This is a genomic window from Bhargavaea cecembensis DSE10 (assembly GCF_000348905.1).
GTDB lineage: Bacteria > Bacillota > Bacilli > Bacillales_A > Planococcaceae > Bhargavaea > Bhargavaea cecembensis.
In genome coordinates, this window is the sequence record NZ_AOFT01000018.1 from 1 (window position 1) to 53498 (window position 53498).

Below are 53498 nucleotides of genomic sequence, written 5' to 3' on the forward strand. Positions count from 1 at the left end.
TGTCTTATTTCACTTCACTTTTGCCTGCGTTGTTCGGAACCAGGAACAGGATCGACAACAAGGCGAGCACTCCGAAAATGACGTTGGTAATAATCCCGGCGGTTGCCGCCACATCCAGCCCAATGTTGGCTGCGATCGACGCATAGACAGTTCCGGAAATCGCAACCCCGAAAGCAGCCCCGAGGGAACTCGCCATTTTATAAATCCCCGATGCAGCCCCGATTTTTTCATCCGGGGCATTTGAAACTGCGGTGTCCGTAGATGGCGTCGCATAAATCCCCAATCCCAAACCGAATAAGGCGAATCCGATAATCACGGCGATGGTGTATCCGAGATCCGGCAGGAAGGTCAGCCCCATCAGCCCAACCCCGATCACCGTCAGAATGTTGCCCCAGAGCATCGGTTTCTTTGCACCAATTCTTTGAAGAATCTTTTCCCCGACACGGATCATAGAAAGGACGGCAATCAGATATCCGATGGAAAGCAGCCCCGATTGAAACGAAGTATACCCTCTGCCTTCCTGCACATAAGTGTTCGCCACAACAAGTGTTCCGGCAATGGCATTGAGCAGGAAGTTGGAAATGGTGGCCCCCGTGTATGGTCCGTTCTTGAATAGCTTGAAATCAATGAGCGCATTGGGCTTGCCGTTCTCAATTTTAATAAAGACAATCGTGCCGATTAAAGCGACGATGATCAGCGCAATCGTCAGCCAGTTGCTCCATCCCATTTCAGCACCCTGTGTGATGAAAATATTCAATGCAAGCATGGCGATGATAAAAACGACAAGGCCGCCAACATCGAATTTCAGATGACCGGTCTGCTTTGCCTTGCTCTCAGGCGTATCTTTGATCAGCCACAAAGCCAGAACGGCAAAAATGATGGATAAGATGAAAATCCACTTCCATCCCATATAGGTTGCAACCGCTCCGCCAAACAGCGAACAAAGTCCGGAACCGCCCCAAGAACCGATGGACCAGTAGCTGAGTGCCCGCTGCCGGTCTGCCCCTTCAAAGTAGTCTTTGATCAGGGCAATCGTTGACGGCATGATGCAGGCCGCCGATACGCCCTGGATCACCCGGCCGATAATGAGTAAGATAGATCCGTTTGCCAACACTAAGCAGAGAGAACCGACGATGCTCAAAATCAGGCCGACATTCGTTATTTTCTTGCGGCCGATTTTATCGGCAAGACCGCCCGCAGCCACAATGAAGATGCCCGAGAAAAGGGCAGTCAGGCTGATTGCGATGTTTACCGTTCCTGCTGATACGCCCAGGTCCTCCTGGATTGCCGGAACGATGTTGACCATGGCCTGGGCAAAAAGCCAGAATGTCAGGACTCCGAATACAATCCCGATGATTAACCTGTTCGTCCCTCGATATGCGGTTTCCATCATTCCCACTTCCTTTGTTTGTCCTCCATTCAGTCTTTGCCGAACAGGCTGACCTATACGCGTACACCCTGTCAGGCATGCTGCCGAAAAAAGTTCTTATTGAGTAAAGGGCTGCCGGCTGTTTTGTCGAACAGTAAATAAAGGACTGAGCATAGATGGGGGAATACTGATGAAAACCGCACCAAGAAAAGAAGAGACGATGGAATACCGGCTCGATCAAGCTGCGGAAGAAGGGGGTTTTTCCGGAGCTGCCGGAGCGGATACGGGAGACGGTAAAGTCCAAACATTTGCATGGGGTCTGGCCGACAGGTCCGGGGAGCGGAAGAACCGGCCGGATACAAAGTTCGGCATTGCATCCGGCTGCAAGGTGTTCACGGCGGTGGCCATCCTCCGGCTCGTGGAGGAAGGAAAGCTTTCTCTGGAATCGGTACTTGCGGAATGCCTGGACGAAACGTTCCCGAATTTTGACCGGAACATCACTGTCCATCAGCTCCTGACGCATACGTCCGGCGTGCCGGATTACTTTGATGAAGCGATCATGGACGATTTCGAGGAACTGTGGAAGGAACTTCCGATGTACACGATCCGAAGCCCGGCAGATTTTCTGCCGCTTTTCCGGGATTCCGGGATGATGTTCGGACCGGGCGAGCGGTTCCACTACAACAATGCGGGCTACATCCTGCTCGGTCTGATTGTCGAGCAGGCGTCCGGCATGCGCTTCACCGACTATGTGGAGAAGCACGTCTTCCGTCCTGCCGGCATGAAGGATTCCGGCTACTGGCCGCTCGACCGCCTGCCGAGCAACACGGCCACCGGCTATATTGATGAAGAAGACGGAACATGGAGGACGAATGTCTACTCGCTTCCGGTGCAGGGCGGTTCCGACGGAGGGGCATTCACGACTGTCCCGGATATGCACAAGTTCTGGGATGCGCTTCTCGGAAGACGCCTGCTCAGGGAAGAACTTACCGCGAAACTGCTTACCCGGCACGCGGCGGACGAGGGCGGTGACGGATATGGATACGGGGTCTGGGTCGACATGGAAGACGGACGCGCCGAACGGATCCATGTCATGGGCTACGACCCGGGTGTCAGCTTCCATTCCGCCATTTATCCGGCGTCAGGAGCGGTGTTCACCGCTGCCTCGAACAAGTCGGAAGGCGCGTACCCGATGATGGAAGCATTTGAGGGATATCTTCAATCAACGGAGGGGAACCAATGAACCGCATCAATCTGCTGACGCTCGGCGTCGATGATATGGCTGCCTCACTCCGCTTCTACAGGGATGGGCTGGGTTTTGAAACCTCGGCCGCGGAAGACAATCCCGGCATTGTCTTTTTCAAAAACGGCGGCACCCGCCTGGCGCTTTATCCGCTGGACGAACTGGCCAAGGACATCGATGCAACGGACCCTCCGCAGAAAAGCGGATTCTCCGGCATCACGATCGCCTTTAATGCCAAATCGGAAGAGGAAGTGGACGCCGTCATGGATCAGGCCCGTAAGGCCGGAGGAACCGTGCTGAAAGAGCCGGAAAAGGTCTTCTGGGGCGGCTATTCCGGCTATTTCGCGGATCCGGACGGCTATGTATGGGAAGTCGCTTACGGACCCAACTGGCAGTTTGACGGGCAGGACATGCTCGTCATCGATTGAGGGGGAACGCAATGAGCATCGGTAAAGCATACCTGACGGCTGTCCGCGGCAGGTTCAATCAGCTAAAAGATCTCGGGGACAGGGCAGTTGCCCAGCTTGACGGGCAGGACATCCACTATGTACCGGGGCCGGAGTCCAACAGTATTGCGGTGATTGTCCGCCATCTTTCCGGAAATATGATTTCCAGATGGACGGACTTCCTCACGACAGACGGTGAAAAGCCCGACCGAAACCGGGACGGGGAATTCGAAACCGTATCTGTTACAAAGGCGGAGCTGCAGGAAATCTCCGAAGCGGGATGGAAGCTCCTTTTTGGAGCGCTGGATAGTCTTGAAGAAGAGGATCTGCTGAAAAAGATCCTGATCCGCGGAGAGCCTCATACTGTGATTGAAGCAATGGAGCGCCATTTGAGCCATGTCGCCTTCCATATCGGCCAGATCGTCTACATTGCCAAGATGCTGAAGGGCGAGAACTGGGAAATGCTCAGCATTCCAAAAGGCCAATCAGAGGCATACCGGACAAAGACGCCGGGGCAATAACGTGAGATATAATAAACTCACCCGAATCCGCGGGTGAGTTCTTTTATGGAGGCATTCAGATGAACGAACATGAAACAGACCGGCTGCTCGGCATCCGGACGGCGGGCGTCCAGGACTGGGGCATCCGCTCCATCCATGACAACCGGTACGAAGCGACCCCTTACGAAGGGCTGGGTGCTCTGCTGGATGAATACCGGCCCGGCAAGACAAGTTCTGTCGTGGACTTCGGATGTGGCAAGGGGCGGACGGCCTTTTACATCAACCACAGGACCGGGGCAGCGGTAACCGGAGTGGAAATGGACGGCCAGCTTTATCTGGATTCACTGGAAAACCGGGATTTGTATATGATAAAGAAAAAGAACCGGCTAAAGGGGTCGGTCACATTCATCCGCTGCAGGGCTGAAGAATACCGCGTGAAGCCTCTCGATGATGTCTTCTATTTCTTTAATCCGTTTTCGGTCAGCCTGTTTGCCAAGGTGGTCTCAAATATCCTGAAGTCGGTGGAGGAACGGCCGCGGATGGTTGATCTCATCTTGTATTATCCGACGCTCGATTACCTCAGCCACCTCGAAAACCATTCTCCGTTTCTCCATATGAAGGACGTCCCTGTGCCGGGGCTCGTGGAGAAAAATCCCAATGAACGATTTTCCCTCTGGCGGTTCGAACGTTTCACGTGAAACAGAAAAGCGTCCATGTCGAAAAATGTTGGACGGTTCTGATATAGTTGGGCTGTATGGAAGTCCTGAAAACCCTCCCAAGGAAAGAGGTGAATACATAAATGAACAACGAGAAAATTAATGATTTCAAGCAAGTGATGGGGAATTACCCGACCGGCGTGACGGTTATTACAACAACAGCACCGGATGGAACACCCGTCGGCATGACGGTCAACTCGTTCGCGTCCGTGTCGCTCGACCCGATGCTGATCCTCTGGTCGATCGACAAACGGGTCTCCACTTACAATATATTCACGAACGCCAAGCAGTTTGCGGTCCATATCCTGGCCGCGGACCAGGCGGAATTGTGCGCCCTGTTCGCGAGCCATGGCCTGGACCGGTTCAAAAACAGTGATTGGGAGATGTCGGCGGAAGGCCTGCCGATCATCAAAGGTGCAGCAGGCGTTCTTCATTGCGGCATGCATACAACGGTCGGGGGCGGCGACCACCGCATCCTCATCGGCCAAGTCAAGCACATCGATAACCATGGGAAAGAACCGCTGCTCTACCACCGGCGCAAATTCGATGCCATCCCTGAGTCGTTCTACGAATAAGATCATTGGACAGAAGCAGCTCTTTGATCGGCTCCCCGGAACGCCCAACGATGTTCGGGCCTTCCCGGGAGCCTTTTATATGTACAAAGAACCAAAATAATAATTGTTATCCATAACCACGCCGGCTGTATAGGCGCGGGTGACTGTTTTCGTTATAATGGGAACAATGAAAAACGGAGGAAGGTGACGGAGTGGAAAAATTTACAGAAAAAGAACTGCTTGATGTGCTGGGAGAACTGTTCTCCGATGAAATTTCAATCGGTGTCACCGATACCGAACAATATATCTATTACCGTCCAAGCAAACGGGTCGATCTGAAAATCCGGCCGGGCGATCCGGTAAAGGAAGGAACGATTGCCCACAAGGCACTTTCCTCCGGACAGAAGGAATCCGAATTCATCGACCGCCAAGTGTTCGGCGTCCCGTACCATGGCATGGCCGTGCCATTCCATCAGGGCGGAGAACTGCAGGGAACGGTACTCGCTGTTTATCCGACCTACACCGAAGGCAAGTCGGTCGTGACCATCAAAACGGAAGACGGCTGGAAGCCGGTGCCGTTCGGAGACGTCAAATACTTTGAAGTAAAGGACCGCAAGACGCAGGTCGTCACAAAAAGCCTGACGGGCACCCATAAAAATACGCTCCAGGAATTCGAGTATGTTCTTCCGAGGGATATGTTCGTCCGCTGCCACCGTTCATTTATCGTGAACGTCCATCACATCAGGGAAATCTATCCGGACTCGCACTCGACGTTCCTGCTGGAGATGGACAACGGAGACCGCGTTCCGGTGAGTCAATCCTATTCCAGTTATTTCAGGAAAATTCTAGGATACTGAAATTGTGCGGTTTTAGTCACATTTTTCTGTGGGTAAAACATGAAACCGGCTTTTCTGACCAAAAACCTCTTCCATGAAAGCGTTTTAGGGAATAATGAGAATAAGATAATTTATACTTGCTCCTAATTCCAACTAAAACTTTCAGAAGAGGTTGATTATACGATGACTAACATTCAACTTGATCGCATTGAAAACGAAGCATTGCGCAATCGTGTTGTGACCCCTGAGGAGGCAGCTTCCTGGATCGGGGACGGCATGACGCTCGGCCTCAGCGGCTTTACCCGTGCAGGTGACGTGAAAGCGGTTCCGTTCGCACTGGTTGACCGTGCCAAAGAGAATGGCTTCAAAGTGAACGTCTTTACCGGGGCTTCCCTCGGTTCGGACGTCGACACGCTGTTCGCCGAGGCGGGCATCGTCAACAAGCGCCTTCCGTTCCAGGCGGATCCGACGATGCGCAAAAGCATCAATGCCGGCGATATGTTCTTCGTTGACCAGCATCTTTCCCATACGGCTGAGCTTGTGCGCTCGGGCGTCATGGGGCCGATCGACTTTGCAATTGTCGAAGCGGTAGCGGTCAAGGAAGACGGCACGATCATTCCGACGACATCCGTCGGCAACTCGTCCCTCTTTGCCACTCATGCGAAAAACATCATTGTAGAAATCAATATGGCCCAGACCCCGCTTCTGGAAGGCATCCATGATATTTATGAGCCGGGCAAGCAGGGTGCACGCGGACCGATTCCGCTCGAAAAAGCGGATGACCGCATCGGCGTGCCGGGCATCAAAGTGGATCCTGAGCTGATCCGCGGAATTGTCTTTACTGAGCAGGCGGATTCCCCGTCCACAATCGTCCAGCCGGATGAGGAAACAAAGATCATGGCAGACCACCTGCTGGACTTCCTCCGCAAGGAAATCGAGCTCGGCCGCCTCGACGAAACGCTCGCCCCGCTCCAGTCGGGAATCGGCAGCGTGGCCAATGCCGTCCTTCACGGCATGATCGACTCCGAGTTCAAGAATCTTGAAGTTTATTCGGAAGTGCTTCAGGATGCGGTATTCGACCTGATCGATGCCGGCAAGGTCGACTTTGCTTCGTGCTGCTCAATCACGCTTTCCGACGAGAAGATGAAGCAGGTCTTCGGCAACTTTGAACAGTATCGCGACAAGCTGATCATGCGCCCTCAGGAAATGTCAAACCACCCTGAAGTGATCCGCCGACTCGGCCTGATCTCGATCAACACGGCACTTGAGTTCGACATCTACGGAAACGTCAACTCCACGCACGTGTCCGGCACGAAAATGATGAACGGCATCGGCGGCTCGGGCGACTTTGCACGGAACGCGCGCCTCGCGATCTTCGTCACGAAGTCGGTTGCCAAAGGCGGCAACATCTCCAGCATCGTGCCATTCGTCTCACATACGGATCACACCGAGCATGACGTGGACGTCGTCGTCACTGAACAGGGCTACGCGGACCTCCGCGGCCTTGCACCGCGTGAGCGCGTTCCGCTCATCATCGAAAACTGCGTGCATCCGGACTACAAAAAGCAGCTCTGGGCGTACTACCAGGAAGCGCTCGAGCGCGGCGGCCAGACGCCTCATGTTCTCGAGAAAGCCTTCTCCTGGCATCAGCACCTTGCCGAGCACGGCACGATGAAGATGGAAAAGGAAGCCGCCGGAGTAAAATAAGAGCCATCCGCCCCTGCCCGTTTTGCGGCAGGGGTTTCTTGTTTGGCTGTGTCATGACAGGTCATCTGCTTCCCTGATATGATGATAGGAAATGCGGTCCATGGAAGGGGTATGGATATGAAAGCTTTGCTGAATGTAGATTACACGATCGACTTCGTCGCCGATGACGGTAAGCTGACCTGCGGCAAGCCCGGACAGGCGATCGAGGGGGAAGTCGTGCGGCTGACCCGCGAATTCCTGGAGCGGGGGGACTATGTCGTCTTCGCAATCGACCGGCATGAAGAAGGCGACACCTGCCATCCGGAAAGCAAGCTGTTCCCGCCGCACAACATCGCCGGCACCGAAGGCCGGGACCTTTACGGGGAACTCCAGGCGGTGTTCGAAGCCCATCGGCATGATGAAAATGTCCATTACATGGACAAGACCCGCTACAGCGCATTCGCGGGAACCGACCTGGAGATCAAACTGCGCGAGCGGGGCATTACGGAACTTCACATCGTCGGCGTCTGCACGGATATTTGCGTGCTCCACACCGCGGTGGATGCCTACAACAAAGGCTTTTCCATCACCATCCACAAAGATGCGGTGGCCAGCTTTAACCCGGCCGGACATGAATGGGCGCTGGAACATTTTACGAATACGCTTGGCGCAAAAGTCGTCTGAGCATCTCCATCCCCGGGACCATGAGGCGGTCCGGGGATTTTTGTTTCCCGCGATGGGCAGGCTGGAAAGGGACAGCTGAATGCAGAATTTGATATGATTCTATAATTGGTGCCCGGACGATTGGGAAGGATGGCATATTGTCCGGGCCGCCGGGTATCTTTACTATGGAATGCGGCCGGTTTCCCGACGGCGCAACCACATTTAAAGCGGCTCCGCTTATCTTCCTTAAATGGGCTGCAATACATAATTTTGGAGGAAACCATGCAACACAACTTCTTGCCGGTCATCGTGGGCACCGATATAAATGCCTACAATATGTCAATTTCGTTTCATGAAGAGTACGGCATCCACCCCGTCCTGGTCGGGAAGGAGCCGATGGGATTCACCAGCATGAGCACCATCCCGCAGGCGATCGAATACGATTCCGCGCTGTGGGACAAGGGCGCCTTCGTCTCGATCCTCGGACGTGTGGCCAAAAAGTATAAAAAAGAAGGCCGGCAGCTTCTGCTGATCGGCACGAACGACTTCTATGTCCGGCTCATCATCGAAAACCAGGAAAAGCTGAGCGAGTGGTATGTGTTCAACTACATCTCCGAAGACCTGATGAACAACCTGCTCGTGAAGAAAAACTTTTACCGGCTTTGCGACGAGCACGGCCTGGATACGCCGGACACGTACTTCTACAGCTGCCGCGAACAGGGCCGGTTCAACACGGACATCCGGTATCCGGCCATCGTCAAGCCGAGCAACGGCGTCGAGTACTATAAGAACAAGTTCGACGGCCAGCAGAAGGTGTACCGCGTCGAAACGCCCGATGAGCTCCTGGCCGTGATCGACAAAGTGAACGCATCGGGCTACAAGGATGACCTGATCATCCAGGACTTCATCCCCGGCGATGACACCTACATGTGGGATTCCGTCTTCTATGTGAACTCAAAAGGGAAGGCCGAACTGGGCACGCTCGCGCAGGTGGTGCTGCAGGAGCATACTGTCACCGCAATCGGCAACTACACGGCGCTCGTCACTCGCTATGATGAGGCGCTCATGCAGAAGCTGCAGCGCTTCCTGGAGGCGGTCGGCTACCGGGGATTCGCCAACTTCGACCTGAAATATGACGTCCGGGACGGCAAATTCAAGGTATTCGAAGTGAACATCCGCCAGGGCCGCTCCAGCTACTACACGACGGCCAACGGCCACAACATGGCCCGCTACCTGGTCGATGACGTGATCCGCGGGAAGGAAAAGGAACTGACCTATCTGAACACCGAGTTCCTGTTCACGGTCGTGCCGAAAATCGTCCTGAAGACATTCGTCGACAATCAGGAGATCAACCGGGAAGTGCGCCGTCTGCTCAGGGAAGGAAAGTGGGGCAACCCGCTGTTCTACAAAGGCGACAAACACCGGAAGCGCCCGTTCTTTATGCTGGCGCGCCAGATCAACTACTACAGGAAATACAAAAACAATCAGTGGTGACCAATTTCTTGAGCCGGATTTTCCGGCTCTTTTTTGATGCAATGAAAAACACCGGCAGGAAACGCCTGTCCGGTGTGCTGGTCACTGTGCCGCCCCGTCCGCAGGCACTTCACTCATGAGCGCCAGGTGGTTGCCTTCCGTGTCCGCGAAAAACGCCATCCACGTTTCCGTACCGCCCATTTTCGCGACGATGTGCGGCTCCCCCATGAATGGGACGCCGGCTTCCTGCAGCTCTCTGGCCCGCGCATGGATGTCGTCCGTATCCAGATAGATGACCGAGCCGTTTGACGCGAAGGCGTCGTGCTCCGGCACCGTCAGCATGAGCCGGACACCGCCGCAGTCAAAGAACGCCATGCGTTCCGTCCTGAACCAGAGCGGCAGCCCCAGCTTTTTCTCATAAAATGCAGCAGCCCTTCCGATATCCTGCGCCGGCAGGCCAATCTGGCCGATTGTCGTTTTCCCCATTTCCCCAACCCCTTCCCGTTGTTATCCCAAAGATACTTTTCAGGGTATCCTTTGTAAAGTACGATTGGGGAAGGAAGGCAGGGATCGTGATGAAGAACATCGTTTTTGAGGGAGAACTGAAAAACGGGCAGCCCATCCGGATGCGCAAGCTGTCTGCGGAACAGCTGCCGGAAATCCTCGATCTCCAGGAACAGGTCATCGGGGCCCTTGAGGTTAAGGAGCGCCTGCAGCCGCTGACAGAGGAGGAGTTCCGCTTTATCCTGGACGGCAACGGAGAGATGATTGGTGTGTACGCGGACGGGGAGATGATCGCCTGGCGCGCAATGCTCGTCCCGGACAATGACCATGAAGGGCTCGGCCGCGACGTCGGCGTGCCGGAGGAGGAAATCGGCAAGGTCATCTATCAGGAAATCTCTGCCGTCTCGCCGAAGTGGCGGGGCTTTTCGCTCCAGACACTCATGGGCCTGGTGCTCATGGACCGCGTGGACGCGGAGCGTTACCGCTACGTCTGCTCGACAGTGATGCCGGGAAACATTCCGAGCCTGAAGGACAAGTTCAGGCAGGGGCTCGAAGTCCGCGCGCTCAAGGAGAAATATGGCGGCAAGCTCCGGTACGTTTTCTTTAAAGACCTCAAGGCGCCGGAGCGGCAGCGGATGGAAACCCGGGAAATTCCGATGGATGACATCACCGGCCAGCAGGCGCTGCTAGCCGATGGCTGGGCTGGCACGGCGATGGAGGAAAACGGCAATGGGTGGTTTGTCCGTTACGAGCGATGAGGATGCGCGAGTGTTTCTGAACGGGAACTGGGTGCTATGCCCACACAACTTAAGAAGGAGTCGGATTCCTTCCATCAAAAAGCCGCTGAAGTCCCCGTAATGGGACGTCAGCGGCTTTTGCCATACTCACGTCAGGTAGTTCAAAAACATCGTCGCGATCCCGAAGTAGATCAGGAGCGAGAGAATGTCGTTCACAGTCGTGATGAGGGGGCCGCTTGCCACGGCCGGATCGAATTTGAACCGGCTGAGGACGAGCGGGATAATCGTGCCCGCGAGCGTCCCGATAATAAGCGTAATGACGAGCGATGCGCCGACCACGATGCCGAGGATGAAGCTGCCCTGCCAGACAAAGGCGATAATCGAGATCAGCACGCCGCAGATGACACCGATGAGGATACCGACCATCAGTTCACGGAGCACGACCCGGATTGCCGTTTTCATGTCCAAATCTTCCGTCGCGAGGCCGCGGACGATGAGCGAGAGCGACTGTGTGCCGGTGTTCCCGGTCATGCCGGCGATGAGCGGCATGAAAAACGCGAGGGCGACCACCTGGTTGAGCGTATCCTCGAATCCGCTGATGATGCTCCCGGACACAAGCCCGATAAAAAGCAGCAAAATCAGCCACGGCAGACGGCGCATGGCGGCGGTCACCGGTTTTGTCCGGAAGTCGATCTGTTTCCCGCTCGCCATCAGCATCTCGATGTCCTCATCCGCTTCCTGGACGATGACATCGATCACGTCATCAACGGTGATGATGCCGACGAGGACATTGTCGTCATCCGTGACAGGAACCGCGACAAAGTCATAGCGTGCAAACTGCTTGGCTACGTCCTCCTGGTCGGTCCGCGCGTTCGCCGAGATGACGCGGCGGGACATGATGTCCCGGACGGGCGTGTCCGCGTCGGTCAGGAGCAGCTGGCGATACGACAAAACGCCGATCAGCTGCTTGTCGCTGTTGATGACGTATGTATAGTTCAGGTATTCCGCGTAGTCGCTGTAGTTTTTCAGCTTTTCGACCGTCTGCCCGACCGTGTAGTCCTCGTGCACCCAGACAAAGCGGTTGGTCATGATGCGGCCGGCCGTCTCCGCAGGGTAGTCGAGGATCTTGCGGACGCTTTCCGCCTCTTCCTTGAGCATCTGCCCGGTCAGCTGGTCGATCTCTTCCGGCGAGAGATCCGTCAGCATCGCGGCAAGGTCGTCGTTCTGCATCATATCGAGGACCGGGATGGCTTTGTCGGGGCCGAGGGAGCGGATGAACTCCATCTGGTCCTCCGGCTCCAGGTACGGCAGCATCTCCGTAATAGCCGGAAGGTCGAGCCATTCCAGAATCAGCGGGTGGTGCTTTTTCGGTATTTCCATGTACTGTACGGCCTGGTCATACGGACGCAGATCCAGAAACAGCTTTAAAAAACCCTTCCGGTCGCCTTCCTTCAGCTGCCGGACGAGGGCAATCGTCAGCTGCTCGGATTGGATGTCTGCTGCCATCAAGCATCGCCTCCTCCACTGTTTTCACTATACCCATCCGGCCGGCGCTTAGTCTGCGGCCGGGACTTTTCTCCCGCTCATGCAAGAGCAAAATAAGCCAATCATAAGATAGAGAATTCAGAATTTTATTGATAAACTGGTCCAAACTCATTCCAAAGGGGGATGTCCCATGCCGGCCACGAAGAAAAAATGGCTAACCGCAATGACGCTTTCCGCACTTCTTCTCGTACCCGCAGGTGCCGCACCCGGCCTGCAGCCCGCCGTCGCGACTGATGAAAATGCCGAACTCGGCAATGCTCTGAGTGAAATTTTGGATGATCCGAGGCTGGACGGCGCCACAGTTGGGGTCAATGTAACGAATGCTTCGACAGGGAAGACCGTTTTCAATCGGACGGACCATCTGCTGCTTCATCCCGCATCGAACATGAAGATCCTGACAGGCGTTGCGGCACTTGAAGTGCTCGGGCCGGACCACCGGTTCACGACAGATGTCCTGCACACAGGCAGGCTGAATCCCGGCGGCGTCTTGAAGGGTGACCTGTATCTCCGCGGAAAGGGCGATCCGACGCTTCTCAAGGAGGACTTTGCCCAATTTGCCAAGGACCTGAAGGCGAAGGGCGTCAAGAAAGTACACGGCAACCTGGTCGCGGATGACAGCTGGTATGATGACGTGCTGCTGTCGGAGGACCTGAACTGGTCGGATGAGCACAACTACACAGGAGCCGGCGTGTCGGCGCTGACCGCTTCGCCGAACACCGACTATGATGCGGGCACCGTCATCGTGAACGTCAATCCGGCCAAGGAAGCGGGTGCCGCGGCGGAAGTCACGCTCGATCCGTTTACGGAATCCGTGACAATTGAAAACCGGGCCGAGACCGTCGGCAAAGACGGAAAGAAATCGATTTCCATCACCCGCGAGCACGGCACGAATAACATCGTGATCACGGGAACGATCCCGGTCGGCGCGACCGCTTCGCGCTCCTGGACGGCCGTCGAGGATCCGACGATGTATGCGCTTGACCTGTTCAAACAGGCACTGAAAGGGGAGGGCATCAAGGTATCCGGGAAGCTTTCCGAAGGTGAAACCCCTGAAGGCGCGGCCGCCCTCACATCGAAGCAGTCGATGCCGCTCAGCGAGCTGTATATCCCGTTCATGAAGCTCAGCAACAACGGCCACGCGGAAGTGCTCGTGAAGGAGATCGGACGCGCGGCTGCGGGTGAAGGCTCGTGGGATGCCGGAATCGGCGTGATGGAGGATGTTCTTGTCGGATACGGACTCGACACAGAAGGCATGCGCCTGCGTGACGGTTCCGGCATGTCGCACAAAAACCTTGTGACTGCGGAGCAGCTGTCCGCCCTTCTCTATGAAGTTCAGGCTGAACCATGGTTCCCGGTCTTCCTTAACTCTCTTCCTGTCGCGGGCCATCCGGACCGGATGACGGGCGGCACGCTCCGCACCCGCATGAAGGACACCGAGGCGGCGGAGAATGTGAAGGCCAAGACCGGCTCGCTCACCGGCGTCTCGACGCTTTCGGGCTACGTGACCGCGGAAAACGGTGAAAAGTACATCTTCTCGATCCTGTTCAACAACTATCTGGCGAGCTCCGTCACGCCGATCCAGGATGAGATTGCAGAGGCCATTGCGGAACTGGATTAACGGGACCGGAAGAAATTTTGAAAACAGACTTGACGGTATTTTCAAAACAATGTAAGATGAGTGTTAACTTTTTAGTCCGTGAGGGGCAGAAGGTGCCGGGAGCGGCATCGCCCTTGGATCAAAGAGCTGAGTTGAGCTGAGCATAGCAGAGAAATTGCAGAGTAAGAGGAGTAGCATGCGTCAGGCGGCCCAGAGAGCCGGCGGCAGGTGGAAGCCGGAGCGCCCCGCATGCGAATGGACTTACGAGAGCCGCCGCGGCCCCGGCCCGGCGGACGTTCTTCCCGCGTTAAGGGAACGTGCCGCAATCTGCGGCATGGCCGAGAGGGGGCGATCTGCCCCAACCGGAGGTGGCAACGCGGATTTTTTCCGTCCTCCGCAACAGGACTGCTGTGCCTGTTGCGGGGGACTTTTTTGATTTTCAAAGATAAGGGAGCTGAGCAGAGATGAGCACAGTCAGGGAACAGACAGAGTCGGGACGGGTGGCCGTCAGGAGGATTTCAGCAGATGCGCTGACGCCGGTGGCCGTCTTCGGCAGGCTGAAGGGCCGGAGGAAGTTTATGCTGGAAAGCTCGGGTGCACATGACGGGCCGGGTCGCTATTCCTACATCGGGCAGGATCCGGTGAAGACATACCGCGCAGAGGGAGATGTCCTAGAAGAGCAGGACTGCAGGACGGGCCGGGTGTTCCGGCACGAGGGCGAGCCGCTCGGGCTTCTCCAGCGGCTGCTGCCGAGGGTCGCTTCTCCGGAAGCCTTCCCGTTTGCGGGAGGCGCAGTCGGGGCAATCGGTTACGGGGCGGGAGAGCACAAGGCAGCCGGCGGTGCGGGGCCGGATGTTCTCCTGAACGTCTACAGCACGGTCATCGTCTTCGACCATCTGGAAGGCACGGTCTCGATCGTCCGCACCGATCTCGGGGACGGCCCCGCGGATGATGAGCTGGACCGGGTCGAGTCCCAGATCGTGTCCGGCGGCAATCCGGAAACGGAAGCCTTCACACTAGGCGAGTTCACATCTGACACCGAAAAAGAAGCCTTCGAGGAAGCGGTCCGGCAGGGGATCGATGCCATCACGGCAGGCGAGCTGTACCAGGTGGTTTTGTCCCGCGACCTGAGCGCGCCGTTTTCCGGCAGCCCGTTCGGCCTGTACCGACGGCTCCGCCGGCGCAATCCCTCGCCGTACATGTATATCATCGACCTGGAAGAGACGGTCATCGTCGGGACCTCCCCGGAAAGTGTCGTGAAAGCGAAGGGCGGAATCCTTTCGATGAACCCGATTGCCGGAACCCGGCGGCGCGGCAAAAACCGTGAAGAAGACCGTGCGCTGGAGACGGAGCTGCTCGCCGATCCGAAAGAGCTGGCCGAACACGACATGCTTGTCGACCTCGGACGCAACGACATCGCGAAAGCGGCGGTTCCGGGGACGGTCAAGGTGACTGCCTACCAGGAAGTTGTCCGTTATGAGCACGTCATGCATCTTGTTTCTGAAGTAGAGGGACAGCTGAAAGAGGGAGCGGATGCGTTTGATGCCATCCGGGCATGCCTGCCTGCAGGCACCGTGACCGGCGCGCCGAAGGGCAGGGCGATGGCGCTCATCGACCGCCTGGAGCCGTCACCACGCGGCCTGTACGGAGGCTCGGTCGGCTACATCGGCTTTAACGGCAACATGGATATGGCGCTCGCCATCCGGACCTTCTTCATCAAGGACGGCATCGCTTCGGTGCGCGCAGGAGCCGGGGTCGTCCATGATTCCCGCCCGGAACTGGAGTACAAGGAGACGGCGAACAAAGCCCGTTCGCTCACGGAGGTGGTCAAATGATTTTGCTGATCGATCATGAAGACTCGTTCACCCAGAACCTGTCCGGCGCCCTCGCCGTGCTCGGCGAGGACATCGGCATCCTGGACGCCAAGGCTGCGACACTGTCGAAGGTCGAGCGCTTCGACCCGTCTGCGATCATCCTGTCTTCCGGGCCGGGGAGCCCTGAGGACTGGCCGGAATCGATCGAGATCGTCCGGGAGTTCGGGGCGGAAATTCCGATTCTCGGCGTCTCGCTCGGCCAGCTGATCATCGCGGCCGCCTATGGCGAAGGAAAAAGCAGGCATACCCAGATCCGGCACGGCAAGCCGGCCATGGTGCGGCACAAGCGGGGCGGACTGTTCGCCTATCTGCCGCAGCCGCTCCGGGTGATGTGCTGCCACTCGGCTGCACTTGACGAAGGGGCGCTGCCGGAAGTCCTGCATGCGGATGCCTACTCGATGGACGACAACACAGTCATGGCCGTGCGCCACGACCGCCATCCGGTCTACGGGCTCATGTTCCATCCGGAATCGGTCGGAACGGAAAAGGGAGAGCGGCTGCTCGCCGCCTTCCTGGAAGAGGCCAAGGCCTTCAACGAACAGAAAACAGCCGGACCCCAGCGGATTCCCGGACTTTGACACGATAGAGAGCAGAGGAGAGTGGAGCAGAGATGAGAGAGTTCACACAGAAAGTACGGAACGGTAACGATCTGAGCTACGAGGAAATGACTGAAGCCGCGCTCTTCATGTTTGATGAGCGCACGCCGGAAGAAGAGGTCGGCGAATTTCTCGCGGCGCTTGCAGACAAGGGAGAGACGGCCTATGAGGTGGCGGCGCTTGCCGAGGTGACCCGCGGCATGGCGATTACACCGGAAGTCCCGGCAGCCCCTTACACCGACAACTGCGGAACGGGAGGCGACGGGTCGGACAGCTTCAACATCAGCACGACGTCGGCATTCGTCCTGGCCGCAGCAGGCGTTCCGGTCGCAAAGCACGGCAACCGGAAAATCTCCAGCCGTTCGGGCAGCTCCGATGTGCTGGAGGCACTCGGCCTCGGGCTTGAACAGGACATGGAAGAGGCGGCCAGGCAGCTGCGCGAAGAAGGCATCGCTTTTCTCTTTGCGCCTCGTCTCCATCCGAAAATGAAGCGCATCGGACAGATCCGGGCACGCCTCGGGCGGCGCACGATCTTCAACCTGACGGGTCCGCTGACGAACCCGGTCCCGCTGGCATCGCAGTTCACCGGCATCAGCCGGAAAGACTTCACGATGAACTATGCGTCGGTTCTCCGGATGCAAGGACGAAAGCGCGCGATCGTCGTCTGCGGAGCCGGCGGCATGGATGAGGCCTCTCTTGCGGGACCGAATGACTTCGTGTTGCTGGACAACGGCGACCTGATCCCGTTCACGCTCGAAGCTGAAGACGTGGGACTCGAGTCCGCACCATTGTCCGCCCTCAAGGGAGGGGACGGCCGGGAAAACGCGGAAATCCTCCGCTCGGTCCTCGGCGGCGCCCGCGGCCCGAAATTCGATGCCGTCGCATTCAATGCGGGTATCGGCCTGTTTGCCGCAGGACGCGCGGAAACAGCAAAAGAAGGCGTTGAACTTGCAAAAGACATCATTCTGTCCGGAAAAGCGATGGAAAAGCTGGAATCCGTCATCCGGTTCCACCAGCAGGCAAAGGAGGCGGTCACGCCATGACGATTTTGGACGATATTCTTGAAGAAAAACGGAAACGGCTCCCCTCCCTGAGGGAAGAAATCCCGGCAACACCGGCAATCCGGCACAGCAGGCCGCGACTGTCGGACGCATTTGATGCAAGGGACGGCCTGGGCGTCATCGCAGAGGTGAAGCGGGCCTCCCCGTCAAAGGGCGTCATCAACGCCGACGCGGACCCCGCCGAGCAGGCGCTCCGCTATGAACAGGCCGGGGCATCCTGCATCTCCGTCCTGACGGAAGAAGCATTCTTCAAGGGCTCCTACGAGGACCTGGCCGCGGTGGCTGAAGCCGTACGGATCCCGATCCTCTGCAAGGACTTCGTCATCGATGAGCTGCAGATCGACCGCGCGCTCCAGGCGGGCGCCTCCGTCGTCCTCCTGATCGTCGCGGCACTGCCCCAGGAACGGCTCCGGGAACTGCATGCCCATGCAGTGTCAGCAGGGCTCGACGTCCTCGTCGAAGTGCATGACGAGGAAGAAATGGACCGCGCGCTTGAACTGGACCCGGCATTTATCGGCATCAACAACCGCGACCTGAAGACATTCAGCGTCGACCTCGGCAACACGGCACGGCTTGCGGCACGCGCCGGCAAAAAACCCGGGCGATATCTGATATCGGAAAGCGGGATCATGTCGCCGGAGGACGCCGCACAAGTCCGGGAAAACGGCGCGGACGCCATCCTCGTCGGCGAATCGCTCATGCGGAGCGGCGACCCGGGTGCGGCGATCCGCTCCTACCGCGAAGCGGAAGGGGTGCTCCGGCCATGACGAAGGTGAAAATCTGCGGGCTCATGGAAGCCGAGCATGTCAAAGCCGCCGTTGATGCGGGGGCAGACGCCATCGGCTTCGTCTTTGCCCCAAGCCGGAGGCGCATCGACATGAAATGGGCGGCGGAGCTGGCGGCACGTGTGCCGGAGAACGTCATGAAAGTGGGCGTGTTTGTGAATCCGGACGCGGCAGAACTGAAAACCGTCTACCGGAATGTCCCGCTTGATTATGTCCAGTACCACGGCGATGAGACACCGGAGCAGATCCGGGAAATCGGCCTGCCGTCGATCAAGGCATTTTCAGTCCGGACGGCGGAGGACGTCCGCCGGGCGGCCCAATATGACGTGGACTACTATCTGTTTGACGCACCGGGCACCGACTTCCGCGGCGGAAGCGGGAACGTGTTCGACTGGTCGCTTCTTGCCGAAGCCGGCATCCCGAGCGAACGGACGATCATCGCAGGAGGACTCAACGCCGGCAACGCGGCGGAGGCGGTCAGACAGACGACCCCGTTTGCACTCGACGTATCGAGCGGCGTGGAACGGGAAAAACGGAAAGATCCGGAGCTGATCCGCGGGTTTATCCGTGCTGTGAAGGAAAGGGGAGAAGCCTGATGGCAAACACAACAGAGAAGGTCGCATACAGCGCACCCGATGAAACCGGCCGATTCGGCGAGTACGGGGGCCGCTTCGTCCCCGAGACACTCATGCCGGCACTTCTCGAACTTGAGACGGCATACCGGGAAGCAAAAAAAGACCCGGCGTTTGTGGCACAGCTGGATCACTATCTTAAAGACTATGTCGGGCGCGAAAACCCGCTGTACTTCGCGGAACGCCTGACGGAAGCCGCGGGCGGCGCGAAAATCTACCTGAAGCGAGAAGACCTGAACCATACCGGCGCGCACAAGATCAACAACGCGATCGGCCAGGCGCTTCTCGCCAAGCGGATGGGCAAGACGAAGATCATCGCGGAGACCGGAGCGGGGCAGCATGGCGTGGCCACCGCGACCGCCTGCGCGCTGCTCGACATGGAATGTCTCGTGTTCATGGGCAAGGAGGACATCCGGCGGCAGGAACTGAACGTTTTCCGGATGGAACTGCTGGGCGCGTCCGTCGTCTCGGTCGACCAGGGTTCCGGAACGCTGAAGGACGCAGTCAATGAGGCGCTCCGTTACTGGGTGGCGAACGTTTCCGATACACATTATGTCATCGGTTCTGCACTCGGACCGCATCCGTTCCCGGAAATCGTCCGGGATTTCCAGCGGGTGATCGGCGTCGAGACCCGTCGCCAGATCCTTGAGAAGGAAGGGCGCCTGCCGGATGCGGTCGTCGCCTGTGTCGGCGGCGGCAGCAACTCGATCGGCATGTTCCACCCGTTTGTGGATGACGCGGGTGTTGCCCTCCACGGCGTCGAGGCCGCGGGCAGCGGCATTGAAACCGGCAAGCATGCCGCGGCGCTCACCGGCGGCCGCCCGGGCGCGCTGCACGGCGCCTACATGTACCTTCTGCAGGATGAAGCGGGCCAGATCAATGAGGCCCATTCCATCTCCGCCGGGCTTGACTACCCGGGCGCCGGTCCCGAGCATTCGCACTTCCGCGACACGGGGCGCGTGACCTACTCATCGGTCACGGATGAACAGGCCCTCGAAGCGCTCAAGATGCTCAGCCGGAAGGAAGGCATCCTGCCTGCGCTCGAAAGCTCGCACGCCGTGCACTATGCCGTCGAGCTGGCCTCCGGCATGTCCACGGACCAGATCGTCGTCATCTGCCTGTCCGGCCGCGGCGACAAGGATGTCATCACCGTGCGCGATGCGCTGAAGGGAGGAAACGGAAATGTCTGAGATCACAAAAGCGATCCTTAAGGCACGTGAATCCGGCGGCTGCGCATTTGTCCCGTACATCATGGCGGGAGACGGCGGGCTCGGCCGCCTCAAGGAGGACCTCCTGTTCTTGCAGGAAGCGGGCGCGACGGCAGTCGAGCTTGGCATCCCGTTTTCCGACCCGGCTGCGGACGGTCCCGTCATCCAGGAAGCAGGTCTCCGCGCACTCGCGGCAGGCACGACACTGAAGGCGGTCATCGAAGAAGTGAAGGCGATCCGTGAAGACGTGCACATCCCGATCATCTTCATGACTTACCTGAACCCGGTACTCAGTTACGGCATGGCCGGATTCGCAAACGACTGCCAGGAGGCGGGCATTGCGGGCGTCATCGTGCCGGATGTGCCGTTTGAGGAAAGCGGGCCGCTCGAGGACTGCCTCCGGATGAACGGCATCGACCTGATCCGCCTCATCCCGCTGTCCGCTCCGGAAGACCGCATCCGGAAAATCGCGGAGGCGGCGGAAGGCTTTATCTACGCCGTCACCGTCGACGGTATTACCGGTGTCCGCGACAGCTTCGGCGGGACGACCGACGGCCGGCTGGAGCAGCTGAAGGAAATCGCGGACATCCCGGTCCTTGCCGGCTTCGGCATCTCGACACCCGACCATGTCCGGGACTTTGGCCGGGCTGCGGACGGCGTCATCGTCGGCAGTGCCATCGTCGACGCCCTGCACCGCGGGGACAAGGAACCGATTAAAGAACTGATCAGCTCCGCGAAAAACATCGCGGTGCCGGCGGAATAAGGTGTGAAGGGCATCCGGGGTGACCGGGGTGCCCTTTTTGCTCGGCGTGGGGCAGCGAGATGGTGTACTTTCAGGATCGATTCGTGTACTTTCGGGTCTCGGCCAATAAAAAACGAAACTCTCGCAGCACCGGTCCGTATATCAGTCATGAGGGGTGATCCGAATGGAAACAGCCATGATCAAAAACCGCTATGAGACGATTTATCCGAAGCTCGTGAACCTGTTCAGCTGGACGGTCGATAAGAGGGTGCTGCTGTCAATCGCAGGGATTTACGCGCTGGGAGAAAAGGAGTTTGATGCAAGGAGGCTCCGGGAAGTCGCCGATGCGCTGAAAAAGCGGTCGGGCCTATTTTCTCCGGTCCGTGGCCAGTTCCACCCACTGATTTCGGCATTGCTGGACGTATCGGGAGAGGGCGCGCAGGAGATGGCGGACGATCTGTTTGAGAAACAGGAGATTCTCCACGCACTTGGCTTCAGGAACACGATCCATTCCTATCTGGCGGCGACTCTGCTTTCGGATGAGGAAGGGGAGGCGCGCCGTGAGGCGATTGCGGGGAAGATGCTCTATGACGAGATGAAGCAGAGGCACCGCTTCCTGACATCTGACGATGACTACACATTTGCCGTGCTGCTCGGCAGCCAGGCAGCCAGTCCGTCAGAGCTGGCGGACGTGATGCACCGTTATTATCAGGACCTGAAGATGCGCGGTTTCCGGTTCGGTAACGAGCTGCAGTGGATGTCCCAGACAATCACCTACGGCAATGCCTCTTATGAAGAGAGCAGGTCGGCAAAGGCTTCCGAGATCCGCGACCGGCTGAAGGCGGAAGGGCTGAAGGTCAAGCCGCTTCACTACCCCGCAATCGGGCTTCTCACAGTGTTCCACGTGGAACAATCCCAGGTAGAGCGCATTGTGGAGACGGCAAAGGTCCTCTCGGAGATGAAGCTGTTCCGCTGGTACAAAGAAATGGCGCTGTCCGCGGCCATCCAGTCTGTACTTATGGAAATGACGACAGGAGAGCAGGCGGCCCACATCGGAATCGCCGCATCCGTGGAGCAGGTGCTCCGCGCCCAGCAGGCAATCATGGCATCGAGCGGTGCCGCGGCGGCCGCTGCTGCGGCTTCGGCCGGAGGCGGGGGAGACGGCGGCTCCTGATTACCTCAAGGACAAATAAGAAAACGACTCACACAGCGCCTTGGCAGGCATTGCGTGAGTCGTTTTTTCAAAGAGTTTTTTCAAGCAGCGTCCAAATAAGGCGGGCCTCTTCCGGGGAACGGGGCGTGATCGCCGCGTTTTTCGGATACGGGTCGCCGTTTGGCCGGTTACGCACATACTTCACCGTGTAAGGATTCTGCTCTTCGGCGATCCGGAATGCGCCTTCCGCAGCCGGGGAGAGCAGGTTCTTTTTCCGTTCGATTGCCCAACGGAACCAGGCAAAGAAGGCATTGTCTGCGTCGGGATCCTCATAATGGGCGATCAGGCTTTCCGCTTCGTCCATCCGACCGAGGGAAATCAGAGCCGACAGCGCTACATAGCGCGCCCCCTGGTGGTCACCGGGATTCAGCTGAAGGAGAGCATAGAGTACATCAAATGCTTCCTCCGTCCGCCCGGTTTCCCACAAGAGGATGGCGATCCGGAATCGCACGCGCAGGTACTGCCGGTTCGGCACATATCCCCACGCGATATCAATGTCAGGCTCAAACTGCTGTTCAGCAGAAGCGGAAGCGCGGTGCAGAAGGGCAAGCTGCTCTTCCGGATCTTCCGTTTCCTCTGCCCGGAACATGAGAGCATCGGCATTTTCCGGGTCAAGCCGCAGGGCTTCCCGTGCCTTTTTCCGACGCAGCTCCGGATCTTTTGCGAGATAGGCCTCATAGGCCCGGATCTGCGCTTCCTCACTGGCGGAACGCGGCAAGTATGGCTGGTCTTCATAGGCTTCCATGAGTCGCCGAAGCGCTTTTTCATCTGCAACTTCCGCGTATTTCAGGTGCATGAACATCTGCCAGTTCCTGAACTCTGCCGGCATCGGGTCGGTACCGGCTCCAAGTGCGTATTCGGGGCTCTGACCGTCATCATGGGCCGCCGCCTCGTCCATGAAATGGCCAAATTCCTGCGCGAATTGCCGGGCGGTGTCCGGATCCGCCCCGAAATGGCCGGCTGTCTCGGCCAGCGACCAGTTGAGTACGAATGCACCGGAGCGGATCGCGTGCCATACCGCCCCTGCGATGGCGCCTTCCGGGACGTCTCCCTTGCTGCCGAGGAAATGGAAAAACCCTTCAATGATACGGTCATTTTTAAGGTCTTTCTCAATCATAAAGCGCTCAAGCGCCTCCGCGGCCCCCGAGATGCTTTCCGGGAGCGCGGATTCTTCAATGACATGGCCGAACAGTCTGTAGGCGGCAAGGGGGTGCGCCCGGAAAAATGTCTGTGCATTCTGCCCCGAAGCGGCCTGCCGCAGCTTTCCGACCGTCTCCTCTTCCGCACCTTCTGCGGTGACGAGACTGTTGAGCGGAAAAAGACGCCCCTCGGCTCTCGAGTCCCTTACGAAAAATCCGATCAGCACATCGCCTGCGCGGGCACGGACGGACGGACCGGCGGCGAGATGGAAGCTGTCACCGGACAGTACATCCTCAGTACGGACAGTGCGCATGTCCGATTCCGTTACGCGGAGGGTGAGGAGCAAGGGATCCAGGAAGTTTTCCAGGACCGACCGGACTTTCCGGCGGCTTTCTTTTTCGGCAGCCGCCCGGACATAGTCGTTCCAGATATCGGCCCGTTTCTGGAAAAAATACAGATCGCCGATGATCATGCCGGCCTCTTCTTCTCCGTGGAGGGAAGCGAGCACTTCGCCTTCCTCACGCCTCATGGAGGTCAGGTCTTGCAGTTCGGATGGGGTCGGATGGGAGGAGAAGAAGCCTTCGAGGACGCGTCCGATGGCTTGGTCGATTTCCCGCTCCAGCCGTTCGCGGTCCTTTTCGGCACCGCAGCACTTTTTGTATTTCTTTCCGCTGCCGCAGGGGCACGGGTCATTGCGCCCGATGACAGCCGTCCGCTCCTGTGCTTTCATCGGTTCGGCTCATCCAGCAGCATGCGTTCTTCATCACGGCTATGGATGTCATTGACCACGATCAGCGCCTCGAACTGCTGAATGACATCCCGGGTCAGACCCTGTTCCGAGAGCATCTTCCTGATGTCCTTTGCGATGGTTCTCAGCAGGTCGTGATCGCGTGTCAGCTGGACGACGGCGCGCTCCAGTTCCGGATGCAAACCGACCATTTCCTGGTAGAAACCGTCTTCCTCGGCATCGGCATGGGCGATAATTCGGGTTTCCCAATAATCGAGAAGGTGGTCAGCCGCCATCTTCGCTACCTCATCCTCCCCGGCTTTCAGGAGACGCTTGACTTCATCGGTTTTCTGGATGGCGCCTGTTAGCGCACCCTGGTGGATTGCGTGGTGAGCGTGGAGTTGCTTTAATGCGGGTCCCGGCATGATAGTCCATCCTTTCAGATTTTTCTATCAGTATAGCACAGGGTGCAGGGAAATCCCGGAAGACGGGGAAGGTCCTGCAAGGATACAGGGAATTCCCTGAGTGGGTTTGACAAGCAGGGCGGGCTCGACTACTTTTTAAGAAAAGGGGGGACGGGCATGAAAATGATCATCGCGCTTGCCGCGGCCGCAATGCTCCTCGCCGGCTGCAGCGCATCGGGTGCGAAAGAGGAAGAGACGCTCCGCATTTCGGCTGCCGCCAGCCTGATGGATGCCATCGGGGAATTGGAGCCGGCGTTCAGGGAGTCGCATCCTGACACCGAGCTCGTCATCAACTACGGCTCCTCTACGAAACTTCGCGCGCAAATCGAACAGGGTGCACCGTTTGACCTGTTTTTGTCGGCCAGCCATGCGGACATGGAAAAGGCGGCTGAAGGGGGATACATAGATACTGATACCGTCGTCCCGTTCGCGGAGAACCGGCTCGTCCTCGTTTCGGCACACACTGTTGATGGTGAGGTCACGGACCTTCTGGGGAGTCCTGAAGGCAATATTGCCGTCGGCCAGCCGGACAGCGTGCCGCTTGGAATTTATACGAAGGAATCCCTTGCTGCAGCAGGACTGTGGGACGGCCTGGACGGGCATCTCGTCTACGGCAAGGATGCCCGGCAGGTGCTGACGTATGCGGAAAGCGGCAATGCGGATCTCGGCATTATCTATCAGTCAGATGCTGCTATTTCGGAAGACGTCGAGGTTGTGGGTGAGCTTCCGGCCAGCGGCACCCCGATCATTTATCCGGCGGGGATTGCAGAACAGGCGGAAAACCCGGCTGCCGCGGAAGCTTTCCTTGAACTGCTTACAGGGGATGAAGGGCGTCAGGTCATCCGGGACTACGGTTTTGCGTTGCCGGAGGACGGCAAGTGACGGTCCCTGACCTTTCGCCGCTCGCGCTTTCGCTCCGCGTCGCCCTGCTGTCAACAGTGCTCGCGGCGGTCACGGGAATTGCCCTCGCACGGTTCATGGGACGCAGGGAATTCCCGGGCAAGAGCGCAGCCGAAGCGCTGATTTTGCTGCCGCTCGTATTGCCTCCGACCGTCGTGGGATTCGGACTGATCATGCTGTTCGGTGTAAACGGGCCCATCGGCCGACTGCTTGAGGACTGGTTCGGCATCCGGGTCGTCTTCACCTGGGCCGGTGCGGTGATCGCTTCGTTCGTCGTGTCGCTTCCCCTCATGTACCAGAGTGTGCAGGCGGCGTTCGAGAAGGTCGACCCGAGATGGGAAAACGTCGCGCGCACGATGGGTGTCAGCGAATGGCGGATTTTCCGGAAAGTCACCTTCCCGCTTGCCTGGCCGGGTATTTTGGCAGGCCTCGTCCTGGCATTTGCCCGCGGCCTGGGGGAATTCGGCGCGACGCTTATGATCGCCGGGTTCATCCCGGGCGAGACCGTCACCGTTCCGCTTGCCATCTACTTTTCCTATGAGGCGGGACGAACCGGCGAGGCGATGTTCTGGGTCGTCCTTATCACGCTGCTCGGACTTGCCGCCATCACCTGGCTGAACGGCTGGCGCAGAAAGACATCCAGAAGACGGGGAAGGGAGTGATCGCTGTGCTGAAAGCGGAATTCACCAAACAGTTGCCCGAGTTTGATCTGCAGGCCGAGTTCAAGATGGACCGGGAAATTGTCGCAATCGTCGGCCCGTCCGGATCGGGCAAGACAACCTTCCTGAACTGCCTGGCGGGAACGGTCTCGCCGGATATGGGCCGGATCGAGCTTGGCGGCCGTGTGTTTGCGGAAGAAGGGGGGAAACCGCTCCGCATCCAGGACCGCCGCGTCGGCTATCTGTTCCAGGACTATGCGCTGTTTCCCCATATGACTGTCCGCGAGAACATCCTGTTTGGGCTGCCGGGGCAGCCTGAGCCGTCTCACGTCAGGGAACTTACGGAGCTGCTCGGCATCCGGCCGCTTATGGACAAGTACCCGCATGAAATCTCCGGCGGCGAAAAGCAGCGAACGGCACTGGCGCGTGCGCTCGCGATGAAACCGGAACTGCTGCTGCTGGATGAGCCGTTCTCCGCTCTCGACGACGAAACCCGGCTGCGCTGCCGGAACGAACTGATGCGCATCCATCGGGACTGGCAGATTCCGGTTCTCATGGTCACCCACAGCATGGACGAAGCCCGCCGCACCGCTGACCGCATCGTCCGGATCGAGAAAGGCCGGATGGCCGAACTCCCGATACGTGAAGCTTCCCTTTGATAAGGGAGGCTTTTTTGTTTCTGGAACCCGTAAATTGAGGCGGCATCCGACTTTCCCGTTTGCCGCAAGGGGTTCGGATTTGCTGCATGGGCTTGTAACTTGCTACATGGGTTGCGAACTTGCCACATGGGTTACGAAGTTGCCGCATGGACTCCGAACTTGCTACATGGGTTACGAAGTTGCCACATGGACTCCGAACTTGCTACATGGGTTACGAAGTTGCCACATGGACTCCGAACTTGCTACATGGGTTACGAAGTTGCCACATGGACTCCGAACTTGCCACATGGGTTGCGAAGTTGCCGCATGGACTGCCAACTTGCCACAAGGGCAGCCAACTTGCCACAAGACCGTCCGGTCCCCCGGTATCTTCCTGGCGAATCTGCCCCAATCCCGTTTTTCACCGTCCGATAAAGGGATTTCCCGCCGCCCGATAGGTCTTTCCCTAATGGGAAGAGTTGGCATAAACCTCCATAATGAAACTATCAGAATAGTACCACTAGCATTCTGTCCAATTGCCCTGTCCACAAAGGAGTGTCGGTTGAATGAAAAAGAGAAGATATGGCCTGAACTTCTTCAAGCCGGTAGAGAGCTACTCGGGGAACTGGTCGGTCCTTGAGGAGAAAAGCCGGGACTGGGAGAACATGTACCGTCAGCGCTGGTCCCATGACAAGGTTGTCAGGACTACGCATGGCGTCAACTGCACGGGCTCCTGCAGCTGGAAGGTGTTCGTCAAAAACGGCGTCATCACCTGGGAAAACCAGCAGATCGACTATCCGTCCTGCGGGCCGGACATGCCGGAGTTCGAGCCGCGCGGCTGTCCGCGCGGGGCCACATTTTCGTGGTATGAGTACAGCCCGCACCGGGTGAAGTACCCGTACATGCGCGGACGGCTGTGGAGGCTGTGGCGCGAAGCGCTCGCTGAAAACAACGGTCACCCGATTGATGCGTGGGCGAGCATCGTCGAGAATCCGGAAAAGGCGATGAGTTATAAGCGGGTCCGGGGCAAGGGCGGTCTCATCCGTGTCGCCTGGGATGATGCGCTGCAGCTGATTTCCGCGCAGCTCATCTACACGATCCGCAAATACGGACCGGACCGGATCGCCGGCTTTACCCCGATTCCGGCCATGTCGATGATCTCCTACGCTTCCGGCGCGCGGTTCATCTCGCTTCTCGGCGGAGAGATGCTGTCGTTCTACGACTGGTATGCTGACCTTCCGCCTTCCTCGCCGCAGATCTGGGGCGAGCAGACGGATGTGCCGGAGTCATCCGACTGGTACAACGCGGGCTACCTCATGATGTGGGGCTCGAACGTGCCGCTCACGCGTACACCGGATGCGCACTTCATGACGGAGGTGCGCTACAAGGGGACGAAGGTCGTCTCGGTCGCTCCTGACCTTGCCGCCAACGTGAAGTTCGCGGACAACTGGCTCGCGCCGCACCCGGGCACCGATGCCGCGCTCGCGCAGGCGATGACACATGTGATCCTGAGTGAGTTCTACCAGGAGCGGAAAGAAAAGATGTTCATCGACTATGCGAAGCAGTACACGGACATGCCGTTCATGATTTTGCTCGACCCGCACGAAGATGCCCTGAAAGCCGGGCGCTTCCTTCGCGCAAGCGATTTCGGGAGCGAAACGAAAAACGCGGAGTGGAAGCCGGTGATCTTCGACGAAGCGGCTGGGGAATTCGTCGTGCCGAACGGGACGATGGGCCAGCGCTGGGAAAAGGACGGAAAGTGGAATCTCATCCTCGACAAGGAGGACGGAACGCGCATCGAGCCGGCACTTACCGTAGAGGGCCACGGCGAAGAATGGAAGGAGATCGAGTTCCCGTTCTTTGATGACTCCGGTGACGGCACGTTCCGCCGTGTTATCCCGGCCCGGAAAGTCCGCCTTGCGGATGGTACGGAGCAGTACTCAGCAACCGTCTACGACCTCATGATGAGCCAATATGGCGTGAGCCGGACGGACAATCCGTATGACGCGAAAGGCTATGATGACGCGGAGTCGCACTATACGCCGGCCTGGCAGGAGCGCATCACCGGCGTCAAGGCCTCGGTCGTGACGCAGATCGCCCGCGAGTTCGCGCAAAACGCTCTGGACACGGGCGGCCGCTCGATGATCATCATGGGAGCCGGCATCAACCACTGGTTCAACTCCGACACAATCTACCGCTCGATCCTGAACCTCGTGATCCTCACCGCTTCCCAAGGCGTGAACGGCGGAGGCTGGGCGCACTACGTCGGACAGGAAAAATGCCGGCCGATCGAGGGCTGGTCGACGCTCGCCTTCGCAAAGGACTGGCAGGGGCCGGCCCGGCTCCAGAACGGGACGTCATTCTTCTACTTCGGCACCGAGCAGTGGCGCTACGAGGAAGGCGACACCGAATCGCTGAAATCGCCGCTTGCCGACAAGCTGGACTACCGCCACCCGGCCGACTACAACGTCATGGCGGCGCGGCTCGGATGGCTGCCGAGCTATCCTCAGTTCAATAAGAACAGCCTGCTGTTCGCCGAAGAGGCGGCCCACGAAGGCAAGACGACAAATGAGGAAATCATCGAACGGGCGGCGGATCAGATCAAGAGCCGCGAAGTCAAGTTCGCGATCGAGGATCCGGCGGCGCCGGAAAACTTCCCGCGCACGATGTTCGTCTGGCGCTCGAACCTGATCTCAAGCTCCGCCAAGGGCCAGGAATACTTCATGAAGCACCTGCTCGGCACGGCTGATGCGCTAATGGCGCGGCCGAACGAGGACGTGAAGCCGGAAGAAATCATCTGGCGCGACGAAGTGGAAGGCAAGCTCGACCTGCTTGTCTCGCTCGACTTCCGGATGACGACGACACCGCTTCACTCGGACATCGTGCTGCCGGCGGCGACCTGGTACGAAAAGACCGACCTGTCTTCGACCGACATGCATCCGTTCGTCCACCCGTTCAACCCGGCGGTTAATCCGCTCTGGGAATCCCGTACCGACTGGGACATTTTCCGCGGGCTGGCAAAGGTGTTCTCAGGGATGGCGGAGACCCATCTGCCGGGCGTCTACAAGGACCTTGTCAGCACGCCGCTGAACCATGACTCGGAAAGCGAGATTTCCCAGCCGCTTGGCCTTGTCCGCGACTGGGCAAAGGGAGAAGTGGAGGCGGTCGTCGGCAAGACGATGCCGAACCTGAGCATCATCGAGCGTGACTACACGAAGATTTACGACAAGTACATCACGCTGGGTCCGAACCTGCAGGTCGGCAAGACCGGCGCGCACGGCGTCAGCTTCTCTGCAGCCGAAGAATACGAAGAGCTGAAGCGCATCAGCGGTGTCTACCACGACGAGCCGATCAAGAGCGGCCTGCCGAAGCTCGAGACAGCGCGCCAGGCTGCCGACGCGGTGCTTCATCTGTCGTCCGCGACAAACGGGCGCCTGTCGCAGAAAGCCTACAAGGAAGCGGAAAAGCTTTCCGGCGTGGAGCTGGCCGACATCTCGGCGGAACGCGCGGCGGAGCGGATCACATTCCAGAGCATTACCGCACAGCCGCGGGAAGTCATCCCGACTCCGGTATTCAGCGGATCCAACAAGTCCGGGCGCAGATACTCGCCGTTCACGACGAATATCGAGCGGCTCGTGCCATTCCGGACGCTTACCGGCCGCCAGCACTTCTATATCGACCATGAGATCTTCCTCCAGTACGGTGAGGCGCTCCCGGTCTACAAGCCGACGCTTCCGCCGATGGTGTTCGGACCGAGGGACAAGGAAGTGCGGGGCGGCAAGGATTCTCTCGTCCTCAGGTATCTAACCCCACACGGCAAGTGGAACTTCCACTCCATGTACCAGGATAACCTGCACATGCTGACGCTGTTCCGCGGGGGGCCGGTCGCCTGGATGAACAACGAGGAAGCGGCGGAGCACGGCATCTCGGACAATGACTGGATAGAAGTGTATAACCGGAACGGCGCGCTCACTTGCCGGGCGGTCACGAGCCACCGGATCCCGCGCGGCACATTGCTCGCCTACCACGCACAGGACCGGCATATCCAGACGCCGGGGTCGGAAATTACGGACACGCGGGGCGGCAGCCATAATGCGCCGACGCGCATTCACATGAAGCCGACGCAGATGGTCGGCGGCTATGCCCAGCTCAGCTACGGATTCAACTACTACGGGCCGATCGGAAACCAGCGTGACGAATACGCCATGATCAGGAAGAAAAGGGAGGTCAACTGGCTTGAAGATTAAAGCTCAGATTGCAATGGTGATGAACCTGGACAAGTGCATCGGCTGCCACACGTGCAGCGTTACTTGCAAGACGACCTGGACGAACCGGAAAGGCGCGGAGTACATGTGGTTCAATAACGTGGAGACGAAGCCGGGCATCGGCTACCCGAAGCGCTGGGAGGACCAGGAAGTGTACAAGGGCGGCTGGCAGCTCCGGAACGGCAACCTGGAGCTGAAGTCGGGGAACCGCCTGTCCAAGGTGGCGCTCGGGAAGATTTTCTACAACCCGGACATGCCGGAGATGCGCGACTTCTACGAGCCATGGACGTACAACTATGACCACCTTGTCACCGCGGGGGAAGGCGAGCACCCGCCGGTCGCACGCGCCTACTCCGCCGTGACGGGCGAGAAGATGGACTTGGAATGGGGGTCCAACTGGGAGGACGACCTCGCAGGCGCCGACGTGACCGGCCCGCAGGACCCGAACATTCAGAAGATCGAGGAAGAGATCAAGTTCAACTTCGAGAAGTCATTCATGATCTACCTGCCGCGGCTCTGCGAACACTGCCTGAATCCGAGCTGCGTGGCGTCCTGCCCTGCGGGCGCGATCTACAAGCGCGACGAGGACGGCATCGTGCTCGTCGACCAGGAAGCCTGCCGAAGCTGGCGCTACTGCACGACCGGCTGCCCGTACAAGAAGGTCTACTTTAACTGGCAGACGAACAAGGCCGAAAAGTGTACGTTCTGTTTCCCGAGGATCGAAGAAGGTCTGCCGACGGTCTGCTCGGAGACATGCACCGGCCGGATCCGTTATCTGGGTGTCCTGCTGTACGATGCGGACCGGGTGCTGGAAGCCGCATCGACGCCGGACGAGAAGGACCTGTATCGCGCGCAGTGCGCCCTGTTCATGGATCCGCACGACCCGGAAGTGATCGAGCAGGCGCGCCGCGACGGCATCACAGAGGACTGGATCGAAGCCGCGCAGAACTCGCCGGTCTACAAGCTCGCGATCGAGCACCAGCTCGCGTTCCCGCTCCATCCGGAATACCGCACGCTCCCGATGGTCTGGTACGTGCCGCCGCTTTCGCCGATCATGAACTACTTCGAGGGCAAGGACTCGATCAAGAACCCGGACATGATCTTCCCGGCGATCGAGGAAATGCGCACGCCGATCCAGTACCTCGCAAACATGCTGACGGCGGGAGACACGGAGACGGTCAAGGGATCGCTGCAGCGTATGGCGATGATGCGCCAGTACATGCGGGCGCTGTCGTCGGGCAAGGAATTCGACGAGTCGCGGCTTGAGCGGGTCGGGCTCACCGCGCTCCAAACGGAAGAAATGTACCGCCTGCTCGCAATCGCGAAGTACGACGACCGGTTTGTCATCCCGACTTCCCACAAGGAGAACCGGATGAACACGTACGACATGCAGGGCTCTGCGGGCTTCGGCGGTGACACGATGGGCCTCGGCGCGATGGGCACCGGCGGCGCGGGATGCGACGGCTGCGGTCCGGCAAGCCCGGGTGCCGGCACGGCGACAAAGACCGGCAAGGAGATTTACGAAGAGAACTTCTACGGGGGAATCTGGCGTGATTGATAACCGGAAGCTGTATACGTTCAAAGATTCTTTCGGATTCTTCGCCAACCAGCTGACGTGGCCGGACAGGGGGGATTACCATCCGGACCACGTTACGGAGGCATTCGGCCCGGATCATCCGGCACGGGCCCACGTGCTCCGCTATTGGGAAGAGATCCGGCAGTTCAGCCTGGATGAGCTCAGGGAACTGTATACCTCGACATTCGACTTCGAGGAGGACTGCGCGCTGTACATGACCTGGTTCAAGTTCGAGGATGCCCGCGAGCGCGGACAGATGCTCGCGAAGCTGAAAGTGCTCTACGAGATGTATGGCCTCGAGATGCCGGACGAGGAGCTGTCCGACTACTTGCCGCTCATGTGCGAGTTCCTCTATGCAGCCGAATGGCTGGATGACCCGCGCACGCCAGACAGTTTCCGGATCCTGATGGGGGTCCTTGAAGACGGCACCTACCACCTGATGAAAGCACTTGAAAAGGAGGAAAGTCCGTACTACCACCTCATCAAGGGGCTGCGGGAAACATTCAAAGCTTGTTTAGAGGAGGCGCCGGCTCATGGTTGACCAATTTCTGTGGGTAATTTTCCCTTATATCTGCATCGCGGTCTTTGTGGTGGGACACATCCTTCGCTACAGGACGGACAAATTCCACTGGACCGCGAAATCCAGTGAATTCATCGAGAAAAAGCAGCTGATGGTCGGGAGCCTCCTATTTCACCTTGGGATCATCCCGGTCATCCTGGGCCATATCTCGGGGCTCGGTATCCCGAAGGAGTGGATGCGGGCTCTCGGCGTCAACGACCATATGTATCACCTCGGCGCCATCTGGATCGGCGGTTTCTTCGGATTCGTCACGCTTCTCGGGATGTTCATTCTGACGTTCCGCCGGTTTTCGATCAAGGCCGTCCGGAAGCTTAGCTCGGCAAGCGACATGGTCGTCAACACGCTCTTGCTGATCATCGTGTTCATGGGGATGTACGCGACGATTGTGACGAACGCCGTGAATCCCGCATTCGACTACCGGGATACAATTTCCGTCTGGTTCCGTGACCTGTTCCTTCTGCGGCCAGACCCGTCGTACATGATGGGTGTTCCGGTGTCGTTCCAGATTCATATCCTGGCCGCATTCCTCATTTTCGCGCTTTGGCCGTTCACGCGCCTCGTGCATGTCTGGAGCGTCCCGCTGTCGTATGTCGGCAGAAGTTACATCCTGTACAGGAGGCACAAGGTGAATTAAGCTGAAAGGAAGAATGAACGCCGATCCGGCGGGAAACGGGAGAGGTCCGCGATGAATGAACCGACAATCTACCAGAATGTGATCGACACGCTCCGGGAAAGGCTCGGTTTCGATTTTATGGCACTGGCAATGGAAGACGCCCCGAGCGGCTTTTCGGTCCGCTGGCGGGTGGCTTCAGGGAACCTGAACAACCGATACCGCCGGATCGTCCTCCGGTCCGGCAGGGGCATTGCCGGCACCGTTTTCAAGACGGGAAAGCCGCTGCTCGTGCCGCATGTCGATCCCGGCAGGCATGTGCCCATCGTGCTTGACTATCCGATCGTGAATACCGAAGGGCTGACGAGCATCGCCGCGGTGCCGCTTTACGACAGCGGCCGCGTAAAAGGCGTCCTGCTGGGCGGCTACCGGGGCGGCCGCGCGGAAATGACGGAAACGCATTGCCTGGAGATGGCAGCGGCATCCGCCTCCGTCCCCGGATTTGATGGGAAGGAGCTGGTGAGCCGGTGAGCGTAAAGCAGGATCTGCTGAATGAGCTGATGCTGAAGATGTTCGACAAGAGCAGCGAAGCCATCCTGTTTTTTGACGGCGAAGGCAGGGCGCTTGCCGCCAACCCGGCGGCGGAAAAGATCCTCGACCGGGACGTGCTGGAGGCGCTTCTCGACGGCACCGAGGGCGCTCTCTGCCGGGCCTGCGCCGGGTATGTGGATGAAACCGGGCAGAAGACGTGCGACAACTGCTACTTCCATCATCCGGAGCGCAGCGACTTCTCGTCCTTCCAGCTGTACCTGAACACAAAGGGACAGGGACTTGTGCCCTATGCCTCCTCGTTCCATACCGTCGACCCTGAAAACGACATTAGGGTGTTCCTGCTGCGCGACATGACGCGCCAGCACCGGATGCAGGAAAAGGCCTATCAGAATAAGATGATGAAGCATATCATCGACGCACAGGAAAATGAGCGCCGGAGGATTTCCCGGGAGCTTCATGACGGTGTTGCGCAGGAGCTCATGAGTGCGGTCGTGGATCTCCGGGTCCTGAAGTACATGACGGGGGACGCGGAGGTGCTGGCCAAGGTGAAGGAGACCGAGGCCTCGCTGTCCCGGCTGCTTGAGGACATCCGGAACCTGTCGGTCGAACTGCGCCCGGCTGCCCTCGACGACCTCGGCCTTGACGCAGCCTTCCGCTCGCATTTCAAGCGGCTTGAGGAAACGTACGGTCTCACCGTCAACTACTCGTCCGACCTGCCGGTGAAGCGGTATGAAAACGAAATCGAAACGGTCATCTACCGGGTGTGCCAGGAGGCGATCCTCAACGCGCTCAAGTATGCGGATGTCGACGCGGTGTCGGTCACGCTCAAAGGCGAGCGAAGCCGGCTTCTTCTCACAGTCCGTGATGCCGGCTCGGGATTCCGTCCGGGCGACAAGCCGGAGGGGACGGGCCTCGGCCTGTACGGCATGAAGGAGCGTGCGGAGCTGGTCGGAGGCACGCTAGACGTGGACTCTGCGCCGGGTGCCGGCACGACGATCCGTCTGAGCGTCCCCGCGTTACGCGGAAAGGGGGATCGCTGATGAGCAAAATTTCGATTGTCATCGCGGATGACCATGCCGTCGTCCGCAGCGGCTTCTCGATGATCCTCAATTTCCAGGAGGACATGGAAGTCGTCGCGACGGCGGCCGATGGTCTGGAGGCTTACAAGATGATCGCAACGCACCAGCCGGATCTCCTGATCATGGATCTCAGCATGCCGCCAGGCGAAAACGGACTGATTGCGACAGGCAAGATCAAAGAAGATTTTCCGGATACGAAGATCCTGATCCTGACGATGCACGACGATGAGGAGTATCTGTTCAATGTCCTGAAAAGCGGCGCTTCCGGATACATGCTGAAAAACGCGCCCGATGAGGAGCTGCTGCACGCCATCCGTACGATCCGGCGGGGCGGCACATACATCCATCCGAAGATGGCGACTTCGCTGGTGCGTGAATTCGTCAAAGCTGATCATACGGTGGCCCCTGACGATCCGTATGAGCTTCTTTCCAAACGTGAGCTCGAGATTCTCCCGCTCGTCGCCAAAGGCTACGGCAACAAGGAAATTGCCGAGATGCTTTACATTTCCGTCAAAACCGTCGAAGCCCACAAAGCCAAGATCATGGAGAAGCTGGGCCTGAAGAGCCGCCCGGAACTCGTCGAATTCGCCCTCAAGAAAAAACTGCTGAACTTCTGACGGTCCGCAAGCGTGCGCCGGAACGGAAAGCCACCACAATTCGACTCAACAGACAGGAGGCATCGCAGATGGCAAACGGACAGCTGCAGTTTACGGAGCCGGCGGTGAGGCTCCTGGAAAACGAGCACCGCTACCTCATGCATCTCGCGGAGGAATGGCACGCCATCGTCCTCCGGTTCGAGCGTGAAGAAGACATGGACCGGGACACGGCCCTCGCCCTTCTTAATGAACTGAAGACGAACCTCATCGGCTTCCTCGACCCGCTCAAGAACCATACCGACAAGGAAGAGGAGCATTTCTTCCCTGTTCTCGGCAGCTACATTGGCTTCGAGCAGGGGCCCATTGTCGGCATCCAGGAAGAACACGGGGAAATCGATGCCTATATCGGACACTTTTTCCACCACACCCGCGGCGATCTCTCAGGGCTTACCCTGGATGAGATCCGGAAAATCGTCGGCGATGCCGGTGAGGCGTTTGAGGTGATCACGGTCCATTTCGTGAAGGAAGAGACGGTCCTTTTCCCGATGGCGGAGCGGCTGCTCCGGGCGGACGACCTGGACACGCTTGCCGAAAAACTGAACACGCTCATCGTCTGATGGGCACAGGCCGCTGTCACACCTCCGTGGGCGGCTTTTTTCTCATACAGGGTTTCCCCCGACGGGGACAGGGAACCCCCTAATTAACCGCGTCGGAGCAGGCAATTACAATAGAATCATAGAGAAGGTTTCACGATTTCATTTGCAGCACCTGTAGTCAAAACTCTAACCGAGTAGGTGAAACAGATGGTCAAGAAGATTCAGTTGCCGCTCCAGACGGCAAACCTCGTGGTCGGTTTCATGGTATGGGTCATTTTGTCCTCGCTGATTTCGTTTATCACGCAGGACATCAATGTCCCGCCGGAGCGCCTGGCAATCGTCACTGCGGTGCCGGTCGTGCTCGGCTCAATCCTCCGCATGCCGTTCGGCTATTATGCCAATTTTGTCGGTGCGCGCACCCTGTTCATGTGGAGCTTTATCCTCCTCCTGTTCCCGGTCTGGTACATCAGCGAGGCGGACACGTTTGCGGATCTCATCATCGGCGGCCTGATCCTCGGTGTCGGCGGTGCGGTATTCTCGGTCGGGGTCACCTCGCTTCCGAAATACTATCCGAAAGAAAAGCATGGCCTCGTCAACGGGATTTACGGGGCTGGGAACATCGGGACGGCGATCACGACATTTGCCGCGCCGATCATCGCCGGCCAGATCGGCTGGCAGCCGACGGTCAAGCTGTTCCTCATCTTGCTTGCCGCCTTCGCTCTCCTGAACTTCTTTTTTGGTGACCGAAAGGAGCCGAAGCCGGACGTCAGGCTGTCGATGTTCGAGCAGGTCAAGGGGGTTTCGGACAATCCGAAACTCTGGCTGTTCTCGCTGTTTTACTTCATCACATTCGGCTCGTTTGTCGCCTTCACGGTGTACCTGCCGAACTTTCTCGTCGCGAACTTCGGCCTCGACAGCGTCGATGCCGGCATCCGGACGGCGATCTTCATCGCGGTCGCGACGTTCCTGCGGCCGGTTGGCGGCTGGCTTGCCGACAAGTTCCAGCCGATGTTCCTGCTGATTGCGACATTCGCGGTATACACAGTCGCGGCGATTATCCTGGCATTCTCGCCGTCGATCGGGCTATACACGGTCGGCAGCATCGCCATCGCAATCAGCGCCGGCATCGGCAACGGGGTCATCTTCAAGCTCGTGCCGTTCTATTTCGCCAAACAGGCGGGGATCGCCAACGGCTTCGTCTCAATGATGGGCGGCCTCGGCGGATTCTTCCCGCCGATCCTCCTCTCAATCATCTATTCGATGACAGGCGACTACTCAATCGGCTTCATGCTGCTGTCGCAGGTGGCGCTCGCGAGCCTCATTCTCGTCGTTTGGCTGTATTACTCTGACCGGCTTTCGCTGCAGGCGGACGTATTCCGCTCGACCGGCCAGGGCGTGCTTGTGACGGATGCAGCCGGAAAGATCAAAGCGGTCAACCCGATGTTCACCAAACTGACGGGCTATACGGAAGAAGAGGCAGTCGGCAACAACCCGAACATGCTGTCTTCCGGCCGCCAGCCGAAGGAATTCTATCGGAACATGTGGAAGCAGATTAAGGAAGAAGGCATGTGGCAGGGCGAAATCTGGAACCAGAAAAAGAATGGGGAAGAGTACCTGCAGTGGCTGAACATCGCAGCCGTCAGCGACGAGACGGGCGAGCATGTCCGCTATGTGGGAACCTTCAGCGACATCACGAAAGAACACGGACAGAACGCCCGGCGCTGACCGGGCCCTATCCGCAACCGGGGGGCAACTGACGTGGACGGACGGTATTCGAGACAGACATTATTCGGGCCTATAGGAGAAGGCGGGCAAGCCCGGCTCGCGGCGGCAAAGGTGGCGGTCATCGGCTGCGGCGCGCTCGGCACCGCCATCGCCGAGACGCTCGTGCGGGCCGGCATCGGGGAAATCATTGTGGTCGACCGCGACTATGTCGAGCTCTCGAACCTCCAGCGGCAGACGCTGTTCACCGAGGCGGACGCTGCGGACATGCTGCCAAAAGTGGTCGCCGCGGAAAAGCATCTGAGAGAGATTCGGAGTGACGCCGCCATCCGGACGCATCTCGGCAACGCCGACGGACCGCTCATGGAGTCGCTCGCGTCGGAAAGCGATCTAATCATGGATGCGACGGACAATTTTGAGACGCGCCTCCTGATCAACGACGCTGCAAACAAACATGGCATCCCGTGGATACACGGGGCATGTGTCCGGGGCTCGGGAACGGTCTATCCGTTTATCCCGGGCCGCGGCGCGTGCTACCGTTGCCTTTTGCCGATGCTGCCCGCCACGGGCGCGACATGCGACACCGCCGGCATCATCCCGCCGGCGGTGTCCGTGACCGCCGCGATCCAGTGCGCGGAAGCGATGAAGTGGCTGACCGGAAACGTGGCCGCCATGAGGACGAAAGTACATCATTTCGACCTGTGGGAAGGCACCCATCTGGACATCGGCGTATCGCGCATCCGCGACCCGGAGTGCGCCACTTGCGGCGATTCTCCGTCATACCCGGAGCTCAGGCCCCGGCGGGCGGGCGATGCGGCTGTTCTGTGCGGGCGCGATGCCGTCCAGATTCTGCCCGACCCGGCCCGTGCCGTGACGCTGGATGCCGGGGAGCAAATCGGCCGCCGGATTGACCCGAACGCCCGCCGGACACCGTATTTCATTGAATTCCGGGCGTTCGGCCACCGCTTTGTCCTGTTTGGAGACGGGCGGCTGCTCATCCACGGCGCCCGGACTGCAGAAGAGGGAAAAACCTTGTATCATCGCCTGTTCGGCTAATGGAAAGGGGGGGAGTCTGTTGGCACACGGAAAAGAACCGAATGAAATCAGAATTGCAATCCTTACGGTGAGCGACACGAGAACAGAAGACAACGATACCGCAGGCGCCCTCATCGAACACTTTGCGGAGCTTGCCGGACTGGCCGTTGCCGGGCGCGGATGGGTAGCGGATGACACCGGAAAGATCCGGAACGTAGTCACCGCGCTGCTCGCCGATCCGGAAATCGATGCCGTCATCACGACAGGCGGCACCGGCATCGCCGCGCGGGACGTCACGATCGAGGCGATCCGCCCGCTTTTATCAAAGGAACTCGACGGCTTCGGCGAATTGTTCCGCTATCTGAGCTTTGCCGAAGACGTCGGCACGAAAGCGATGCTCAGCCGGGCAGCGGCCGGCACCGCCCAGGGCAAGGTTGTCTTTATTCTCCCGGGCTCGCGCGGCGCCGTCCGCCTCGCCATGGAAAGCCTCATCATCCCGGAAATCCGACATATCGTGGCGGAGCTGAGGAAGTAGGGGCGGACTAAAGCGGCCCCATTCGGATTTAGAGCCGGCAGTTGGATTTGGGGCTCCGTAATCGGACTGTCGCTAACCTTTTCGAGCTCAGGAAACATAAATCATGCTCATCAAAAAAACCGCCCAATCAGGCGGTTTCCATCAAATTCGACTTAATCTCTTTTGTAATCCCCCGACTTGCCGCCGGTTTTCTCGAGCAGCATCGTCGGGCCGATGATCATTTCTTTGCCGGCGGCCTTGCACATGTCGTAGATGGTGAGGGCGGAGGCGGATACGGCGGTGAGGGCTTCCATTTCAACGCCGGTCTGGCCTTTCGTCTTGACGCTTGCCTCCAGCAGCACTTCGTAGTGGCCGGCTGCCTCATCGACGTTCCATTTAAACGAAATATCGATGCCCTTCAGCGGGAGCGGGTGGCACATCGGGATGATCTGTGGCGTGTTCTTGGCCGCCATGATGCCGGCGACCTGTGCGACGGCAAATACGTCCCCTTTCTTGTTCGTCCCTTCACTGATCTGGCGGTGGATGGTTTCATTTACCAGTACGGATGAGCGGGCAACGGCGGTGCGGACAGTCTCGTCCTTATCAGAGACATCGACCATGCGGGCGCGGCCCTGGTCGTTAAAGTGAGTGAGTTCGGACATGCGAATTCTCCTTCCGGCGGATAGGTTAGAATCAATGTAAACCGAGTATAGCAGATGCAAACAGGAGGCGGTCATGATGGTGGAAATTCGGAAACCGATACCGGTCGGGGAGGCGGTGGAGCGGGTGCTCGCACACGCGGTGCCGGCAGGGACGGAGACCGTCCCGCTCGAGGAAAGCGCGGGCAGGATCCTCGCCGAGCCGGTGACCGCCTCCCATCCGGTGCCGCCGTTTAACCGGTCGCCATATGACGGGTTCGCTGTTCGCTCCAAGGACACCGAGGGCGCTTCCGGCAGCAACCGGATCCCATTCTCCGTCATCGATGAAATTCAAGCTGGCAGTGTCTCGAATCAAACACTTGGCGAAAGGCAGGCCGCCCGCATCATGACCGGCGCGCCGCTTCCGGACGGGGCGGATGCCATCGTCATGTTCGAGCAGACGGTGGAGGACGGGGACACCTTCACGATTCGCAAGCCATTTGAACCGCTTGAGAACGTCTCGCTGAAGGGGGAGGACCTGGCGGAAGGCGAGGAAGTTGTCCCCGCCGGAAGCTACATCCATGCAGGGACGGTCGCGGTGCTCGCGACATTCGGCTACGCGCACGTCAAGATCGCCCGGCGCCCGGTTGTAGGGATTCTTGCCACCGGGACTGAACTGGTCGGTGTCGGCGAGCCGCTTGCGCCGGGCAAGATCCGCAACAGCAACGGCCCGATGATCGCGGCACAGCTCCGCCGGATGGGCATCGAATGCCGGACGTACGGTGCACAGGCGGACGATCTGGACGCCGTCATCGGGACGGTCGAACGGGCGCTTACCGAGACGGATGCCCTCATTACGACCGGCGGGGTATCGGTCGGCGACTTCGACTATCTGCCGGCCGTCTACGAGAAGATCGGCGCAGAAGTGCTGTTCAACAAAGTCGCGATGCGGCCCGGCAGCGTGACAACGGTCGCTGCGGGCGGCGGCAAGCTGCTGTTTGGCCTGTCAGGCAACCCGTCATCCTGCTTTACCGGCTTCGAGCTGTTCACGCGCCCGGCCCTCCTCAAGATGATGGGTGCGGACAAGCTATTTTTGCCTCATACAAAAGCGGTGCTCGGCGAGGACTTCACGAAGCCGAACCCGTTCACCCGTTTCGTCCGGGCAGTTTATGATGGCAACACGGCATCGCCCGCCGGCTTTAATAAGTCCAACGCGGTATCCTCGATCGCCCGCGGCAATGCGATGATCGTCTTGCCGGGCGGGACGCGGGGATTCAAAAAGGGAGATGAGGTCGACGTCCTTCTGCTCGGCGTTGAGGAAGGCAGCACACAATGGAAACTGTGAGGGTGCTCCAGGTCGCCGGGTTCAAGAACAGCGGAAAGACGACACTGATCCGGACCCTGATCGCGGAAGCCTCGTCCCGAGGACTCCGGACGGCGACGGTCAAGCACCATGGCCACGGCGGCCCGCCGGCACTGCCCGATTCGGAAACCGACAGCATGAAATTCTTCCGGGAAGGGGCGGCGGTTTCCGCCGTATCGGGAGACGGGGTGATCCAGCTTCATATAAGAGAAGCGGAAACCGGTCCTCTTCAGATGATCCGCCTGGCGGCCGCGGTGCGGCCGGACCTTGTCCTTGTCGAGGGATTTAAACAGGCGCCGTTCGAAAAAATCGTCCTCGTGCGGAGCGCGGAGGACTGGGAACAGCTGAAAAGCCTTCCGGACATCCGGCTCGCCATCACGGCAGGCACTGAGGCACCCGGCGCGCCGGAAATCATTGCAAGAGAAGACACAGAAGCCATCCGCGGCTGGTTCGGCCGCTGGCTAAAAGGGGGTACAGGCCATGTCCATCTATGAAATCACCGACAAGCCGATCGACCCGCAGCGCTATGCGGACCACGTTCTCCGTCCCGAGGCAGGGGCCGTCGTCACGTTCACCGGCCATGTCCGCGAGTGGACAAAGGGCATCCGGACGCTTTATCTGAGCTATGAGGCGTACGTGCCGATGGCGGAAAAGAAGATGGCCCAGATCGGCGGGGAGATTGAGGAAAAGTGGGAAGGGACCCGCGTCGCGATCGCCCACCGGATCGGCGAACTGGACGTGGGCGAAGTCGCCGTTGTCATCGCCGTTTCCTCACCCCACCGGAAAGCCGCTTATGAAGCCAATGAATATGCGATCGAGCGGATCAAGCAGGACGTGCCGATCTGGAAAAAGGAAATATGGGAAACGGGCGAGCAATGGATCGGCGATCAGAACAAAAAACCGGAGGTGCGGAACACATGATCAACCTTCTATATTTCGCGGGCATCCGGGACCTGACGGGTGTCCCGGAAGAAAAGGCCCCGCTTGCCGGCAGGACTGTAGGGGAGCTGCTGGAATGGGCCGAAGAAAAATATCCGGGCATCCGCGGGGGCGGCGCGCGCGTTGCGGTCAATGAGGAGTATGCCCTGGACGGGGACGTCCTCGCTGAAGGCGACACCGCGGCATTTATCCCGCCGGTAAGCGGCGGCTAATGACGACGGGAATCGTTCTGGCAGGTGGCCAGTCCAGGCGGTTCGGATCTCCGAAGGCCTTTGCCGATTACGAAGGCTGGCTGTTCTGGGAGCGGGCGCATGAAGCGCTCCTTGAAGGCGGCTGCAGTGAAGTCATCGTTTCCGCCCGGCCGGAACACGTGGAGCGTTTCGGCGGGGCGGATGTCATCACGGATCTTTCGGAGATTGCCGGAACTGGTCCGCTTGCCGGTATCTTTTCTGCAATGAAACTGCGGCCCGCAGACGGGTTCGCCGTGATACCGTGCGACATGCCCGGCATCGGCCCGATGGAAGTGAGGAAGCTCATCACGCTGGCTGACCCGGATGCGGATGTGACCGCCGTCCGCACGAAAGACCATCCGATCCCGCTGTTCAGTGTCTGGAGCGGGGTACTTTCCGGCCGAATCGGAGAAGCACTCGCACGTGGCGAACGCGGCGTCATGCCGTTTCTCGATTCTTTGGAGACAGAATGGATCGACGCGCGGGAACTGAATCCGGACCTGTCCGTATTCCGGAACGTGAATACGCCGAACGAGCAATGAGAAGGAGGAAGCGAACATGACCCGACAGCCTTTGACTGACCGGTTCGGGCGGCCGATCCGTGATCTTCGGATCTCCGTCACCGACCGGTGCAACTTCAGATGTTCCTACTGCATGCCGAAAGAGGTATTCGGGGATGATTACGCCTTCCTCCCGAAGTCGGAACTGCTCACATTCGAGGAAATCCACCGGCTCACCCGCCTGTTTGCGGACGCCGGCGTGAAGAAGATCCGCCTGACCGGCGGTGAGCCGCTGATGCGCCGGGGGCTTCCGGAACTGGTGGAGCGGATCCTCTCCGTCGGCGGTATCGAAGACATCGGCCTCACGACGAATGGGCTGCTCCTCGGCGCGCATGCCCAGCCGCTTTATGATGCGGGCCTGCGCCGGCTGAACATCAGCCTCGATGCCCTGGACCCAGTCATCTCCGGTGAACTGAACGGCCGGGGCGTCGACCCATCGCGTATCCTGAAGCAGATCGACTACGCCAAGGACGTCGGTTTCGAGATCAAGGTGAACATGGTCGTGAAAAAAGGAGTCAACGATTCCGAGATTTTGCCGATGACCGCCTATTTCAAAAAACGGGGCATCACGCTCCGGTTTATTGAATTCATGGACGTCGGCAATGACAACGGCTGGAGCTTCAAGGACGTTGTCACGAAAAAAGAAATCTTCGACAGGCTCAGCGATGTGTACGACCTCGAGCCGGTCGGGCAGGACTATTACGGGGAAGTCGCCAAGCGTTACCGACACAAGGACCACGGCGCGGAAATAGGCTTTATTACCTCGGTGTCGGAATCGTTCTGCTCGACATGCACCCGTGCCCGCCTTTCATCCGACGGCAAGCTGATCACCTGCCTGTTCGCGGAAGGCGGATTCGACCTGCGCGGCTTGATCAGGGACGGAGCTACCGATAAAGAACTCATGGCGGCCATCGCGGGCGTCTGGGAAAATCGGGCTGACCGCTATTCCGACGAACGCACCGAACAGACCGCGCGCAACCGGAAGAAAATCGGCATGTCGTATATCGGCGGCTGAAACAGGAGAACAGGGCTGACACACGGAGCGGAATGATCCGCCTCTTGTGTCAGCCCTGTTTTGATGAGCGCTTATGTTAACGTCTCAGTCGAGTATGTCAACGTTTCAATTGACTATGTTAACGTCTCACTCCAGTATGTCAACGTTCCCTGACAGCAGCATCCGCCCAATACAAAAAAGCCGCAACGATGCGTCCATTCGTCAGCTGTTGATGGAGCCTGTCTGCTTGTCATCCTTTGCGGCCTCGTAGTTGCCAGATCCCACACGGCGCTTAATTTCTTCTTCGGACAGGGGCTCAAGCACGGTCTCATCAGTCGGAAGATCAATCGCCCCAGCTTCCATCTCCATATTTTCCAGCCGCGCAAAGCCCGCATTCGTCCGCCGCCCCAGCTCTTCGCGGAGCTTCCGGTCCTCGTACGTCTCTTCCATGAACGGTTCCTTTTTCGCCATATCCATCCCCCACTTCATTCGATTTCCCACAATATACCCGGAGTATAGTGGGATTAAAACGCCATTTCTTTCGAATAGTTCTCTTTGTATTCAGCGTATTGATGTTTCCGATTTTTGTTTGAGTTCGAGTGCTTTTATACGACGCTCTCTTAATTGTCTAATAGTAGTATTGTTTTGGTCACTTGCACGTTCTATAGCTTCGTCAATAATTGCGACTTCATTGTCATAATCCTTCAGTTTTCTATATGCCATTGCGTACGATCTGTATAACGCTGGGGCATCATATCCGTTGTACCTTGCTTTATCAAATAAAGCAATTGCACGTTGAAGGTTACCCTCTTTACGTTCTTTTTCTCCTTCTTCCCAAAAGGGTTGTCCTTCATCGTATCCCTTTTCCCAGTTTTGGAGGTTCTTTATATCAGTAAGGGGAACACGATTGTGGGATGGGTTTACTAGCACTTCAGTTGATATTTCTCCAGTATCACCATAGACACTTCTTAAATATTTCCAAACATCAATTAAATGGTATGTTGGTATATTGCGGCCAAGTTTCTCCAATGCCTGCTCTTGGTCTCTCTCAAAATTACTTAAGTAATCATCACCAATATATACCCAAGCAGAGACTGACTTTGCAAATTTACTTTTAAGTATGATACTGCCGTTTTTCGATAGTAATGCTCTTGTTTGAGCTAAATAATCGTCTAGCTTGCCGTTATAAACAATATTGACCTCGTCTCTTATACTTTTAGAGATTAAAACAATTCTTTTTAAGTTTTCCGGATCTACTCTGTCGAAGGATCGTGGTGTTATTCCAAAGTAATGTTCTTCTATCTCGCTTGCATATAAAAAAGGAGCTGTTTCAAATTTTAGTTCAGGCGTTTTAGGGCTAGGATTGTAACCGTTATCTCTTTTTGTAAGGTAAGGCACAATGCGGTTAGTCAATCTATCATTTGTTTCGTTTAGTATTCGAGAAATTTCTTTGCTCTCTAACTCTACTGCTTGTTCTTCACTTAAGTTAGTGCCAACAAAACGATATGATGTATCAAAATTTCTTCGAATTTTTTCAGCTTCATATGCTCGATTGTGGAAAGCTTTGTATCGATCGCCACGGCCTTTTCCAACATAGAATACTTCGCCGGTATCTTTAATAAACCATTCATATACATAAAAATCATCTGCTGTACTACCGGTAATTTCTCCAATAGGTGTTGATGAGATTGAGGTTCCATTGTCATTAGAAGATAAGGCTATCTTTATACCTACATTTGAGCTACTGATAGATTGTTTTTTCTCGATGTTCTCTTGCGGATCTTCTCTTTGCTTCTTATTTCTTTTTCCAAAGAAACTGTTCAAAAACTTCATTACACCACCCCTTCCTTGGTTTAAGGCAATGGATGTGCTCCTTAACTAATACTTCGGGAGTTATATTTATTTCCCTCTTTTTTCTACCATTGATACTTTTTTCTTTTCCCGCCACAGCGCAATCCACTCCACCCCGAAGTCGACCAGCAGGTCCATGTCAATCACGCGGGCATCCGCTTGGCCGATCTTGCAGCGGGTAACGGCTTCCGGATGCTCGCGCTCGAACGCCAAGCCGAGCGGCGGGAAGTCGTCGGATTCCAGATCGGCCATGTCGTATTCGACCCATTTCCGCTCGCCGCCTACCAGCATGGCCGCGCCGTCCCGGTATGTCTGGAGGCCCGGTGCCCGGTATTCCGACAGGTGCAGCGCCGTACAGGAATCATACCCGGTCCCGACGAGCAGGATCTTTACGCCGGAGCCGTACATCTTCCCGAGCGGGGAACCCTCCCCGAAGGAGTCCTCAAGCGGATGGTCCCGCATCCATTCCGCCGAGTCGCGCCCCCAAGCAATGAATGAGTGGGCAGGATGTGGACTTCGGACCGTTTCGGGATGGCGGTGGAGACACTCGGGGACCTTGCCCATCCCGCGCAGATGCGTCAGATGGGGATCATAGGCCGGTAGCGTGCGGCGGATCGGCTCGTGCCATTCTTCCGGAACGGGGGGCATCATCCAGTGCCTCGGGTCCGAGTTGTCCGAGGACTGGGACGGCATGACGACCGTTCCGTCTGCCGTTACGGTTTCGAGCAGCGCCTCGACAAAGGCCTGTTCACCGCCGGATACCCAGCCGACCTTTTTCAGCGAAGTGTGAACAATGATCCGGTCACCTTTCCCGATACCCGCATGAACCAGATGCGCTTTAACCGTTTCTTTTGAAATGAATTCCCCTGTCCGGAGCACAACATCCAGTTCGTTCATCGTTCTTTCCTCCTGAAATCGTTTTAATAAGAGTACCTGATTTGGTCGGCGGGCGGAACGGGTATAGAATAATTTTAGGGAGGTGCTGGGAAATGGAAACTTGGAAACTGTGGATCAATGGGCAATGGAAGGACGCGGCGCGCACGTATGAGCTGAAGTCGCCGTATTCCCAGGAAGTGATTGCAACCGTTGCAAAAGCGGATGAAGAAGATGTAAAACAGGCAATTGAAGGCGCCCATGAGGCGTATCTTGAATTCAGGAAATGGCCGGCCTATGAGCGGGCTGAACTGCTTTACCGGGCCGTCGATCTGATCGAGGCACGGAAGGAAGAATTGGCGCAGCTTCTCGTGAAGGAAGCCGGAAAGCCGATCAAGACGGCGCGAGGAGAGATCGACCGGACCATTGCGACGTACCAGTTCTCGGCGGAAGCGGCCAAATCGCTTTCGGGCGAGACCGTGCCGATGGACGCGGCGCCTGGCGTGACGGACCGCATCGGCTGGACAAAGCGGGAGGCGCTCGGCGTCGTCGCGGCAATCACGCCGTTCAACTTCCCGTCGAACCTGGTTGCACACAAGCTCGGCCCGGCATTCGCAGTGGGCAACACGGTTGTCCTGAAGCCGGCCACACAGACGCCGCTATCTTCTCTGGCGCTTGCCGAGATTTTCAAGGAGGCGGGACTGCCGGACGGCGCCCTCCAGATCGTGACGGGGAGCGGAAGCGAGCTGAGCGATCCGCTCATTACGAATGACCTCGTGAAGAAAGTGACGTTCACCGGAAGCGTGCCGGTCGGACTCGACATCAAGTCGAAGGTCGGCCTGAAAAAGCTGACGCTCGAGCTCGGCTCGAACTCCGCGCTCATCGTCGAACCGGACGTACCGCTCGAGAAAATCATGCCGCGTGCCGTCACCGGCGCATTCGGCTTTGCCGGCCAGGTGTGCATCTCTCTCCAGCGCGTGTACGTACACGACAGCATCTACGATGAATTCGTGGACCAATTCGTCGCGGAGACCGGGAAACTTCAGATCGGCGACCCGGCGGACGAAGCGACTGACGTGGGCTCCATGATCCACCCGGGAGAGGCGGGCCGCGCCATGGAATGGATCGAGGAGGCCAAAAAAGCCGGCGCAACCGTCCGCACAGGAGGCGGGCGCGTCCAGAACGGCATCGCACCGACCGTCATGACTGACGTCACACCGGACATGAACGTCGTCTGCAAGGAAGTGTTCGCACCGATCGTCACGATCATGAAGTACTCGGACCTGGACGAGGCAATCGACCTCGTCAACGACTCGGAGTACGGCCTGAACGCCGGCATCTACACGCGCGACATCGAATCCGCGATGAAAGCTGCCGACGAAATCGAAGCCGGCGCCGTCATCATCAACGACATCCCGACATTCCGCGTCGACAACATGCCGTACGGCGGCGTCAAGATGAGCGGCTACGGCCGCGAAGGCGTCAAATACGCCATCGACGGCATGACCGAGCTGAAGTTCATTACGGTCAAGACGAAGTTTTGAGTGATCTCGTTAAAGGTTGTGTGAAATGATGAGATTGGATAAGCTTGACTGGTTTTTATTGCTGTTGGTCATCATCGTTTCAGCAGTAGTTTATAGTGCCTATAGCGGAGAACTGCCAACCGGCTATCTGGTTTTGATCATCCTGTTTGTCGGTTTGATGATAGGTGTTTTGAAAAGAGTGCTGTTCGGGTTGAAACAATGAGTGTTTTATTCGACGGGTAATCACTCGAATAGCCAGGGTAAACACTCAGTCATTTAAGGTAATCATTCTAGGCTTAAAGGTACTCCCCGTAATGCAGAAGCCGGAAGAGGACATCCCTCTTCCGGTTTTTTGGTGCTTTCCGCCTAATGTGCCCGGGTCTTTCCTCCTCTTTTCTTCCAATTCAAGAAACTTCGCTCCCGCTCAGCCGTATCCCGATAGAATAGAAGATAACTATGGGATAAAAGGAAGGGATGGGAATGGGGACCCAACTGGCTGTTTCTTTGGCTCATATTGGCTTTACCTTGGCCAATCGGCCGGATAAAGTGTTGGATGTTCGATTGCTGGAAGAGGGACTGGACAGAAACGGGGAGATGCTCACCAGGCTGAAGGGGGAACTGGAGCCGCTCCTGGCACAGACAGAGAAGCTGATCTCAATGGGAGAGGCATTCAAAGGAGAGGGCGGTTCGGCGATCCGGGGGTTTTATGAAGCCTGCCACATTCCTTTTTTGAAATATGCCATCATGTTCTGTGATGAGGCGACGTCTGCCATGGCCCATATCTCTTCGGCACTGTCTGCACTTGAGCCATCACCTGACGGCTACATCGATGAGCCGTTTCTTGAGGCGGAAGTGGAGCAGGGCCTTATCGAAATCGGCCGTCTGACGGATAGACTGACCAACGAGACCAATGCCATCATGGACAGTGTATCGGACATCGTTGCCCTGCCGCATCTGGACGACAGTGTCGTACAGGAAGGTGTTCGTGACAGCCGGAAAAAGAAAGATGATACCGTCGAGCACTTAAATCAGTTTGATGCAGATACAGCCGGTTCATTGAGGGGGCTGTTTGACGCAGTCAATCAAATGACGGACTGGGTTGTCCGATTGGCGGGCCTGTTTGAGGAAGGGTCCCTGCTTACTGAGTTCGAACAATCCCAGTGGAAGGTCCTCACTTATAACAATGAAGTGCGGTCCGCGATCGAGGACGCGGAAGCCGAAGCCATCAAAGCCTGCGCATTGGGGGACGATCAGCTGTTGGTGGGCACCGAGGTTGCTGCGTCGATCTACCAGGCGCTTGAAGCCGGGAAAAAAGAAACCATCGAGCGGTCGGCATACGGCAACTACGCCAGCCTCCGCTTTCATGTGTACGACAACGGGCTCATCATCAGGGAATACACCAACTTCTCGGGCGAAGTGAAATACGAAGTTGCATCAGAAGTGGAAGAAGAATTCGTAGACGGTGGCGTACGTGAGCTGGACAACATGTTTGATGAGACACCACTGGCCTTTATCCACTACGTAGACCCAAAGAGCCTTCTCAGGAAAATCGGCAAAAAAGGCATTCTCTCTCTGACAACGAATCATAAGCCTGTCAAAGTCAAAGACACGCCGTCCAAGAAGGTTACAGATGCATCAAAGGTAACCGTCGTACCTGTCGAATACGGAAAACAGTATACACGGCAAAACCGGAAGAAGGTGCTGAGTGCGAATGTTGAATATATAAGTTCTCATGGATATAAGTATCGAACGGACAGTTTAGGGAGAATTCAAAGTGCTAGTGGAAAGCTGACAAAGGGCCAGGCCAAGCGTAATCAGTATGCTCAAAGTAATGTTGGAGGAGTAGACCGAAAAGGAGATGACCATGGTGGTCATTTGATTGCCAGTATTTTCAATGGTTCTGGGGATATTGATAACCTTGTTCCTATGAATGGAAAATTGAATCAAGGTGCATACAAATCAATTGAAAACCAGTGGAAGAAGGCTCTTGATGCTTCTCCCCCAAAGAAAGTTGAGGTGAATATTCGACCTGTTTATGAAGGTAATTCGAATAGGCCCGTTGAGTTTGAAATTGAATACAAAATTGACAATGAAAAATTTGATGCCGTACTTCCTAACTATTAAGGAGTGACTATAATGACTACAGAACAAATAGATAAGTGCTATGAAGAAATTGCGCAACAAATCATCGAAATGATTCCTGAGGAATGGAGCACTGTGAAGCTTTATGCTGAAAGTTGGCCAGGCTACTCTACCGTTTACTTCTACTACGACCCGGTAAGTAACACTCAGCCGATTCTAAACTTAGATATCCCGGACCTTTTTTCTGTGGATCCAGATGATTTTATTCTGCAGAAACGTCAGCTGAGAAGGACGGTTCTGAATCTTCAACAGATGTTCAGCGAACAGGAAATGGAAACATGGACGAACTTCACGTTTATCTTAAATCATGACGGCACGTTCAAGGCTGAATACGGATATGAGGATTTAACAGAATTAGACCCGGGTGAAAAACGAGAGGCTTGGAAAGCCAAATACCGGATTGAATAGAACGATGACTAAAAAACCGGAAGTGGGTATGTTTTCTGCCGGTTTTTGGCGCTATCCGCCCATTGGACCGGGGCTTTCCTCATCTTTTCTTCTAAATTAGGAATCCTCGTGCATATCCGTAACTATGTTGAATAGAAGATAATGATGGGATACATAGAAAGGGATTGGAATGAGGATGCAACTGGCTGCTTCTCTAAGGAGGAGAAAATGAAAGAAATCTACCAAGAAATCGCAGAGTTAATTGATGAAACGATACCGGAAGAGTGGAAGAACGTAAAACTCTATGTAGAAGGCTGGGAAGGGTACTCCTCAGCCTATTTTTACTATTACCCTGAAAGCAGTGAAAAACCGATATTGAGTTATACCATTCCAGAGCGCTTTGCTATTGATAAAATGGAATACCATCAGCGGGAACGCAAGATTAGACGTACCGCCTTGTCACTACAGAAAGCGTTCGAGCCGAATGGACAGGAGCCTTGGACAAATCTCACTTTCATTCTCAACCGTGATGGAACATTCCATGTCGATTACGGATATGAAGATTTGACGGAAGCAGACCCCGGGGAGCAGCGCGAAGCGTGGAAAGCCAAGTACGGGATTGAGGCGGGAACATGAACACATCACAGCTGGTAGAGTTGTATCAGAAAATTGCCGATGCAGTCATCGGCATGATTCCGGAAGAATGGAACTGGGTCAAACTCTACACCGAATATTGGGGTGGGTACTATGTCTCCTTCTTCTTCTATGTGCCCTCCCATGGCGGAGAACCGGTTTACAGCTTGGATATCCCTGACAGGTTCGAAGTCGACGAAGAGCATTTTAATCAGTTGAAAGAAAGCCTCTACAATCAGCAAAAATCGCTATGGATGCAGTTCGCGGATCAGGAAAAGGAACCTTGGACGAACCTCACATTCTCATTGGCAAGCGGCGGAGACATGAAGATGGAGTACGGGTATGAGGACTTGTCTAACCTTGATCCGATTGAAAAACAGGATCGCTGGGAAACAAAGCATGTTTTCGGCGAGTAACGGGGAGTGAAGCATTTGGCTCGGAAAGCGGAAGAGATTTATCAAGCACTCGCCAATCAGTTGAATGACCTGATCCCTGAGCAATGGGAAAAGGTTCTTCTTTACGTGGAAGATTGGGATGATTCATCAACCGCCTATTTCTTTTATTACCCTGCAGAGGGCACAGGTCCGGTGCTCAGCCACGACATTCCGGAGCGGTTTGATATGGACTCGGATGACTTCGAGATGAAGGAGTATGAGCTTGGCGAAACAGGGCTTACCCTTCAGCGGGTTTTCAGGGAAGACGGGCAGACACCGTGGACAAGCTTTACCTTCATCCTGGAGAAAAGCGGCCGGTTCAAGGTGGACTACGGCTATGAAGATTTAAGCGAAGTCGATCCCGGAGAGCAGCGAGAGGCGTGGAAGGCCAAGTACGGGAAGTAAAGTTGGATTTCATCATAAATGTTCACCAGGAGAGAGACGGACTAAGATGAAAAAGCAGATGGAGGTCGTTAATAAAAGGTTCCAACATTCCGGACGGCTTCCTGAGCCGCCAGCATCCAGATTGTTGATCGATGAGTTTAAAAAATGGGCTGGGGAAAAGACGTCGAATCAAGCTTTTATCAGCGATTATATGAGTTTGATGAAGACCTCTAACGGATTGCGATTCAACGGTTTGGTCATCTACAACATTTATCAAGAGGACCAAAACAACAGCCTTTACGCTGCCAACAGAATCTGGTGGGAACAAGAATGGAACCGCAGATACATCTTCTTGGCCGACTCCAATATCTCCTGGTATTGACCTGACAGACAATAAGTTTTACGAACTGGATAAACCCAGCGGAGATCAAATCCAGGAGTTCGGTTGTCTTGAGGAGCTCGTCACCAACTCGATCAATGATGTCTTATAGAAGGCGGGATGAAGTTGATGCCAGATCAAAAGGAAATCTTCCAAGAGGTCGCTCATGCTTTAAATGACCTCATACCAGAAGCGTGGAACAAAATATTCCTGTACGTCGAAGGCTGAGAAGACTTCTCTACCGAATACTTCTATTATTATCCGGCTGACAAAAGAACGCCCGTTTTGAGCCATCACATCCCCAATCACTTTGATCTGGACGAAGGAGAATTTGAGGACCGCGAAGGTGATTTGGCCGATCGGGTCCTTGACCTGCAAAATGCTTTTAAGGAGCAGGGACTGGAGCCATGGACAAGCCTCACCTTCATCCTTGAAAGCAGCGGCCAATTTCATGTGGAGTATGGCTGCGAAGATCTTAGAAAGCAGGATATGGTGGAGCAGCGCGAAGCATGGAAGGCCAAGTACGGGACGCGTA

The 53498-nt window shown here is 57.1% G+C and carries 56 protein-coding genes and 1 pseudogene; 48 read left to right on the forward strand and 9 right to left on the reverse strand.

Translation table 11 applies throughout. The features are described from left to right. Nucleotides 1-4 precede the first annotated feature (4 nt). Complete coding sequence (locus C772_RS13420) at nucleotides 5-1393, reverse strand: MFS transporter (protein ID WP_008300811.1); 1389 nt, start codon at nucleotides 1391-1393, stop codon at nucleotides 5-7. Between the two features lie 166 nt (nucleotides 1394-1559). Between C772_RS13420 and C772_RS13425 the strand changes: the two genes are divergently transcribed. The 9 genes from C772_RS13425 to C772_RS13465 all read left to right on the forward strand — a co-directional run bounded on the left by C772_RS13425 (nucleotide 1560) and on the right by C772_RS13465 (nucleotide 9507). Then, the gene (locus C772_RS13425) at nucleotides 1560-2612 is read left to right on the forward strand and encodes a serine hydrolase domain-containing protein (protein ID WP_008300813.1); all 1053 of its coding nucleotides are present in this window, start codon (nucleotides 1560-1562) and stop codon (nucleotides 2610-2612) included. Continuing rightward, nucleotides 2609-3040, forward strand: coding sequence for a VOC family protein (locus C772_RS13430; RefSeq protein WP_008300815.1), 432 nt, complete (start codon nucleotides 2609-2611; stop codon nucleotides 3038-3040). The genes C772_RS13425 and C772_RS13430 overlap by 4 nt, the downstream gene beginning before the upstream one ends. A gap of 11 nt (nucleotides 3041-3051) precedes the next feature. Further along, a complete protein-coding gene (locus C772_RS13435; RefSeq protein ID WP_008300816.1) occupies nucleotides 3052-3579 on the forward strand; it encodes a DUF1572 family protein in 528 nt (175 codons plus the stop codon). Nucleotides 3580-3638: 59 nt separating this feature from the next. Next, nucleotides 3639-4256, forward strand: a complete 618-nt coding sequence (locus C772_RS13440) for a class I SAM-dependent methyltransferase (RefSeq protein ID WP_008300818.1) — start codon at nucleotides 3639-3641, stop codon at nucleotides 4254-4256. A 101-nt stretch (nucleotides 4257-4357) separates the two neighbouring features. Further along, nucleotides 4358-4849, forward strand: coding sequence for a flavin reductase family protein (locus C772_RS13445; RefSeq protein ID WP_008300819.1), 492 nt, complete (start codon nucleotides 4358-4360; stop codon nucleotides 4847-4849). A gap of 191 nt (nucleotides 4850-5040) precedes the next feature. Then, the gene (locus tag C772_RS13450) at nucleotides 5041-5685 is read left to right on the forward strand and encodes a LytTR family DNA-binding domain-containing protein (protein WP_008300821.1); all 645 of its coding nucleotides are present in this window, start codon (nucleotides 5041-5043) and stop codon (nucleotides 5683-5685) included. Nucleotides 5686-5847: 162 nt separating this feature from the next. Then, entirely contained in the window at nucleotides 5848-7371 is a 1524-nt protein-coding gene (locus tag C772_RS13455) for an acetyl-CoA hydrolase/transferase family protein (RefSeq protein ID WP_008300823.1), read from the forward strand. Nucleotides 7372-7482: 111 nt separating this feature from the next. Then, nucleotides 7483-8034: a cysteine hydrolase family protein gene (locus tag C772_RS13460; protein ID WP_008300825.1), complete on the forward strand. Its 552-nt coding sequence runs from the start codon at nucleotides 7483-7485 to the stop codon at nucleotides 8032-8034. Nucleotides 8035-8295: 261 nt separating this feature from the next. After that, nucleotides 8296-9507 carry a carboxylate--amine ligase gene (locus tag C772_RS13465; protein WP_008300827.1) on the forward strand — a complete coding sequence of 404 codons (1212 nt, stop codon included), beginning with the start codon at nucleotides 8296-8298 and terminating at the stop codon, nucleotides 9505-9507. A gap of 81 nt (nucleotides 9508-9588) precedes the next feature. On the opposite strand, the gene C772_RS13470 is transcribed toward C772_RS13465, so the two are convergent. Next, entirely contained in the window at nucleotides 9589-9972 is a 384-nt protein-coding gene (locus C772_RS13470) for a VOC family protein (RefSeq protein ID WP_008300829.1), read from the reverse strand. A gap of 89 nt (nucleotides 9973-10061) precedes the next feature. On the opposite strand from C772_RS13470, the gene C772_RS13475 reads away from it, so the two are divergent. Further along, nucleotides 10062-10748 carry a hypothetical protein gene (locus tag C772_RS13475; protein ID WP_008300831.1) on the forward strand — a complete coding sequence of 229 codons (687 nt, stop codon included), beginning with the start codon at nucleotides 10062-10064 and terminating at the stop codon, nucleotides 10746-10748. A gap of 126 nt (nucleotides 10749-10874) precedes the next feature. Here C772_RS13475 and mgtE read toward each other — a convergent pair whose 3' ends face one another. Continuing rightward, nucleotides 10875-12233: a magnesium transporter gene (gene mgtE / locus C772_RS13480; RefSeq protein WP_008300833.1), complete on the reverse strand. Its 1359-nt coding sequence runs from the start codon at nucleotides 12231-12233 to the stop codon at nucleotides 10875-10877. Nucleotides 12234-12402: 169 nt separating this feature from the next. On the opposite strand from mgtE, the gene dacB reads away from it, so the two are divergent. From dacB to C772_RS13525, 9 genes are all read left to right on the forward strand, one after another. Beyond that, the gene (gene dacB / locus C772_RS13485) at nucleotides 12403-13890 is read left to right on the forward strand and encodes a D-alanyl-D-alanine carboxypeptidase/D-alanyl-D-alanine endopeptidase (RefSeq protein ID WP_008300834.1); all 1488 of its coding nucleotides are present in this window, start codon (nucleotides 12403-12405) and stop codon (nucleotides 13888-13890) included. A 443-nt stretch (nucleotides 13891-14333) separates the two neighbouring features. Beyond that, nucleotides 14334-15704, forward strand: a complete 1371-nt coding sequence (locus C772_RS13490) for an anthranilate synthase component I family protein (RefSeq protein WP_008300836.1) — start codon at nucleotides 14334-14336, stop codon at nucleotides 15702-15704. Then, complete coding sequence (locus C772_RS13495) at nucleotides 15701-16321, forward strand: anthranilate synthase component II (protein ID WP_008300837.1); 621 nt, start codon at nucleotides 15701-15703, stop codon at nucleotides 16319-16321. The genes C772_RS13490 and C772_RS13495 overlap by 4 nt, the downstream gene beginning before the upstream one ends. A gap of 32 nt (nucleotides 16322-16353) precedes the next feature. Next, complete coding sequence (trpD, locus tag C772_RS13500) at nucleotides 16354-17382, forward strand: anthranilate phosphoribosyltransferase (protein ID WP_008300840.1); 1029 nt, start codon at nucleotides 16354-16356, stop codon at nucleotides 17380-17382. Beyond that, complete coding sequence (gene trpC, locus C772_RS13505) at nucleotides 17379-18167, forward strand: indole-3-glycerol phosphate synthase TrpC (RefSeq protein ID WP_008300842.1); 789 nt, start codon at nucleotides 17379-17381, stop codon at nucleotides 18165-18167. Before trpD ends, trpC begins: the two co-directional genes overlap by 4 nt. Next, on the forward strand, nucleotides 18164-18781 hold the full coding sequence (locus tag C772_RS13510; protein WP_008300844.1) for a phosphoribosylanthranilate isomerase: 618 nt from the start codon (nucleotides 18164-18166) through the stop codon (nucleotides 18779-18781). The genes trpC and C772_RS13510 overlap by 4 nt, the downstream gene beginning before the upstream one ends. Beyond that, on the forward strand, nucleotides 18781-20007 hold the full coding sequence (gene trpB / locus C772_RS13515) for a tryptophan synthase subunit beta (protein ID WP_008300847.1): 1227 nt from the start codon (nucleotides 18781-18783) through the stop codon (nucleotides 20005-20007). The genes C772_RS13510 and trpB overlap by 1 nt, the downstream gene beginning before the upstream one ends. Further along, entirely contained in the window at nucleotides 20000-20788 is a 789-nt protein-coding gene (gene trpA, locus C772_RS13520) for a tryptophan synthase subunit alpha (protein WP_008300849.1), read from the forward strand. Before trpB ends, trpA begins: the two co-directional genes overlap by 8 nt. Before the next feature lie 163 nt (nucleotides 20789-20951). Then, nucleotides 20952-21941 (forward strand): DUF4003 family protein, encoded by a 990-nt coding sequence (locus tag C772_RS13525; protein WP_008300850.1) that lies wholly within the window; start codon nucleotides 20952-20954, stop codon nucleotides 21939-21941. A gap of 67 nt (nucleotides 21942-22008) precedes the next feature. Here the strand turns inward: C772_RS13525 and C772_RS16955 are convergent, their stop codons facing one another. Continuing rightward, on the reverse strand, nucleotides 22009-23850 hold the full coding sequence (locus tag C772_RS16955; protein ID WP_008300851.1) for an SEC-C metal-binding domain-containing protein: 1842 nt from the start codon (nucleotides 23848-23850) through the stop codon (nucleotides 22009-22011). Then, nucleotides 23847-24272 carry a hypothetical protein gene (locus tag C772_RS13535; RefSeq protein ID WP_008300852.1) on the reverse strand — a complete coding sequence of 142 codons (426 nt, stop codon included), beginning with the start codon at nucleotides 24270-24272 and terminating at the stop codon, nucleotides 23847-23849. The genes C772_RS16955 and C772_RS13535 overlap by 4 nt, the downstream gene beginning before the upstream one ends. Before the next feature lie 156 nt (nucleotides 24273-24428). Here C772_RS13535 and modA point away from each other — a divergent pair, with 156 nt between their 5' ends. The 14 genes from modA to C772_RS13605 all read left to right on the forward strand — a co-directional run bounded on the left by modA (nucleotide 24429) and on the right by C772_RS13605 (nucleotide 39654). Then, complete coding sequence (gene modA, locus C772_RS13540) at nucleotides 24429-25193, forward strand: molybdate ABC transporter substrate-binding protein (RefSeq protein ID WP_008300853.1); 765 nt, start codon at nucleotides 24429-24431, stop codon at nucleotides 25191-25193. Next, a complete protein-coding gene (gene modB / locus C772_RS13545; protein WP_008300854.1) occupies nucleotides 25190-25873 on the forward strand; it encodes a molybdate ABC transporter permease subunit in 684 nt (227 codons plus the stop codon). The genes modA and modB overlap by 4 nt, the downstream gene beginning before the upstream one ends. Nucleotides 25874-25878: 5 nt before the next feature. Next, nucleotides 25879-26529 carry an ATP-binding cassette domain-containing protein gene (locus tag C772_RS13550; RefSeq protein ID WP_008300855.1) on the forward strand — a complete coding sequence of 217 codons (651 nt, stop codon included), beginning with the start codon at nucleotides 25879-25881 and terminating at the stop codon, nucleotides 26527-26529. Nucleotides 26530-27074: 545 nt separating this feature from the next. Continuing rightward, entirely contained in the window at nucleotides 27075-30755 is a 3681-nt protein-coding gene (locus tag C772_RS13555) for a nitrate reductase subunit alpha (protein ID WP_008300856.1), read from the forward strand. Continuing rightward, nucleotides 30745-32331, forward strand: a complete 1587-nt coding sequence (narH, locus tag C772_RS13560; RefSeq protein ID WP_008300857.1) for a nitrate reductase subunit beta — start codon at nucleotides 30745-30747, stop codon at nucleotides 32329-32331. The genes C772_RS13555 and narH overlap by 11 nt, the downstream gene beginning before the upstream one ends. Continuing rightward, nucleotides 32324-32890, forward strand: a complete 567-nt coding sequence (gene narJ, locus C772_RS13565) for a nitrate reductase molybdenum cofactor assembly chaperone (RefSeq protein ID WP_008300860.1) — start codon at nucleotides 32324-32326, stop codon at nucleotides 32888-32890. Before narH ends, narJ begins: the two co-directional genes overlap by 8 nt. Continuing rightward, nucleotides 32883-33563, forward strand: a complete 681-nt coding sequence (narI, locus tag C772_RS13570; protein ID WP_008300861.1) for a respiratory nitrate reductase subunit gamma — start codon at nucleotides 32883-32885, stop codon at nucleotides 33561-33563. The genes narJ and narI overlap by 8 nt, the downstream gene beginning before the upstream one ends. A 51-nt stretch (nucleotides 33564-33614) precedes the next feature. Then, nucleotides 33615-34070, forward strand: a complete 456-nt coding sequence (locus tag C772_RS13575; protein ID WP_008300863.1) for a GAF domain-containing protein — start codon at nucleotides 33615-33617, stop codon at nucleotides 34068-34070. A 29-nt stretch (nucleotides 34071-34099) separates the two neighbouring features. Further along, nucleotides 34100-35131: a sensor histidine kinase gene (locus C772_RS13580; RefSeq protein ID WP_051059459.1), complete on the forward strand. Its 1032-nt coding sequence runs from the start codon at nucleotides 34100-34102 to the stop codon at nucleotides 35129-35131. Between the two features lie 8 nt (nucleotides 35132-35139). Further along, nucleotides 35140-35787: a response regulator transcription factor gene (locus C772_RS13585; RefSeq protein WP_035002464.1), complete on the forward strand. Its 648-nt coding sequence runs from the start codon at nucleotides 35140-35142 to the stop codon at nucleotides 35785-35787. A 68-nt stretch (nucleotides 35788-35855) separates the two neighbouring features. After that, the gene (locus C772_RS13590) at nucleotides 35856-36383 is read left to right on the forward strand and encodes a hemerythrin domain-containing protein (RefSeq protein WP_008300870.1); all 528 of its coding nucleotides are present in this window, start codon (nucleotides 35856-35858) and stop codon (nucleotides 36381-36383) included. A gap of 186 nt (nucleotides 36384-36569) precedes the next feature. Then, nucleotides 36570-38087 (forward strand): nitrate/nitrite transporter, encoded by a 1518-nt coding sequence (locus C772_RS13595; protein WP_008300871.1) that lies wholly within the window; start codon nucleotides 36570-36572, stop codon nucleotides 38085-38087. Nucleotides 38088-38120: 33 nt separating this feature from the next. Further along, entirely contained in the window at nucleotides 38121-39140 is a 1020-nt protein-coding gene (locus C772_RS13600) for a ThiF family adenylyltransferase (RefSeq protein WP_008300873.1), read from the forward strand. 19 nt (nucleotides 39141-39159) lie between these two features. Further along, nucleotides 39160-39654: a MogA/MoaB family molybdenum cofactor biosynthesis protein gene (locus C772_RS13605; RefSeq protein WP_008300875.1), complete on the forward strand. Its 495-nt coding sequence runs from the start codon at nucleotides 39160-39162 to the stop codon at nucleotides 39652-39654. Nucleotides 39655-39806: 152 nt separating this feature from the next. Here C772_RS13605 and moaC read toward each other — a convergent pair whose 3' ends face one another. Continuing rightward, on the reverse strand, nucleotides 39807-40295 hold the full coding sequence (gene moaC / locus C772_RS13610; protein ID WP_008300877.1) for a cyclic pyranopterin monophosphate synthase MoaC: 489 nt from the start codon (nucleotides 40293-40295) through the stop codon (nucleotides 39807-39809). Between the two features lie 76 nt (nucleotides 40296-40371). Here moaC and C772_RS13615 point away from each other — a divergent pair, with 76 nt between their 5' ends. The 6 genes from C772_RS13615 to moaA are packed head-to-tail and all read left to right on the forward strand — an operon-like array spanning nucleotide 40372 to nucleotide 44378. Next, nucleotides 40372-41616: a molybdopterin molybdotransferase MoeA gene (locus C772_RS13615; RefSeq protein WP_035002456.1), complete on the forward strand. Its 1245-nt coding sequence runs from the start codon at nucleotides 40372-40374 to the stop codon at nucleotides 41614-41616. Then, nucleotides 41604-42128 carry a molybdopterin-guanine dinucleotide biosynthesis protein B gene (mobB, locus tag C772_RS13620; protein ID WP_008300881.1) on the forward strand — a complete coding sequence of 175 codons (525 nt, stop codon included), beginning with the start codon at nucleotides 41604-41606 and terminating at the stop codon, nucleotides 42126-42128. The genes C772_RS13615 and mobB overlap by 13 nt, the downstream gene beginning before the upstream one ends. Beyond that, nucleotides 42115-42555 (forward strand): molybdenum cofactor biosynthesis protein MoaE, encoded by a 441-nt coding sequence (locus tag C772_RS13625; protein WP_008300883.1) that lies wholly within the window; start codon nucleotides 42115-42117, stop codon nucleotides 42553-42555. The genes mobB and C772_RS13625 overlap by 14 nt, the downstream gene beginning before the upstream one ends. Next, nucleotides 42552-42785, forward strand: coding sequence for a molybdopterin converting factor subunit 1 (gene moaD, locus C772_RS13630; RefSeq protein ID WP_008300884.1), 234 nt, complete (start codon nucleotides 42552-42554; stop codon nucleotides 42783-42785). The genes C772_RS13625 and moaD overlap by 4 nt, the downstream gene beginning before the upstream one ends. Beyond that, nucleotides 42785-43345, forward strand: coding sequence for a molybdenum cofactor guanylyltransferase (gene mobA / locus C772_RS13635; protein ID WP_008300885.1), 561 nt, complete (start codon nucleotides 42785-42787; stop codon nucleotides 43343-43345). The genes moaD and mobA overlap by 1 nt, the downstream gene beginning before the upstream one ends. A 16-nt stretch (nucleotides 43346-43361) precedes the next feature. Continuing rightward, nucleotides 43362-44378, forward strand: a complete 1017-nt coding sequence (moaA, locus tag C772_RS13640; RefSeq protein ID WP_008300886.1) for a GTP 3',8-cyclase MoaA — start codon at nucleotides 43362-43364, stop codon at nucleotides 44376-44378. A 201-nt stretch (nucleotides 44379-44579) separates the two neighbouring features. Here the strand turns inward: moaA and C772_RS13645 are convergent, their stop codons facing one another. The 3 genes from C772_RS13645 to C772_RS13655 all read right to left on the reverse strand — a co-directional run bounded on the left by C772_RS13645 (nucleotide 44580) and on the right by C772_RS13655 (nucleotide 47105). Next, entirely contained in the window at nucleotides 44580-44828 is a 249-nt protein-coding gene (locus C772_RS13645) for a hypothetical protein (protein ID WP_008300887.1), read from the reverse strand. Between the two features lie 90 nt (nucleotides 44829-44918). After that, the gene (locus C772_RS16905; protein ID WP_008300888.1) at nucleotides 44919-46190 is read right to left on the reverse strand and encodes a GIY-YIG nuclease family protein; all 1272 of its coding nucleotides are present in this window, start codon (nucleotides 46188-46190) and stop codon (nucleotides 44919-44921) included. A 66-nt stretch (nucleotides 46191-46256) separates the two neighbouring features. Then, nucleotides 46257-47105, reverse strand: coding sequence for an aminoglycoside N(3)-acetyltransferase (locus tag C772_RS13655; protein WP_008300889.1), 849 nt, complete (start codon nucleotides 47103-47105; stop codon nucleotides 46257-46259). 92 nt (nucleotides 47106-47197) lie between these two features. On the opposite strand from C772_RS13655, the gene C772_RS13660 reads away from it, so the two are divergent. The 9 genes and pseudogenes from C772_RS13660 to C772_RS16445 all read left to right on the forward strand — a co-directional run. Further along, nucleotides 47198-48625, forward strand: coding sequence for an aldehyde dehydrogenase family protein (locus tag C772_RS13660; RefSeq protein WP_008300891.1), 1428 nt, complete (start codon nucleotides 47198-47200; stop codon nucleotides 48623-48625). Between the two features lie 28 nt (nucleotides 48626-48653). Then, nucleotides 48654-48827, forward strand: a complete 174-nt coding sequence (locus tag C772_RS16690) for a hypothetical protein (protein WP_160162851.1) — start codon at nucleotides 48654-48656, stop codon at nucleotides 48825-48827. A gap of 257 nt (nucleotides 48828-49084) precedes the next feature. Then, entirely contained in the window at nucleotides 49085-50728 is a 1644-nt protein-coding gene (locus C772_RS16190) for a T7SS effector LXG polymorphic toxin (protein ID WP_008300895.1), read from the forward strand. A gap of 12 nt (nucleotides 50729-50740) precedes the next feature. After that, on the forward strand, nucleotides 50741-51154 hold the full coding sequence (locus C772_RS13670) for an immunity protein YezG family protein (protein WP_008300897.1): 414 nt from the start codon (nucleotides 50741-50743) through the stop codon (nucleotides 51152-51154). A 207-nt stretch (nucleotides 51155-51361) separates the two neighbouring features. Beyond that, complete coding sequence (locus tag C772_RS13675; protein WP_008300899.1) at nucleotides 51362-51769, forward strand: immunity protein YezG family protein; 408 nt, start codon at nucleotides 51362-51364, stop codon at nucleotides 51767-51769. Then, nucleotides 51766-52182, forward strand: a complete 417-nt coding sequence (locus C772_RS13680) for an immunity protein YezG family protein (RefSeq protein WP_008300901.1) — start codon at nucleotides 51766-51768, stop codon at nucleotides 52180-52182. The genes C772_RS13675 and C772_RS13680 overlap by 4 nt, the downstream gene beginning before the upstream one ends. Nucleotides 52183-52188: 6 nt before the next feature. Further along, nucleotides 52189-52605: an immunity protein YezG family protein gene (locus C772_RS13685; RefSeq protein WP_407637221.1), complete on the forward strand. Its 417-nt coding sequence runs from the start codon at nucleotides 52189-52191 to the stop codon at nucleotides 52603-52605. Between the two features lie 46 nt (nucleotides 52606-52651). Continuing rightward, nucleotides 52652-52966, forward strand: coding sequence for a YrhA family protein (locus tag C772_RS16195; protein ID WP_008300903.1), 315 nt, complete (start codon nucleotides 52652-52654; stop codon nucleotides 52964-52966). A 126-nt stretch (nucleotides 52967-53092) separates the two neighbouring features. Next, nucleotides 53093-53498, forward strand: a pseudogene (locus C772_RS16445) (immunity protein YezG family protein); the annotation flags it as partial.

Excerpts from the sequence above, each read along its gene's own strand:
- C772_RS13420 (WP_008300811.1), bottom strand. The coding sequence starts at position 1,393 with ATGATGGAAACCGCATATCGAGGGACGAACAGGTTAATCATCGGGATT.
- C772_RS13425 (WP_008300813.1), top strand. The coding sequence starts at position 1,560 with ATGAAAACCGCACCAAGAAAAGAAGAGACGATGGAATACCGGCTCGAT.
- C772_RS13430 (WP_008300815.1), top strand. The coding sequence starts at position 2,609 with ATGAACCGCATCAATCTGCTGACGCTCGGCGTCGATGATATGGCTGCC.
- C772_RS13435 (WP_008300816.1), top strand. The coding sequence starts at position 3,052 with ATGAGCATCGGTAAAGCATACCTGACGGCTGTCCGCGGCAGGTTCAAT.
- C772_RS13440 (WP_008300818.1), top strand. The coding sequence starts at position 3,639 with ATGAACGAACATGAAACAGACCGGCTGCTCGGCATCCGGACGGCGGGC.
- C772_RS13445 (WP_008300819.1), top strand. The coding sequence starts at position 4,358 with ATGAACAACGAGAAAATTAATGATTTCAAGCAAGTGATGGGGAATTAC.
- C772_RS13455 (WP_008300823.1), top strand. The coding sequence starts at position 5,848 with ATGACTAACATTCAACTTGATCGCATTGAAAACGAAGCATTGCGCAAT.
- C772_RS13460 (WP_008300825.1), top strand. The coding sequence starts at position 7,483 with ATGGATATGAAAGCTTTGCTGAATGTAGATTACACGATCGACTTCGTC.
- C772_RS13465 (WP_008300827.1), top strand. The coding sequence starts at position 8,296 with ATGCAACACAACTTCTTGCCGGTCATCGTGGGCACCGATATAAATGCC.
- C772_RS13470 (WP_008300829.1), bottom strand. The coding sequence starts at position 9,972 with ATGGGGAAAACGACAATCGGCCAGATTGGCCTGCCGGCGCAGGATATC.
- C772_RS13475 (WP_008300831.1), top strand. The coding sequence starts at position 10,062 with ATGAAGAACATCGTTTTTGAGGGAGAACTGAAAAACGGGCAGCCCATC.
- mgtE (WP_008300833.1), bottom strand. The coding sequence starts at position 12,233 with ATGGCAGCAGACATCCAATCCGAGCAGCTGACGATTGCCCTCGTCCGG.
- dacB (WP_008300834.1), top strand. The coding sequence starts at position 12,403 with ATGCCGGCCACGAAGAAAAAATGGCTAACCGCAATGACGCTTTCCGCA.
- C772_RS13490 (WP_008300836.1), top strand. The coding sequence starts at position 14,334 with ATGAGCACAGTCAGGGAACAGACAGAGTCGGGACGGGTGGCCGTCAGG.
- C772_RS13495 (WP_008300837.1), top strand. The coding sequence starts at position 15,701 with ATGATTTTGCTGATCGATCATGAAGACTCGTTCACCCAGAACCTGTCC.
- trpD (WP_008300840.1), top strand. The coding sequence starts at position 16,354 with ATGAGAGAGTTCACACAGAAAGTACGGAACGGTAACGATCTGAGCTAC.
- trpC (WP_008300842.1), top strand. The coding sequence starts at position 17,379 with ATGACGATTTTGGACGATATTCTTGAAGAAAAACGGAAACGGCTCCCC.
- C772_RS13510 (WP_008300844.1), top strand. The coding sequence starts at position 18,164 with ATGACGAAGGTGAAAATCTGCGGGCTCATGGAAGCCGAGCATGTCAAA.
- trpB (WP_008300847.1), top strand. The coding sequence starts at position 18,781 with ATGGCAAACACAACAGAGAAGGTCGCATACAGCGCACCCGATGAAACC.
- trpA (WP_008300849.1), top strand. The coding sequence starts at position 20,000 with ATGTCTGAGATCACAAAAGCGATCCTTAAGGCACGTGAATCCGGCGGC.
- C772_RS13525 (WP_008300850.1), top strand. The coding sequence starts at position 20,952 with ATGGAAACAGCCATGATCAAAAACCGCTATGAGACGATTTATCCGAAG.
- C772_RS16955 (WP_008300851.1), bottom strand. The coding sequence starts at position 23,850 with ATGAAAGCACAGGAGCGGACGGCTGTCATCGGGCGCAATGACCCGTGC.
- C772_RS13535 (WP_008300852.1), bottom strand. The coding sequence starts at position 24,272 with ATGCCGGGACCCGCATTAAAGCAACTCCACGCTCACCACGCAATCCAC.
- modA (WP_008300853.1), top strand. The coding sequence starts at position 24,429 with ATGAAAATGATCATCGCGCTTGCCGCGGCCGCAATGCTCCTCGCCGGC.
- C772_RS13555 (WP_008300856.1), top strand. The coding sequence starts at position 27,075 with ATGAAAAAGAGAAGATATGGCCTGAACTTCTTCAAGCCGGTAGAGAGC.
- narI (WP_008300861.1), top strand. The coding sequence starts at position 32,883 with ATGGTTGACCAATTTCTGTGGGTAATTTTCCCTTATATCTGCATCGCG.
- C772_RS13575 (WP_008300863.1), top strand. The coding sequence starts at position 33,615 with ATGAATGAACCGACAATCTACCAGAATGTGATCGACACGCTCCGGGAA.
- C772_RS13580 (WP_051059459.1), top strand. The coding sequence starts at position 34,100 with ATGCTGAAGATGTTCGACAAGAGCAGCGAAGCCATCCTGTTTTTTGAC.
- C772_RS13590 (WP_008300870.1), top strand. The coding sequence starts at position 35,856 with ATGGCAAACGGACAGCTGCAGTTTACGGAGCCGGCGGTGAGGCTCCTG.
- C772_RS13595 (WP_008300871.1), top strand. The coding sequence starts at position 36,570 with ATGGTCAAGAAGATTCAGTTGCCGCTCCAGACGGCAAACCTCGTGGTC.
- moaC (WP_008300877.1), bottom strand. The coding sequence starts at position 40,295 with ATGTCCGAACTCACTCACTTTAACGACCAGGGCCGCGCCCGCATGGTC.
- C772_RS13615 (WP_035002456.1), top strand. The coding sequence starts at position 40,372 with ATGGTGGAAATTCGGAAACCGATACCGGTCGGGGAGGCGGTGGAGCGG.
- mobB (WP_008300881.1), top strand. The coding sequence starts at position 41,604 with ATGGAAACTGTGAGGGTGCTCCAGGTCGCCGGGTTCAAGAACAGCGGA.
- C772_RS13625 (WP_008300883.1), top strand. The coding sequence starts at position 42,115 with ATGTCCATCTATGAAATCACCGACAAGCCGATCGACCCGCAGCGCTAT.
- moaD (WP_008300884.1), top strand. The coding sequence starts at position 42,552 with ATGATCAACCTTCTATATTTCGCGGGCATCCGGGACCTGACGGGTGTC.
- mobA (WP_008300885.1), top strand. The coding sequence starts at position 42,785 with ATGACGACGGGAATCGTTCTGGCAGGTGGCCAGTCCAGGCGGTTCGGA.
- moaA (WP_008300886.1), top strand. The coding sequence starts at position 43,362 with ATGACCCGACAGCCTTTGACTGACCGGTTCGGGCGGCCGATCCGTGAT.
- C772_RS13645 (WP_008300887.1), bottom strand. The coding sequence starts at position 44,828 with ATGGCGAAAAAGGAACCGTTCATGGAAGAGACGTACGAGGACCGGAAG.
- C772_RS16905 (WP_008300888.1), bottom strand. The coding sequence starts at position 46,190 with ATGAAGTTTTTGAACAGTTTCTTTGGAAAAAGAAATAAGAAGCAAAGA.
- C772_RS13655 (WP_008300889.1), bottom strand. The coding sequence starts at position 47,105 with ATGAACGAACTGGATGTTGTGCTCCGGACAGGGGAATTCATTTCAAAA.
- C772_RS13660 (WP_008300891.1), top strand. The coding sequence starts at position 47,198 with ATGGAAACTTGGAAACTGTGGATCAATGGGCAATGGAAGGACGCGGCG.
- C772_RS16690 (WP_160162851.1), top strand. The coding sequence starts at position 48,654 with ATGAGATTGGATAAGCTTGACTGGTTTTTATTGCTGTTGGTCATCATC.
- C772_RS16190 (WP_008300895.1), top strand. The coding sequence starts at position 49,085 with ATGGGGACCCAACTGGCTGTTTCTTTGGCTCATATTGGCTTTACCTTG.
- C772_RS13670 (WP_008300897.1), top strand. The coding sequence starts at position 50,741 with ATGACTACAGAACAAATAGATAAGTGCTATGAAGAAATTGCGCAACAA.
- C772_RS13675 (WP_008300899.1), top strand. The coding sequence starts at position 51,362 with ATGAAAGAAATCTACCAAGAAATCGCAGAGTTAATTGATGAAACGATA.
- C772_RS13680 (WP_008300901.1), top strand. The coding sequence starts at position 51,766 with ATGAACACATCACAGCTGGTAGAGTTGTATCAGAAAATTGCCGATGCA.
- C772_RS16195 (WP_008300903.1), top strand. The coding sequence starts at position 52,652 with ATGAAAAAGCAGATGGAGGTCGTTAATAAAAGGTTCCAACATTCCGGA.